This is a genomic window from Mesorhizobium sp. M0048, from assembly GCF_040323405.1.
Lineage (GTDB): Bacteria > Pseudomonadota > Alphaproteobacteria > Rhizobiales > Rhizobiaceae > Mesorhizobium.
This window is the reverse complement of the sequence record NZ_JAMYUV010000049.1, coordinates 1-43,329: the sequence shown is the minus strand read 5'-3', so window position 1 is coordinate 43,329 and position 43,329 is coordinate 1. Positions and strand designations below refer to the sequence as shown.

43 protein-coding genes and 1 tRNA gene are annotated in these 43,329 nt (G+C 63.2%); 13 read left to right on the top strand and 31 right to left on the bottom strand.

Features of this window, described 5'->3' with window-relative positions:
* Nucleotides 1-112: 112 nt before the first annotated feature.
* A tRNA-Met gene (locus tag NKJ84_RS27270) sits at nucleotides 113-189 on the bottom strand.
* Nucleotides 190-425: 236 nt separating this feature from the next.
* Between NKJ84_RS27270 and NKJ84_RS27265 the strand changes: the two genes are divergently transcribed.
* Nucleotides 426-1,385, top strand: coding sequence for a Gfo/Idh/MocA family protein (locus tag NKJ84_RS27265; RefSeq protein WP_352466761.1), 960 nt, complete (start codon nucleotides 426-428; stop codon nucleotides 1,383-1,385).
* Nucleotides 1,386-1,398: 13 nt separating this feature from the next.
* Here the strand turns inward: NKJ84_RS27265 and mnmA are convergent, their stop codons facing one another.
* Complete coding sequence (gene mnmA / locus NKJ84_RS27260) at nucleotides 1,399-2,589, bottom strand: tRNA 2-thiouridine(34) synthase MnmA (RefSeq protein ID WP_023679564.1); 1,191 nt, start codon at nucleotides 2,587-2,589, stop codon at nucleotides 1,399-1,401.
* A gap of 261 nt (nucleotides 2,590-2,850) precedes the next feature.
* On the opposite strand from mnmA, the gene sciP reads away from it, so the two are divergent.
* Entirely contained in the window at nucleotides 2,851-3,126 is a 276-nt protein-coding gene (gene sciP / locus NKJ84_RS27255; protein ID WP_023679563.1) for a CtrA inhibitor SciP, read from the top strand.
* A 57-nt stretch (nucleotides 3,127-3,183) separates the two neighbouring features.
* Here sciP and NKJ84_RS27250 read toward each other — a convergent pair whose 3' ends face one another.
* On the bottom strand, nucleotides 3,184-4,110 hold the full coding sequence (locus NKJ84_RS27250; RefSeq protein ID WP_352508999.1) for an NADP-dependent oxidoreductase: 927 nt from the start codon (nucleotides 4,108-4,110) through the stop codon (nucleotides 3,184-3,186).
* A 93-nt stretch (nucleotides 4,111-4,203) separates the two neighbouring features.
* On the opposite strand from NKJ84_RS27250, the gene NKJ84_RS27245 reads away from it, so the two are divergent.
* Nucleotides 4,204-4,599 carry a winged helix-turn-helix transcriptional regulator gene (locus NKJ84_RS27245; RefSeq protein ID WP_352508998.1) on the top strand — a complete coding sequence of 132 codons (396 nt, stop codon included), beginning with the start codon at nucleotides 4,204-4,206 and terminating at the stop codon, nucleotides 4,597-4,599.
* 62 nt (nucleotides 4,600-4,661) lie between these two features.
* Here NKJ84_RS27245 and NKJ84_RS27240 read toward each other — a convergent pair whose 3' ends face one another.
* A complete protein-coding gene (locus tag NKJ84_RS27240) occupies nucleotides 4,662-5,039 on the bottom strand; it encodes a flagellar export protein FliJ (protein ID WP_023719275.1) in 378 nt (125 codons plus the stop codon).
* A 451-nt stretch (nucleotides 5,040-5,490) separates the two neighbouring features.
* Here NKJ84_RS27240 and ctrA point away from each other — a divergent pair, with 451 nt between their 5' ends.
* Nucleotides 5,491-6,186 carry a response regulator transcription factor CtrA gene (gene ctrA / locus NKJ84_RS27235; RefSeq protein ID WP_006203583.1) on the top strand — a complete coding sequence of 232 codons (696 nt, stop codon included), beginning with the start codon at nucleotides 5,491-5,493 and terminating at the stop codon, nucleotides 6,184-6,186.
* A gap of 105 nt (nucleotides 6,187-6,291) precedes the next feature.
* Here ctrA and NKJ84_RS27230 read toward each other — a convergent pair whose 3' ends face one another.
* Both NKJ84_RS27230 and chpT read right to left on the bottom strand, forming a co-directional pair.
* Nucleotides 6,292-6,660: a response regulator gene (locus tag NKJ84_RS27230; RefSeq protein WP_254819118.1), complete on the bottom strand. Its 369-nt coding sequence runs from the start codon at nucleotides 6,658-6,660 to the stop codon at nucleotides 6,292-6,294.
* A 238-nt stretch (nucleotides 6,661-6,898) separates the two neighbouring features.
* On the bottom strand, nucleotides 6,899-7,528 hold the full coding sequence (gene chpT, locus NKJ84_RS27225) for a histidine phosphotransferase ChpT (protein ID WP_254819119.1): 630 nt from the start codon (nucleotides 7,526-7,528) through the stop codon (nucleotides 6,899-6,901).
* A gap of 339 nt (nucleotides 7,529-7,867) precedes the next feature.
* On the opposite strand from chpT, the gene NKJ84_RS27220 reads away from it, so the two are divergent.
* Both NKJ84_RS27220 and NKJ84_RS27215 read left to right on the top strand, forming a co-directional pair.
* Entirely contained in the window at nucleotides 7,868-8,449 is a 582-nt protein-coding gene (locus NKJ84_RS27220) for a DUF1134 domain-containing protein (RefSeq protein WP_023679557.1), read from the top strand.
* A 147-nt stretch (nucleotides 8,450-8,596) separates the two neighbouring features.
* Nucleotides 8,597-9,760: a coiled-coil domain-containing protein gene (locus tag NKJ84_RS27215; protein ID WP_352508997.1), complete on the top strand. Its 1,164-nt coding sequence runs from the start codon at nucleotides 8,597-8,599 to the stop codon at nucleotides 9,758-9,760.
* Between the two features lie 110 nt (nucleotides 9,761-9,870).
* On the opposite strand, the gene NKJ84_RS27210 is transcribed toward NKJ84_RS27215, so the two are convergent.
* Nucleotides 9,871-10,668, bottom strand: coding sequence for a TrmH family RNA methyltransferase (locus NKJ84_RS27210; RefSeq protein ID WP_352508996.1), 798 nt, complete (start codon nucleotides 10,666-10,668; stop codon nucleotides 9,871-9,873).
* Between the two features lie 308 nt (nucleotides 10,669-10,976).
* On the opposite strand from NKJ84_RS27210, the gene NKJ84_RS27205 reads away from it, so the two are divergent.
* The gene (locus NKJ84_RS27205) at nucleotides 10,977-11,981 is read left to right on the top strand and encodes a L,D-transpeptidase (protein ID WP_352508995.1); all 1,005 of its coding nucleotides are present in this window, start codon (nucleotides 10,977-10,979) and stop codon (nucleotides 11,979-11,981) included.
* An 88-nt stretch (nucleotides 11,982-12,069) separates the two neighbouring features.
* On the opposite strand, the gene NKJ84_RS27200 is transcribed toward NKJ84_RS27205, so the two are convergent.
* The 4 genes from NKJ84_RS27200 to NKJ84_RS27185 form a co-directional block, all read right to left on the bottom strand.
* Entirely contained in the window at nucleotides 12,070-12,408 is a 339-nt protein-coding gene (locus NKJ84_RS27200) for an ArsR/SmtB family transcription factor (protein ID WP_254819124.1), read from the bottom strand.
* Between the two features lie 173 nt (nucleotides 12,409-12,581).
* Nucleotides 12,582-13,388, bottom strand: a complete 807-nt coding sequence (locus NKJ84_RS27195; RefSeq protein WP_352509001.1) for a HugZ family pyridoxamine 5'-phosphate oxidase — start codon at nucleotides 13,386-13,388, stop codon at nucleotides 12,582-12,584.
* Complete coding sequence (locus tag NKJ84_RS27190; RefSeq protein ID WP_352508994.1) at nucleotides 13,360-14,121, bottom strand: 3-hydroxyacyl-CoA dehydrogenase; 762 nt, start codon at nucleotides 14,119-14,121, stop codon at nucleotides 13,360-13,362. Before NKJ84_RS27190 ends, NKJ84_RS27195 begins: the two co-directional genes overlap by 29 nt.
* 64 nt (nucleotides 14,122-14,185) lie before the next feature.
* The gene (locus NKJ84_RS27185) at nucleotides 14,186-14,722 is read right to left on the bottom strand and encodes a GNAT family N-acetyltransferase (RefSeq protein ID WP_254819127.1); all 537 of its coding nucleotides are present in this window, start codon (nucleotides 14,720-14,722) and stop codon (nucleotides 14,186-14,188) included.
* Nucleotides 14,723-15,000: 278 nt separating this feature from the next.
* Between NKJ84_RS27185 and NKJ84_RS27180 the strand changes: the two genes are divergently transcribed.
* Nucleotides 15,001-15,990 (top strand): glutathione S-transferase family protein, encoded by a 990-nt coding sequence (locus NKJ84_RS27180; RefSeq protein ID WP_352508993.1) that lies wholly within the window; start codon nucleotides 15,001-15,003, stop codon nucleotides 15,988-15,990.
* 2 nt (nucleotides 15,991-15,992) lie between these two features.
* Here NKJ84_RS27180 and NKJ84_RS27175 read toward each other — a convergent pair whose 3' ends face one another.
* Nucleotides 15,993-16,493 carry an NUDIX domain-containing protein gene (locus NKJ84_RS27175; protein WP_352508992.1) on the bottom strand — a complete coding sequence of 167 codons (501 nt, stop codon included), beginning with the start codon at nucleotides 16,491-16,493 and terminating at the stop codon, nucleotides 15,993-15,995.
* Nucleotides 16,494-16,546: 53 nt separating this feature from the next.
* Between NKJ84_RS27175 and NKJ84_RS27170 the strand changes: the two genes are divergently transcribed.
* Complete coding sequence (locus tag NKJ84_RS27170) at nucleotides 16,547-17,491, top strand: metallophosphoesterase family protein (RefSeq protein ID WP_254819270.1); 945 nt, start codon at nucleotides 16,547-16,549, stop codon at nucleotides 17,489-17,491.
* A 72-nt stretch (nucleotides 17,492-17,563) separates the two neighbouring features.
* Here the strand turns inward: NKJ84_RS27170 and NKJ84_RS27165 are convergent, their stop codons facing one another.
* The 4 genes from NKJ84_RS27165 to leuA form a co-directional block, all read right to left on the bottom strand.
* Entirely contained in the window at nucleotides 17,564-18,181 is a 618-nt protein-coding gene (locus NKJ84_RS27165) for a hypothetical protein (protein ID WP_254819130.1), read from the bottom strand.
* A gap of 133 nt (nucleotides 18,182-18,314) precedes the next feature.
* Nucleotides 18,315-19,118 carry an alpha/beta fold hydrolase gene (locus tag NKJ84_RS27160; protein ID WP_352508991.1) on the bottom strand — a complete coding sequence of 268 codons (804 nt, stop codon included), beginning with the start codon at nucleotides 19,116-19,118 and terminating at the stop codon, nucleotides 18,315-18,317.
* A 227-nt stretch (nucleotides 19,119-19,345) separates the two neighbouring features.
* Complete coding sequence (locus NKJ84_RS27155) at nucleotides 19,346-21,136, bottom strand: tetratricopeptide repeat protein (protein WP_352508990.1); 1,791 nt, start codon at nucleotides 21,134-21,136, stop codon at nucleotides 19,346-19,348.
* A gap of 143 nt (nucleotides 21,137-21,279) precedes the next feature.
* Nucleotides 21,280-23,016 (bottom strand): 2-isopropylmalate synthase, encoded by a 1,737-nt coding sequence (gene leuA, locus NKJ84_RS27150; RefSeq protein WP_352508989.1) that lies wholly within the window; start codon nucleotides 23,014-23,016, stop codon nucleotides 21,280-21,282.
* 617 nt (nucleotides 23,017-23,633) lie between these two features.
* Here leuA and NKJ84_RS27145 point away from each other — a divergent pair.
* A complete protein-coding gene (locus NKJ84_RS27145; RefSeq protein ID WP_254819134.1) occupies nucleotides 23,634-23,948 on the top strand; it encodes a nuclear transport factor 2 family protein in 315 nt (104 codons plus the stop codon).
* A 17-nt stretch (nucleotides 23,949-23,965) separates the two neighbouring features.
* On the opposite strand, the gene NKJ84_RS27140 is transcribed toward NKJ84_RS27145, so the two are convergent.
* The 4 genes from NKJ84_RS27140 to NKJ84_RS27125 form a co-directional block, all read right to left on the bottom strand.
* Nucleotides 23,966-25,054 carry an AbrB family transcriptional regulator gene (locus NKJ84_RS27140; protein WP_352508988.1) on the bottom strand — a complete coding sequence of 363 codons (1,089 nt, stop codon included), beginning with the start codon at nucleotides 25,052-25,054 and terminating at the stop codon, nucleotides 23,966-23,968.
* 277 nt (nucleotides 25,055-25,331) lie between these two features.
* Entirely contained in the window at nucleotides 25,332-25,637 is a 306-nt protein-coding gene (locus NKJ84_RS27135; protein ID WP_352508987.1) for a putative quinol monooxygenase, read from the bottom strand.
* A gap of 49 nt (nucleotides 25,638-25,686) precedes the next feature.
* A complete protein-coding gene (locus NKJ84_RS27130) occupies nucleotides 25,687-26,484 on the bottom strand; it encodes an SDR family NAD(P)-dependent oxidoreductase (protein ID WP_352508986.1) in 798 nt (265 codons plus the stop codon).
* Between the two features lie 172 nt (nucleotides 26,485-26,656).
* Nucleotides 26,657-27,115 (bottom strand): DsrE family protein, encoded by a 459-nt coding sequence (locus tag NKJ84_RS27125; protein ID WP_352456435.1) that lies wholly within the window; start codon nucleotides 27,113-27,115, stop codon nucleotides 26,657-26,659.
* A gap of 101 nt (nucleotides 27,116-27,216) precedes the next feature.
* Here NKJ84_RS27125 and NKJ84_RS27120 point away from each other — a divergent pair, with 101 nt between their 5' ends.
* A complete protein-coding gene (locus tag NKJ84_RS27120) occupies nucleotides 27,217-28,299 on the top strand; it encodes a hypothetical protein (RefSeq protein ID WP_352508985.1) in 1,083 nt (360 codons plus the stop codon).
* A gap of 229 nt (nucleotides 28,300-28,528) precedes the next feature.
* Here NKJ84_RS27120 and NKJ84_RS27115 read toward each other — a convergent pair whose 3' ends face one another.
* The 5 genes from NKJ84_RS27115 to NKJ84_RS27095 form a co-directional block, all read right to left on the bottom strand.
* Nucleotides 28,529-29,458, bottom strand: a complete 930-nt coding sequence (locus tag NKJ84_RS27115; protein ID WP_502896230.1) for a cation diffusion facilitator family transporter — start codon at nucleotides 29,456-29,458, stop codon at nucleotides 28,529-28,531.
* A gap of 32 nt (nucleotides 29,459-29,490) precedes the next feature.
* Nucleotides 29,491-31,680: an anthranilate synthase gene (locus tag NKJ84_RS27110; RefSeq protein ID WP_352508984.1), complete on the bottom strand. Its 2,190-nt coding sequence runs from the start codon at nucleotides 31,678-31,680 to the stop codon at nucleotides 29,491-29,493.
* 224 nt (nucleotides 31,681-31,904) lie between these two features.
* Nucleotides 31,905-32,972 (bottom strand): M14 family metallopeptidase, encoded by a 1,068-nt coding sequence (locus NKJ84_RS27105; RefSeq protein ID WP_352508983.1) that lies wholly within the window; start codon nucleotides 32,970-32,972, stop codon nucleotides 31,905-31,907.
* A gap of 131 nt (nucleotides 32,973-33,103) precedes the next feature.
* Nucleotides 33,104-34,480 (bottom strand): FAD-containing oxidoreductase, encoded by a 1,377-nt coding sequence (locus tag NKJ84_RS27100; RefSeq protein ID WP_352508982.1) that lies wholly within the window; start codon nucleotides 34,478-34,480, stop codon nucleotides 33,104-33,106.
* Nucleotides 34,477-34,938, bottom strand: a complete 462-nt coding sequence (locus NKJ84_RS27095) for a DUF4126 domain-containing protein (protein ID WP_352508981.1) — start codon at nucleotides 34,936-34,938, stop codon at nucleotides 34,477-34,479. Before NKJ84_RS27095 ends, NKJ84_RS27100 begins: the two co-directional genes overlap by 4 nt.
* A 147-nt stretch (nucleotides 34,939-35,085) precedes the next feature.
* Here NKJ84_RS27095 and NKJ84_RS27090 point away from each other — a divergent pair, with 147 nt between their 5' ends.
* The gene (locus tag NKJ84_RS27090; RefSeq protein WP_352508980.1) at nucleotides 35,086-35,643 is read left to right on the top strand and encodes a sugar O-acetyltransferase; all 558 of its coding nucleotides are present in this window, start codon (nucleotides 35,086-35,088) and stop codon (nucleotides 35,641-35,643) included.
* Nucleotides 35,644-35,701: 58 nt separating this feature from the next.
* On the opposite strand, the gene NKJ84_RS27085 is transcribed toward NKJ84_RS27090, so the two are convergent.
* The 3 genes from NKJ84_RS27085 to NKJ84_RS27075 all read right to left on the bottom strand — a co-directional run bounded on the left by NKJ84_RS27085 (nucleotide 35,702) and on the right by NKJ84_RS27075 (nucleotide 37,863).
* On the bottom strand, nucleotides 35,702-36,211 hold the full coding sequence (locus NKJ84_RS27085) for an RES family NAD+ phosphorylase (protein ID WP_352508979.1): 510 nt from the start codon (nucleotides 36,209-36,211) through the stop codon (nucleotides 35,702-35,704).
* Nucleotides 36,208-36,687: a type II RES/Xre toxin-antitoxin system antitoxin gene (gene parS / locus NKJ84_RS27080; RefSeq protein ID WP_302896769.1), complete on the bottom strand. Its 480-nt coding sequence runs from the start codon at nucleotides 36,685-36,687 to the stop codon at nucleotides 36,208-36,210. The genes NKJ84_RS27085 and parS overlap by 4 nt, the downstream gene beginning before the upstream one ends.
* A gap of 180 nt (nucleotides 36,688-36,867) precedes the next feature.
* Nucleotides 36,868-37,863 carry a helix-turn-helix domain-containing protein gene (locus NKJ84_RS27075; protein WP_352508978.1) on the bottom strand — a complete coding sequence of 332 codons (996 nt, stop codon included), beginning with the start codon at nucleotides 37,861-37,863 and terminating at the stop codon, nucleotides 36,868-36,870.
* A gap of 128 nt (nucleotides 37,864-37,991) precedes the next feature.
* Here NKJ84_RS27075 and NKJ84_RS27070 point away from each other — a divergent pair, with 128 nt between their 5' ends.
* Complete coding sequence (locus tag NKJ84_RS27070) at nucleotides 37,992-38,639, top strand: cysteine hydrolase family protein (RefSeq protein ID WP_352508977.1); 648 nt, start codon at nucleotides 37,992-37,994, stop codon at nucleotides 38,637-38,639.
* 72 nt (nucleotides 38,640-38,711) lie between these two features.
* Here NKJ84_RS27070 and NKJ84_RS27065 read toward each other — a convergent pair whose 3' ends face one another.
* From NKJ84_RS27065 to NKJ84_RS27055, 3 genes are all read right to left on the bottom strand, one after another.
* Nucleotides 38,712-40,391, bottom strand: coding sequence for a formate--tetrahydrofolate ligase (locus NKJ84_RS27065; protein ID WP_352508976.1), 1,680 nt, complete (start codon nucleotides 40,389-40,391; stop codon nucleotides 38,712-38,714).
* 307 nt (nucleotides 40,392-40,698) lie between these two features.
* On the bottom strand, nucleotides 40,699-41,823 hold the full coding sequence (locus NKJ84_RS27060; protein ID WP_352508975.1) for a DUF2333 family protein: 1,125 nt from the start codon (nucleotides 41,821-41,823) through the stop codon (nucleotides 40,699-40,701).
* Nucleotides 41,824-41,838: 15 nt separating this feature from the next.
* On the bottom strand, nucleotides 41,839-43,125 hold the full coding sequence (locus NKJ84_RS27055; protein ID WP_352508974.1) for a DUF6638 family protein: 1,287 nt from the start codon (nucleotides 43,123-43,125) through the stop codon (nucleotides 41,839-41,841).
* Nucleotides 43,126-43,329: the final 204 nt, after the last annotated feature.

Below are 43,329 nucleotides of genomic sequence, written 5' to 3'. Positions count from 1 at the left end.
GACCTGGAACAGAGAACCTTGCAGACCATCGACAACCCGTTCGGCACGAGGTTGTCACCCATGTCTTAGGTACATTCTGTTACCCATGTCTCCGGGTCGTACCTTCGATTTTTGGTAGCGGGAGAGGGACTTGAACCCCCGACCCCAGGATTATGATTCCCGTGCTCTAACCAACTGAGCTACCCCGCCAGGGCGGCGAAGGCCCGAAATCCAGCTTAAATCGGCAGGCATATCGGCGCGTTCGCCAAGGTCGCGCGGATATAAGGTTGCGAGGCCAAGCCTGTCAAGCATCGAAGTGGCTGCCGCGCCGGCATATTGCTGGCGCCGAAAGCTTTGCCGGGCAGACATTTGGGCGCACAGGCCGGGGTTGAGTTCAGCGAGGCACGTCGCTATGTCTCGGCCACGAAAGTCATGGTCATGAATTGATGAAACCGCGCATTGCAGTCCTCGGTTGCGGATACTGGGGCAGCAACCACATCCGCACCCTAAAGGCGCTCGGCGCGCTGCATGCGGTTTCGGACGTCAACCCCGCGCGCGCGGAGGGTTTTGCCAGCGAGCAGGATTGCCTGGCGATAGAGCCGGAGGCGCTGTTTGCCCGCGACGATGTCGACGCCATCGTCATGGCGCTGCCGCCGCAGTTCCATGCCGACATGGCGGTGCGCGCCGTGCTCGGCGGCAAGGACGTGCTGGTGGAGAAGCCGATCGCGCTGACGGTGGCCGATGCCGAACGCTCGGTGCAGGCGGCCGCCGATAATGGCCGTGTCTTCATGGTCGGCCACGTACTGCGCTTTCATCCCGCCTTCGAGACGCTGAAGGCGCTGATCGACAATGGCGAACTCGGCGAAGTCCGCTACATCCATTCGCATCGGCTCGGCCTCGGCAAGTTCCACACCGAAAACGACGCGCTATGGGATCTGGCGCCGCACGATCTGTCGATGATCCTGGCCATCACCGGCACCGAACCGGTCGAAGTGCGCGGCGAAGGCGCTGCTCTTCTCGACAATCTCAGCGACTTTGCGCATCTGCACATGCGCTTTCCCAACGGCCTGCGCGGCCATCTGTTCGCCTCGCGGCTCAACCCTTACCGCGAACGGCGGCTGACCGTTGTCGGCACCAAGGCGATGGCGGTGTTCGACGATGTCGAGCCGTGGGAGCGCAAGCTTGCCGTCTATCGCCACGCGGTGTGGCAGGACAGCGGCCAATGGGCGTTCACCGCCAACGAGCCGTCCTATGTCGCGGTCGGTGAGGGCATGCCGCTGACGCGCGAGTTGGAGCATTTCATCCACTGCATCGAGACGCGGGCCGAACCGCGCACCAGCGGCGAGGAGGCCATCCGCGTGCTGCGCATCCTGACCGCCGGCACCGTCGCCCATACAAGGCCCTAAGAGAAAACGCCGTCTATTCGGCGGGAACCCGCGCCGGCTGGACGGCAAGCCGCGTCAGCATCGCCTCGGCCTCGGCGCCGCGCTCGGAGCGCTCGATGAAGCCGCCGCCGAACACGCGCGCCTCGTTGCCATCGTCGGAATAGAGCACGCAAGCCTGACCGGGCGCGATGCCGGATTCGCCGTCGACCAGTTCCACCGAAGTGACACCGGCGCGGTGATGCAGCACGGCCGGGCGCGGCGGCCGAGTCGAGCGCACCTTGGCGAAAAGCTCAAGCCCGGCCGCCGGGATAGCGGTCAGCGGGCCATCGCCCAGCCAGTTCATGTTGCGCAAGAAGATCTTGTGGGTCTCCAGCGCCTCGCGCGGGCCGACGACGACGCGGGCCCGGTCGGCGTCAAGATGAACGACGTAGAGCGGCTCGCCCGAGGCGATGCCGATGCCGCGGCGCTGACCGACGGTGTAGCGCAAAATGCCCTCGTGGCGGCCAAGCACGCGCCCGTCTATATGGACGATGTCGCCCGGATTGGCGGCAGCCGGCTTCAGCTTGGCGATGATGTCGGAATACTTGCCCTGCGGCACGAAGCAGATGTCCTGGCTGTCCTGCTTGGCCGCAACCGTCAGTCCCATCTCCTCGGCGATGGCGCGAACCTCAGGCTTCGACAGGCCGCCGAGCGGAAAACGCAGATAGTCGATCTGCGCCTGGGTGGTGGCGAACAGGAAGTAGCTCTGGTCGCGGTCGGCGTCGACCGGCCGGTAAAGCGCGCGGTGGGCGCCATTGGCGCCGGAACGGATGTAGTGGCCGGTCGCCAGCGCGTCGGCGCCGAGTTCCTTGGCGGTCGCAAGAAGGTCGGCGAATTTCACCGTCTGATTGCAGGAAACGCAAGGGATCGGCGTTTCGCCGGCGACATAGCTCTCGGCGAACGGGTCGATCACCGCCTTGCGGAAGCGCTCCTCGTAATCGAGGACGTAATGCGGGATGCCGAGCGTCTCGGAGACGCGGCGGGCATCGTCGATGTCCTGGCCGGCGCAGCATGAGCCGGCCCGGTGCGTTGCCGCGCCGTGGTCATAAAGCTGCAATGTGACGCCGACGACGTCGTAGCCCTCGCGCTTCAGGAGGCCGGCAACGACCGACGAATCGACACCGCCCGACATGGCGACGACGACGCGGGTGTTTTCGGGGCGTCCGGGAAGATCGAGGCTGTTCATGGTTCTTTCGTTCTGCGCGGCGCTTCAGTGCCAATGGCCGGAATATAGGTCAAGCGTCTCGACTGCGCCAGCTTTGCCGGGCCGGTTCATTTTTCCTGCCGGGTTCAACGCGCATGCCGGCAGATGTTTCAAATGCCGATGAAAAGGCTAACGCCGCGTTCATGATCCTTACCTAACCATTAGGGTCTGCTTAGGCAAATTTTAAAGCTGTGGCGGTAATGTGGTGGGGATTGGGTCTTTGAGTTTTTTGTAGAGAGTACGATGACCGATCTAATTAGACCGCGAGTCAAATATGTTATCGGGCCAGACGGCAGCCCACTTACCATCGCCGATCTGCCGCCGACAAACACACGTCGCTGGGTTATCCGGCGCAAGGCGGAAGTGGTGGCGGCGGTGCGTGGCGGGCTTTTGAGCCTCGAAGAGGCGTGCCAGCGCTACAAGCTCACCACCGAGGAATTCCTGTCCTGGCAGGCGTCGATCGACGAATACGGCCTTGCCGGCCTGCGTACCACGCGCATCCAGCAATACCGGCATTAGGCGGATAAGGGCGCTGATCAGCGCCCTTACGTTTGCGAGGGGCGACGATCTGCAATTTCAGACCGTCAGCACCACCTTGCCGATCGGCCTGGTGGCGAGAAAGGCATGGGCTGCACCGGCCTGTTCGAGCGGAAACGCCTTTGCCACGTGGACGGCCAGCTTTTTCGCGTCGATCAATTTGCCGAGCTCCACCAGGGCGGCACGGTCGGGCACTACGGACATGCGCTCGACGCGGATGCCTCGCGTCCTGGCCTTTGCCTTGGTGGCATCGCTGACATCGAGCAGCGACACCAGAACGCCGCCAGTGGTGAGCACTTTCAGCGATTGCTCCGTATGCACGCCGCCGAACGGGTCCAGAACCAGATCGATGTCGCGGGCCTTCCCGGTGAAATCATCCCTTGTGTAGTCGATCACCTCGTCGGCGCCGAGCGAGCCGACGAAATCGAGCTTTGCCGGGCTTGCGGTCGCGACGACGTAAGCGCCGTGCGCCTTGGCGATCTGTACCGCCAGATGGCCGACGCCACCGGCTCCGGCGTGGATCAGCACGCGCTTACCAGGTTCGAGCCGGCCATGGCGAACAAGGCCTTGCCAGGCCGTCAGGCCGGCCAGCGGCAGCGCGGTGGCTTGCGCGTGATCCATGCCTTCAGGTTTCGGCGCAAGCTCATCAGCCGGGACAGCGGCGAGTTCGGCGTAGGCTGCCGCCTGTTTGGGAAAACGCGTCATGCCGAACACGGCGTCGCCGACCTTGAGGCCGGAGACGCCGGAGCCCAGCGCCTCGACAACTCCCGAGACGTCCCAGCCAAGGACAAAAGGCGGCTCGCCAAGCAGCGGATAGTGGCCGCCGCGCACCGCACCATCCACCGGATTGATGCCGGCCGCCTCGATGCGGACGAGCACTTCGCCGGCCTCGGGTGATGGCGCGGGGCGATCGGCAATGACGAGGACGTCGGGTCCGCCGAAGGAATTCTGGACAATGGCACGCATGGAAGGCTCTCCTGCTGGTTTTGATGTGCCGCTATCATTTGGATAGTTACATTCTCTTGTCTAGTATGTACCTTTTTGATATATACGCACCTCATGGATAGTGAAGATGTTTCCCCTTTCGGCTATGACGCCTTTCGGCGGTCGTGCCCGTCACACGCCGTGCTCGAGACGCTCGCCAGCAAATGGGTCTACCTGGTGATCTGTGCGCTGCGCCCGGGCCGGCTCCGCAACGGCGAATTGGCGCGCAAGCTCGAAGGCATCACGCCGAAAATGCTGACGCAGACGCTGCGTATCCTGGAACGCGACGGGCTTGTGCGGCGCGAGGTTTTCCCGGTCGTTCCGCCGCGGGTCGAATATGAGCTGACCGAACTTGGCAAGAACCTGGCAGGACTGCTCAATCAGATCAGAGCCTGGTCGGAGCAGCATGTGCCCGACATCAAAAATGCGCGCGCACGGGCGGCGGAACAGCAAGAAGATCTGGGTGCCTGAGGCGGGCACAGTTCGGTGCGCAGCAATAGCGCGCAAGCGCGACGCGCGTTAAAGTCTTGTTTTCAGCCGATCATGGCGCTGCGACCGCCGGCTTCCGTGTCGCGCGCCTTGGTGTCGCGCGATTCCAGCATCTCGGCCTTGGAAAGCTCCGCTTCGGCTTCGCTCAGCAATGATTCGGCGACATTTCGCTGCTGGGCGAGGTCGCTTTGCGAATTTCTAAGGTTGTCGCGGCGTAGACGTGCCGCCTTGGCGAAGGTCGGATAAGCAAAGTGATTGATGTCGGTGATGCCGGCCTTCTTCTCTTCGGCAGCGATCTGAAGTTCCAGCTCGACGGCCATGCGCTCGAATTCGGCGATCATCATGTCGAGCTGCAGCAGCTGCCGCCGCTTCTCGCTCACCTGAAATTGCTTCAGCCGAACGAGGTTTTCACGTGACTTCATGATTCGGTACTCCCGGAAACGCACACCTGCACATATCGTCCAATTCACCCGGCACGGCCCAGGCCTGACCCGTTTCCACCGGCTTTCCCGGAACTATGGGAAACAAACTCCTAAAGTTTTTTGCCGGCGGTAACCATTCGTTTACGGGCATTGTTAATCATACGGCTCAGGACTTAAGGGCGGGTAAAAATTCTGCTTCTCGTCGCGAAACCCGGCCAGCGAGTCCGAAGAGTCACTTAGTCTGGCTTATTAATGTGCCGCATTAACGGTTTGGGTCTGTGATTCGTTATTGGATTCAACAAGGTGTAGAAAGGGGTTAAAAAATCTGATACCGTCACGGACGGGGAATTAGGTTTTATTAACCATTCGATGGCAGCCTCTGCTCAGGGCAATCACTGCTCCGGTCCTGGACGGGTCGTGAAATGGTCCGGCAGCAGAAAAGGGGAATGAAATGCGCGTTCTGCTGATAGAAGACGACAGTGCAACCGCACAAAGCATCGAGCTGATGCTGAAATCAGAAAGTTTCAATGTCTATACGACGGACCTTGGCGAAGAGGGCGTCGATCTAGGCAAGCTTTATGATTACGACATCATTCTCCTCGATCTCAATCTCCCCGACATGTCGGGCTATGAAGTTTTGAGAACGCTTCGCCTTTCCAAGGTGAAGACGCCGATCCTCATCCTCTCCGGCATGGCCGGCATCGAGGACAAGGTGCGCGGCCTCGGCTTCGGCGCCGACGATTACATGACCAAGCCCTTCCACAAGGACGAACTGGTCGCCCGCATCCATGCCATCGTGCGGCGTTCCAAGGGCCACGCCCAGTCGGTCATCACGACGGGCGACCTGGTGGTCAATCTCGATGCCAAGACCGTTGAGGTCGGTGGCCAGCGCGTGCATCTGACCGGCAAGGAATATCAGATGCTGGAACTGCTCTCGCTGCGCAAGGGCACCACGCTGACCAAGGAAATGTTCCTCAATCATCTCTATGGCGGCATGGATGAGCCGGAGCTGAAGATCATCGACGTCTTCATCTGCAAGCTGCGCAAGAAGCTTGACGCCGCGTCTGGCGGGCAGAATTACATCGAGACCGTCTGGGGCCGCGGTTATGTGCTGCGTGAGCCCGAAGATATCCGCGTCAGCGCCTGAACTAGGGGCGTGATCCCAAGGTGGGTGCCGGGTTTTTCGGAAAAGAACCTGGCAAAACAACAAGATAGAGCCGATCCGATTTTGGTCGGAATGGAACAGCTCTGATCAGGCGGCAACCTTCAAGGCGCGGAAGCACTCGAGCAGTTGCGGCCGGTTGAACGGCTTCAGCAGGTAGCCCTGGGCGCCGGCTCGTTTTGCCCGCATGATGGCCCCGACATCGACCTCGACCAGCGAAATCAAAACCTGCGGCAATACCGGGCTTTCGATGGCGCGCACGCGGCGGATGAGGTCCTGCGCCTGCATGTCCGGCAAGGCGCCGTCGACGACGATGATATCAGGCATGTCGGCCGCGCACATCTCGATCGCCTCGTGGCCGCTGGCGGCTTCGATCACCATCATGCCGGAACCGCCCAGGATACGCCTTGCGACCTTCCTGATGACGCTCGAATTATCGACGAACATGCAGCGTTTCATTCCCGGACCCTCTTGCCGTTTGGCGAACCGGCAGCGTCGTGGCATCTGCCGGGGAACATAGGCCGATCTGGTAAAGAAGCCGAAAAGCCGTTAGGTAAAATTTTCCTGAAGGTGTTTTTAGTGAAATCTTCTTTCGCAATGCTTCACGCAATCAATCCGCAAGCGCGTCTCACAGATATTAAGACCACGCCGTAAATATGACTTGGAGAAAATACTTTCCCCGCTCTTTCGGAGAACTTCAGGCTGCGGAAAGGACGATCTCGTCGGCGGTCGCGTGGATCGAAATCGTCATGTTGGCTTCGCGGGCCAGGAGCAGCGTGTAATAGGGCTGCACCGAATGCGCGTCGATCGGCTCGTCCGGCCTGTTGCCGGAATGCAATTCCAGGAATTTGGGCGGCACGCGCAGCATCGGGCCGCTCGCCGCGAGCGCAAAGCGCGGCTCGGTCTCCAGGTTCTCCAGCGTGACCGCCAGCCTGCCGCCGCGCGGAATGGCGGCGTTGGCGACGAGGATGAGATTGAGCAGCAGCTTGACCTTGTTCTTGGGCAACAGCGCACGGGTCCCGTTCCAGACCAGTTCCGGCTTCTCGTTCTTCAGGAAGGCGATGGCCACGGCCTCGGCATCCCCGGTGTCGATCAGCATGCCGGCGGAACCGGCGGCGCCGAAGGCGATGCGGGCGAATTGCAGGCGGGCGGAAGCGTTTTTGGCGCTTTGGCGGATCAGTTTCATGGCGTCTTCGTCGGCGCCGCCCTCGTCGAGCAGCTCAAGCCCGTTGTTTATGGCGCCGACCGGCGAAATGATGTCGTGGCAGACCCGGCTGCACAAAAGCGCCGCCAGGTCGGGTGCGGAAAGGGTGAAAAGCTCGGCCATCGGCAAAAATCCCTGCAAATTTCACAACACAATGACCGGGCGGTCATGATCACGCCTGTCAACACGAATCACGCTCTCTCCCAAGCATTCTGAATACACAGCGCTTATGCGTGCAGCAACAAATCCAAAATTTTGATTGTCGAAAATGGTGTGTTCACGCAGCAGGGTGCTGCGCGGGCGATGCAAAACAGCCTTCGAACCGCCATCTTCATGTGAGAGTTTAATGGTTGAAAAAGGATTACGGCATAGTTTGCCCCTAACAGTCATCCTTAACGGCCGCCAAAGAGCCGTACGGATGCGAGGCGTCGGCGAAAGTGCTCCCTGACGGAGATTGGAAGCATGGTTTCCCGATTCTACGACCGGACTTTTTTCCGTGTCATCTCAATGACGATCGCGCTCATCGGCCTTGTCGCCTTTTCGGCATCGGCGGCGCGGGCGCAGGAATACACGGCCCAGGAGATCGTCGATTCCGGTCATAAATTCTTCGGTGCGACATCGGGCGGGCTCGCCACCGTCGTCGAGAAGATTTTCGCCACCTATGGCTTGCCGAACGGCTATCTGCTCGGCGAGGAGGGGTCCGGGGCGCTGATCGGTGGCCTGACCTATGGCGAAGGCACGCTCTACACCAAGAATGCCGGCGATCACAAAGTGTTCTGGCAAGGCCCGTCGCTCGGCTGGGATTTCGGCGGCGAGGGCTCGCGCGTCATGATGCTGGTCTACAATCTGGACGATGTGAGCAGCCTCTATAACCGTTTTGGCGGCGTCGCCGGCTCCGCCTATGTCGTCGCCGGCGTCGGTTTCAACGTGCTGAAGAACAACAATGTGCTGCTCGTGCCGATCCGTACCGGCGTCGGCGCCCGTCTCGGCGTCAATCTCGGCTACCTCAAGCTCACCCAGCGCGCGACCTGGAATCCGTTCTGACCGGCATGACGGAGCGACGGCGATTGGGCCTGTGATCCCGCGGCCCGAGCTTTGCCGCGGCATACTCTTGCCGTGGCGCCGGATTTCCGTCATGCGAAGATGGCAAAGTCGACCTTTGGCGGTTGCCATGCACAACGGATAGTCATCTTGGTCCAGTCGATCCTGTTCTTTGTTCTTGGCTTTTTCTGCGCGGGCTTTCTGGCGCTGATGATTGCTCCGGCCGTGTGGCGGCGGGCGGTGGCGCTGACGAGCAAGCGCGTCGAGGGTTCGATGCCGTTGACGCTGGCCGAGATCCAGGCGGACAAGGATCGCATTCGCGCCGAGTTCGCGGTTTCGGTGCGCCGGCTTGAAATGACCGTCAAGTCATTGCGCGAGAAGGCCGCCGAACAGCTGGTCGAGATCGGCCGCGACCGCGAAGCCCTCAAGGAATTGGCGGCCGAGCGGCAGGACAAGAACCGGGTCGTCGCCGATCTTACAACCAGGGGCGAGGAGCTTCGCAAGCGCGATGAGCAGCTGCAGCAGCTGTCGGAGCGGCTTGCGGAGACCGAACGCGCCCTCGAAAAGCGTGGGCTCGAACTGCGGAAACTGGAGCACATGTATGACGACGCCAGTTTCTCATCCAGCAGCCGGCAGATCGAGCTGGTGGCGCGCGAATCCGAGCTGCAGAAGCTGGCGAGCGACATTTCGCTGCTGCGCGGCCAGCGCAAGGAGGCGGACAGGCGCAGCCAGGAATTGGCAGCCGAAAGCAAGGCTTTGCGGGACGCGCTGAAGGCCGAGAAGAAAAGAACCGGCGACCTGGAAAAGAAAATCGAGCGGCTGCTCGCCACGCTGGCCGATCGCGAGGACAGGCTGGAGCGCCGCGAGAAGGAACTGGTGCGCCTTCGCGAAAAGCCGAAAAGCGCTGAAAGGGCGCCTGCGGGGGGTCTTGCCGGCGTGCCAGGCAGTCAGGTCAATGTGGCCGCCAACGGCGACATCGAAAAGACAACCGCCAAGCTCGACGCCGACCGCGAGCGGCTGGAGGCCAGGCTGACATCGCTGGCACGCGAGAACAGGCGGCTGAAGACAGATCTTGCTGCCGTCGAAACGTCGAAATCACGGGCCGGAGATGATGCCGGCAGCGCCAGCGCGGTATTGCGCGAAGAGATGAACGATCTGGCGGCGCAAGTCGTGGCCTTGACGGCAAAGCTCGACGGGCCGGATTCGCCGATCGCCCGGGCGCTCGCAGCGGCTGAGGATACGCGGCCGGGGAGCGGCGGACGCAGCCTTGCCGATCGGGTGCGGGCGCTGCAGAAGGCCGCTTCGACCGACTGAGATACCGCAAGCGCGAGCGCGGCGGCTCTGAAGCGCGTCGCGTTCGACCGGCCTCATCAGACGTGCTTTAAGTTATCGCAAAACCGCCGCACACTTTTGCGCAGCCTGCATCAGGCTCCGGAAAAATGATGCAGCGCGATGGCTGACGCGGCGGCGACGTTCAGGCTGTCGAAGCCTTGCGCCATACCGATCCGCAGCGTCTGCAGGCGGGCAAGCAGGCTTTCCGGCAGGCCTTCGCCCTCGGTGCCGAGATAGAGCGCCAGCCGCTCGTTTCTCTCGGCATCGCGAATGTCGATCTGCCCGCGCGGCGACAAGGCGAATTGGCTGAAACCTTGCTGGTCGAGCATTGCGGTGCAGCCGGCGGTATCGGCAAAGCAGGCGAAGGGGACCTTCAAGGCCGCACCCACCGAAACGCGGATTGCCTTGCGGTACAGCGGATCGCAGCAGGTCGGGTCGAGAAGCACGGCATCCGCGCCAAAGGCCGCGGCATTGCGGAAGATCGAGCCCATATTGTCATGATTGGCGATGCCGACCAGCACCACGATCAGCGCGCGGGCGGGCAGTGCGCCAAGCAAGGCCTCGGCGGAGATGGCCGCGCCCTTGCAGCCGATCGCCAATATGCCGCGATGCATGTGGAATCCGGCAATCCTGTCGATGATTTCGCCGGATGCGACATAGATCGGAAGCCCGGCAGGCGCCTTGCGCAAGACGTCATCGAGGCCAGCCAGCCGGTTTTCGAGTACCAGCACCGATTCTGCCTCGAAGCGCCGGGCGGCGAGCAGCGTGTCGAGCACCACCTTGCCTTCGGCGACGAAACGGCCTTGCCGGCCGGCAAGATCTCGCTCCCGGATGTCGAGGTAGGCTGCGACGCGGGGATCGTGCGGGTCGTCTATGCGGATCGGATCCATGGCTTCCTCGGCGGACCATGGCGTCGGCCACGAATCGGGATTCGGTTTCGGAAGGCATGATGCCGGATCCGAAGCTCAGACCGTATCTCAGCGTCCAAATGGATGCACGCCGTTCTAACGGTTATCCAGTCACCGGGCGCCGGGCCAGGATGGAATCTGCCCGGGCTTTGGCGACGGGGAATATTGATTCCCGCGGCACGGCTCTTCGGCAAAGCCGCTTCTGCAGAATTTCGATGGGGCGAGGGAACCGCACAGGGCCATGCCGCGTCATAGAAGCGGGCTCCTGCTGCGGTCCTGGAAGGACATCGATGATCAGGCTCCTCGTCGTCTTTGCCGCCACGCTTGCCCTTGCATGCGGCGTGGCCCGCGCCGCCAAGCTCGATCCGGCCACCGTCAATCAGGCCCAATTCACTGTCGGCGAACCGAAGGGTGTCGATCCGATGCTGCTGAAGGCGCAGATCCTTCTGGATCGCGCCCGCTTCTCGCCGGGCCTGATCGACGGTCGCCTTTCCCAGAACTTCGCCAAGGCCGTCGCCGCGTTTCAGGCGGCAAACGGACTTCCGCCCGATGGCAAGCTCAGTCCACAGACCTGGAGCAAACTCATCGCAACCTCCGCCAAGCCGGTGCTGGCGACCTATGAGGTGATGCGCAAGGATGTGCGTGGACCGTTCACCCGGCGTATTCCCGCCCGCTTGGAGAGGATGGCCCGCTTGCGGCGGCTCGGCTACCGCAATGCGGTGGAGAGGTTGGCCGAGCGCTTCCATATCAGCGAACAATTGCTGAGAATGCTCAATCCGGGCACCAGCCTCAGGAAGCCCGGCAGGACCTTGGTGGTGCCGGATGTCGACAGGGGCGACCCTCCCGCCGGCGTCGCCACCATCGAGGTCGACAAGGGCGCTCGCCTGGTGCGGGTGCTCGACCGTGCCGGCAAATGGCTGGCGGTCTACCCCGCCTCGATTGGGAGCGAGGAGAAGCCGGCGCCAAGCGGCATGGCAGAGGTCAGGCGCGTGGTGCACAACCCTACCTATCACTACGATCCGGACTTCGCTTTCAAGGGGGTCAAGACCAAGCGGCCCTTCACCGTCGCTGCCGGGCCGAACAATCCCGTGGGATCGGTCTGGATCGACCTTTCCATCGAAAGCTACGGCATCCACGGCACGCCCGAACCCGGCAAGATCGGCACGACCTTTTCGCATGGCTGCATCCGGTTGACCAATTGGGATGCCGAAGACCTTGCCTCGATGGTGCAGCCGGGCACGAAGGTCGAGTTCAAGGAGGAGATTGCGCAGGCCGCCGACGAGCGTGTTCAGTAGCAAGGCTGACTTGGCAACAAGGCGGATTTGGCAGCAAGGCGGATTTGGCGGCAAGCGGATTTGGCGGGGTGTTCTCCGCCTCGGCCGCTCAAGTCCCGGCGCGACGCAGCCGGTGAGCCATCTGCGACAGTTCACCTTCGCCAAAAATGCCGTCCAGCATATGCAGCAATTCGCGCACCGCCCCGGATTTGCAGGAATAATAGATCATTTGCCGATCGCGGCGGGTCTCGACAAGGTCGGAAGCCCTGAGCTTGGCCAGATGCTGTGACAGGGCGGATTGGCTGAGCGACACCTTCTCGGCTATGGCGCCGACCGACATCTCGCCCTCGGCCAGATAGCTCATGATCAACAAACGTTTTTCGTTGCCCATCAGCGTCAGAAACGCAGCCGCGGTTCCGGCGTTGGCGACTAGTTTGTTCGAGACCATAGATCCCCCATGCCTTCTTGCTCATCCGCCGCTATGGGGGCAATAGCGTCGGATTCCATAGACTTTCCCTATAGATGCACGCCAGCGATTCAGCGTCACTCGCAAAGGTAGAACATTTCGCTCAAATCTCAAGGCTTGCTTTCCATGCAAGCCGATTAACTGCCCGGCTGTGATTAATTTGCCGATCGGGCGGCCTTTGCCATATCGACCAGGACAGGCCTGAGGTCGCGTGCCGCTGCCAGCGGCTCGGGGAAGAAAACCCGACAGACATTGTCGCCGGATACGAGATCCATCCCGTCGGCGTCGAACCCGGTGACGATCCAGCCGTCGCCCCCGGCCCCGCCGAAATAACTTGCGTAGAGGGCAATCGCATCGAGATGGTCGGCGTTCATATGGTCGAGTGCCGATTGCTCGCCGACGGCAAGCTCTTCGACGATCGCTCCCGTCGCGACCAGATCGGTGCGGTCGAGCAGATAGGCCTTGCCGAAGCCGCCGTTCAGGCTGGCGCGCTCCGGTTCGACCCGAAAGATCGAGAAGTCGCCGAGTCCGGCATAGAGCTTCGCCTTGGGATTGTGGTTGAGGTAGCGCCGCTCGGCGCGGGCGTGTTCGTTCGATCCGCGTTCGAGCCGGACGGCGCGGCAGACGAGCGTCAGTCGCGGATGCGCCAGCGGATCGCCCTTGCCGGGTTCGCCGACGAGCAACGAGCAGCGCGGGTCGGCAAGGATAGCGCCGGTGTGGGCGGACAGCATCGAGACCAGGATCAATGGCGTACCGTCGATGTCGGTGGCGACGCCGACCCGGCTGGCCAGCGGCGAACCGGTCCCTGGTTCGAGCACCGCCAGCGCGCCGAAACGGGCGCTGCGGATCAGCGTCTTTGCCAGCCTGATCGCCTCGGCGTCGGTCGCGCGGATCACGTCTTTCCTGGGTTCGTCCAAAGCACCACCGTCGCTTTTATTTCGGCGCCATGCGGATGGCGCCATCGAGGCGAATGGTCTCGCCATTGAGCATCTGGTTCTCGACGATGTGCAAGACAAGTGCCGCGTATTCCGAAGGCTCGCCCAAACGGGAAGGGAAGGGTACTGCGGCGCCGAGCGAATCCTGCACCTCCTGCGGCATGCCGGCCATCATCGGCGTCCTGAAGATGCCGGGCGCGATGGTGCAGACGCGAATGCCAAAGCGGGCGAGATCGCGCGCCACCGGCAGCGTCATGCCGACGACGCCAGCCTTGGACGCGGAATAGGCCGCCTGGCCGATCTGGCCGTCATAGGCCGCGACCGATGCGGTGTTGACGATCACGCCGCGCTCGCCGCCCTGTAGCGGTTCGAGCCTCGCGGTCCGGTCGGCGACCAGGCGGATCATGTTGAAGGTGCCGATCAGATTGACCTCGATCACCTTGCGGTATTGATCGAGTGGGTGCGCTCCATCCTTGCCGATCGTCTTCAAGCCGATGGCGATGCCGGCGCAATTGACCAGAATGCGCGGCTCGCCGAGCGTCTCACCCACTCCCGCGACAGCAGCGGCACCGCTCTCCGCGTTGCTCACATCACATTGGACGGCGATGCCGCCGATGTCGGCCGCCACCTTGGCCGCCCGGTCAATGCCGAGATCGAGGACGGCAACCCTGGCGCCACGGACGGCAAGAGCGCGCGCCGTCGCCTCGCCAAGGCCAGAGCCGCCGCCGGTGACGATCGCAATCTGGCCGTTCGGGTTCATCTTGACGTTCGCCTCCCTGCCCAGACTAATGCTGCGAAGCCACCGTGCAACAGCGCCGGCACGGTCACGCCATCGCGGCGATGTGCTCGGCAATCCTTGCCTGGTCGGCGTGGCAAACCTCGCCCACCAGCCTTGCCACCGCGCCCGGCATGATCTCGTGCGCCAAAAGCCGATCGGGATCGACCGGACGCGGCATCGAGATCTGCCCGCGCGGCAGCCTCTTGAAGCCGAGCGGGCCGTAATAGGGTTCGTCGCCGACCAGCATCACGGCCGGCGCGCCGGCCTTGGCGGCGGCTTCCAGCGCGATTGCCACCAGCTTGCGGCCAATGCCGAGATTTTTGAAGGCCGGCCGCACGGCGAGCGGCCCGAGCATCAGCGCGCGGCCGGCACCGGCGGCGATACGCGTCATCCGTACCGAGGCGACGACGATTGCGCCGTCGACGGCCACGAATGACAAAGCGCGTTCGTGCGAGCCAGCTTGGCGGATCTTGTAGGCGGCAAGCACGAAACGGCCCGGCCCGAAAGCCTCGTTGTTGATGGCTTCGATTTCAGGATCATGCGCCGGAGTTTCCGGCAGGTATTTCACGTCGGCAAGGCTCATGGTCTTTGCGTTCCGGTATACGAGGAAAGGTTTGCTGCAAGCGGCAGCGTTCGCCAGTCAGCGCTTCATCAAGCGCGGGCGCTCTTTCGTCGTCGGTCGAACCGGATCACGGCAAAGTCAAACATGTGGATGTCCGCTACCACCAATTTTCAGCCGCCGCAATCGGCCGGCGCAGCCGACACGCACTCGACGCAGCCGTTGACGATCTGTTCAGCGTCGAGGATTTCCGCGGGGCCGCTTGCTGCCCTACATCGGGTAGGAACGCGAAAGGATATTTCATGGGATTGCTAGTCGAAGGCCAATGGCAGGACCGCTGGTACGATACCGGGGAGAGCGGCGGGAAATTCGTGCGCGCGCAGTCACAGTGGCGCGACTGGGTGACCCGCGACGGCGCGCCGGCCGAAGGACGAAAACGCGGCTTCAAGGCCGAGCCCGGCCGCTATCACCTCTATGTCTCGCTCGCCTGCCCGTGGGCGCATCGGACGCTGATCTTTCGCGTGCTCAAGAAACTCGAGGACGTGATTTCCATCTCGGTCGTCCATCATTTCATGGGCGCCGACGGCTGGACGTTCCTGGCCGAGGACGGCGCCACCGGCGACACGCTCTACGGCCTCGATTTCCTGCACCAGATCTACACCAGGGCCGATCCCGGCTATTCGGGCCGCGTCACCGTTCCCGTGCTGTGGGACAAACGCGAGCAGACCATCGTTTCGAACGAATCCTCCGAGATTATCCGCATGCTCAATTCGGCGTTCGACGAATGGGGCGATGCCAAGCTCGATTTCTATCCGGAACCGTTGCGCGGCGAGATCGATGCGGTCAATGCGCTGGTCTATCCCGCGGTCAACAATGGCGTCTACCGTGCCGGCTTCGCCACCACGCAGACAGCCTACGAGGAGGCGTTCGGCGAATTGTTCTCGGCGCTCGAGACGCTGGAGGACCGCCTGTCAAAGCAGCGCTATCTCGTTGGCGGCCGCATCACAGAGGCGGACTGGCGGCTGTTCACGACACTGGTCCGCTTCGACCCGGTCTATGTTGGCCATTTCAAATGCAATCTGCGCCGCATCGCCGACTATCCGAACCTGTCGAATTATCTGCGCGACCTCTACCAGGTGCCGGGCGTTGCCGGCACGGTGAATTTGCACCACATCAAAGCGCATTATTACGGCAGCCACGAGACGATCAACCCGACGCGCATCGTGCCGGTCGGGCCAGAGCTCGACTATGGCGCGCCGCATGACCGCGACAGGTTCAGGAAGGCTGCCTGATTTTACCAGTAAGGCGATACCGCTGCGCCATCAAAAACCTCGGCAATCCGTCGCAAAGTTGCCGGCGTCGTTCCCTGAGGCAAGCGGTCGAGCGGGAAGAAGCCGGCTTCGGCGATCTCGCGGTCAGGCAGCTTGGGTGCTGGCTGGTCGAACTCCTCGACCAGATAAAGGCCGACATGATCGCGGCGGCTGGCGCGGCGGTTGAAATGCAGCGACTTCAGCACCGGCGGTCCGGTCAGCGCGATGTTGCCTTCCTCGAAGACTTCGCGTGTCAGCGCTTCGATCATCGTCTCGCCCAACTCGACGCCACCGCCGGGCAGGTGCCAGCCAGGAACATAGGTATGGCGGATGAGGAAGACGGAATTGGAGGGGCGGTCGTGAATCAAGCCGCGCACGCCGAGCGTCATCGGCCGCCGCAGTACGAAATACAGGTGAAACAGCCTTGCCCTGAGGCCCGGCCATCCGGTCTGGCGCAGCGCTTGCTCCGGATCCGGCGTCGTCATCGTCCGCGAAACCGTGAGTGGAAAGCGGCGCGCGCCTCGCCTATGAAGAAAAGATGTTCAGGCTCGCGCATATTTCCGATGTCCATCTGGGGCCGCTCCCCGATGTAACCTATCGCGATCTCGCCTCCAAGCGCGTGGTCGGCTACGTCAATTGGCAGCGCAACCGCCGCCGCCACATGCACGACGCCGTCATCGACACGATCGTCGCCGACATGAAGGCCAGCGGGCCGGACCATCTCGCCATCACGGGCGACCTGGTCAATCTGGCGCTCGACGGCGAACTCGAGATGGCCAAGCACTGGCTGGAGACGCTGGGCTCGCCCAACGACGTGTCCGTCGTGCCGGGAAACCATGACGCCTATGTGCCGGGCGCCTTCGACAAGACCTGCCGGTCGTGGGCGGCGTGGATGACCGGCGACGGCGTCAATACGCCGGTCGACCGCAACACCTTTCCGTATCTGCGCGTACGCGGCGATGTTGCGCTGATCGGCGTCTCCACGGCGCGCGCCACGGCTCCGTTCATGGCCAACGGCTTCTTTCTGGAAGGCCAGGCGGAACGGCTGCGCGGCATGCTCGACGCCACAGGCAAGCGCGGCCTGTTCCGGGTGATCATGATCCACCACCCGCCGATGCGCGGCGCCGTTTCGCAGAACAAGCGGCTGTTCGGCATCTCGCGCTTCCACAGGGTGCTTCACCGGCACGGCGCCGAACTTGTGCTGCATGGCCATTCGCATGTGCCGTCGCTGTTCTTCATCGGCGCCCGCAAGACAAAAATCCCGGTGGTCGGCGTCGCCGCCGCCGGGCAGGCCCCCGGCAGTTCGCATGCGCCGGCGCAATACAATCTGCTCGACATTGACGGTGAAAAGGACAATTGGCGGATCAGGCTGACCCGCCGCGGCCTGACCGGGCCGGCATTGCCGCCCAGCGACCTGCAGACGCTGGAGCTTGGCGTCGAGGCCGAGGCGTCGATGGCTAGAGCAATTCCAGGAAAAGTGTGAAGCGGTTTTTCGGAATTGCGTCAAAACAAAGAGATAGAGCCGTTCAGCACTTCGGTGAAACGCTGAACCGCTTCAGAAGCTTATTTTCATCGCGACGATGCGATCCCAGAACAGCACGAGCGAAATCGCCAGGCCGACCAGGGCGCCGGCGGCGATCAGGCCGAGGCCGGAAAAGAACGCCGACCAGCCGTTGCTGCGCGCGGCGATCTGCAGCGGCGGCTCGGCCTCCGCCACCAGGGCGCGTTTAAGGCCGGCGACGGCTTGCTCGATGCCGCCTTCCATCATTCTCTGGCGCTCGACAACGCGCTCGGCGACATAGCGCGTCACCTGGTCGGCAACGACCTTCATGTCGGTCGATTCGGCGAGGACGACGCGGCCGATGCGCGTGTCCTTGAGAAAGCGGTAGGTGCGGCGGTCGCGTCCCATGGCGACATGGCTGACGGCGTCGATCCACAGCCGTGGCTGCAGGCCGGACGAGACGGCGAAGTCGAAACTGTCCATGTCGGTGGGCACGTCGCCGAAGACCGGCGCGAGTTCGGCGGCAAGCAGATCAAGCCGCATGCGATGCGCTTCGCGCATGTCGACGACGACATCGTCGCGGTCGGCGAAGGCGTTCTTGACGTCGCGAATGGCATCGGACAGTTTTCGCGACTGATCGATCTGGGTGATGTTCTCGCCTGCGTCCTTCATCGGCGTTGCCTCGCGGGTTTGGTTAACACCGAATTAACACAGCCGCCGGCAAAATGCACTTACCAGATCGACGGGCCGGCAAGGGTTCGGTGGAAGGAGCACCTGCGCCGCGGCCGTCCCGCGCGAGGACGGATCAGCTCGCCGCCGCAGCCAATTCTGGACGAAGTCGCCTGCTTCGGCGCCGCATGTTGCAACGGACAGCCTCGACGACCAGGCCGGGCGCTTCCTCGACCAGCATATGGCCGGCTTCCAGCACGTGGTGCAGATGAAAATGCTTCGGCAGGCCGTCCGCCTGGCTGACGGGCAGCATCGCGTCGTCGGTTCCCCAAACCACCATGACTGGCATATTCAGCGTTTCAAGCCGCTCGCTTGGGATGACGCCTTGCCGATCATCCCTGGTCATGGCGGCCGCGAGCTCGACAAGTGTCCGTAGCTGACCGGGACGCTGCCGCATCTCGTTGACGAGATCGACCCTATGCTGCGAAGGCCGGCTTTGTGGTCCCGACATGGCGGCAAGACAGGCGCGGATTTCATCCGTGCCGGCAGCGGCGGCGTAACGACGAAGCAGCGGACCATTGATCTCAGGACCAAAACCGCCCGGCGCCAGCAGCGTCAGCGAGGCTATTTTTTCCGGCTCGTTCAATGCCATCAGGGCGGCCACGGCGCCGCCCATCGAATGGCCGACGAGATGGGCCCGCTTAATCCCGCGAGCGGAAAAATCCGCAAGGACGGCACTGGCTGCAATCCTGGCCGGACCGCCGCCCGGAAAATCGAGTGACAGCCCATGCCCCGGCAGATCATAGGCCAACGTCCGCGCGCCGAGTGCCAGGGACGCGGCCACCTCGCGCCAATCGTCGTGGCAGCCACCGAAACCATGCAGCAAGGCGATGATTGTCGGGCCGGTGCCCCGTTCGGCGGCGTACAGGGATGGGGTCATGCAAACTTTATGGCTTGGTGCCGGGATCAGTCAGGATGCCGGGGGCGGTCTTATGCGGATCAGTCTTTGTGGGAGGTCAGACTTATGCGGAGATCAGTCTTATGCGCGATAAGACCTATGTGGGATCGGATTGGCCGGTTCAAATTGTGTCTGAATTGCGCTTTGGCCGTCCGGATGGCCAGTAAAATCTTCGCGATCACCTGACGTCGTGCACGCGCCCGGAGACGTCAGCTGGCGCCGCCAAGCCCGGCGGCGCGCAGGGCTTCCACCAGCCGGTTGGTCAGATCGGCGGGATATCTTCGTTCGACGAAGGTTGCGCGCGGATCGGCTGCGAATTTCGGGAATTTGGTGGTCAGTTCCTGCAGCAGCCTGCTCGCCAGCTTCTCGCGGCCGGCAGCCTTGGCACCGATCAGCCGCGCGGCCAGATAATGCGATTTCATTTCCGTCGTTCGCAAGCCGTCGCCGGCAAGCGTCGCCTTGTTCATGTCGCCCATCATGAACTCTCCGGCGAACAGCCCGTAATCCCACCATGTCGGATGGGCGCTGGCGATGTCCACCGCGTGAGCGATGATCGGGGTGCCCTCGCTGTACCTGCCGGCGAAAACCAGCCCGTAGCCATAGGCGGCGGCCATTGCGAGATCGTAGGGATTGAGCTCATAGGCCTTGCGCATCCAGCGGATCGATTCCGCGGAATCGCCCATGCGCGAGTTGAGATAACCAAGGGCGCGGTGCGCGTAGGGGCTGGTCGGGCCCATCTGGATGGCGCGATGGGCAAACGTCATCGCTTTGTCGATCGTCGCGTCGGCGGGGTAGGGATAGTGGTCGGTGACCGCTTCAAGATGCAAGGACGCGAGTTCCGAATAGACGAGCGACGACTTCGCCTTCCCGTTGGCAAGATCTTCGAGGCAGCGGTAGGCGGCTTCGTGCGTCTGGGCGTTCTGGTCGAGATAATATTTGCCGTTGAGCACCAGGCACGCCGTCAGCCCGGTCTGGATGCCGCTCTGCTCGATGTAGTTGTAGATCGTGCCCGAGGCGGGAAGAGCCGAGCTCAAAATGCCGGAGATCTGGTCCTCGATGGCGGTGTTCGCGCTGTCGCCGGCGGTCAGGTTGCGTGACAGCAGCACGCGGCCTGTTGCCACGCTTTGCAGCTCGAGCATGATGTCGCCGCTGCGCGGCCCGGGCAGGACATCGAATACGAAGCTGGCGGCGTCGGTAACTGGATCGGGCGGGCTGTCGGCATCACGGCCGATGAAATTGATGGTGTCGAAGCCGCTAAGGCCGGCGCGCAGCGATGCGGCGACACGGCGAGCCACGTCGCTGTCGGCCTTGATGGCGATGTAGACCTGGGGAAGGTTTTCAACCGGAGGCGCTGCAATGCTGGCGGTCGCCACCGCGGTCTCGACCGCCGTGTCGCCGCCGGTCAGCAACACCACGCTGCCCTGGCGAAGGATCAGCACACCCAGCATGAGGATGACTAGCGCGATCGCCAGCCAGAAGAATTGCAAATGGCGCTGCAGCGAAGGTGCAGCAGGGGCGACGGCTGGAACGCTCAGCAATGCAGCCGGATGTGTCCGGTTGCGGGCGTCCTCCAGCGATCCGGGCGGGGCGGTCGTCGCCGCCTCCTCTGTCGCTGGCTGCGGCTTGCTCTTTGCCTCCACCTCCGCCGGCAAGCGAATGGCATTGAGTTCGTAGGATGGAACATAGCCGCCGCGCGGAATGGCGATGCGGACCGGTTCGGCAACGCCCTCATTGGCGAAATACTGCTGCAGAAGCTCGCGCAGCCTGCCGGCCTGCACCCGCACCACCGCATCGGTCGACGGATCGAAATCGCCGTCCTTGCCGAAGACGTCCATCGCTATGGAGAAGCCCTTGAGCCGGTCGGCTTCGCCTGCCTGCTCGCGCTCGACGAGATAGCGGAGCAGCTTGCGCGCGCGCTCGGATCGTCCGAACGTTTCGCTGGCAAGCAATCGCTCCAGCGTTTCGCGCACTGCGGGGGCGGCAGGCGTGGTATGCTGCAAGTGTCGATCCCTTCGAATTCGGCACAGGTTGAGGTACAATCATATAGCGCTGGCGGCGGCTTACAAGCGTGTGCTTATGGTGCGATAGCGTACCCACCGGATAAAAGTCCGGTGGGCCGATGGCGCGAGTCTGGCAGTCTCGGCTAGCCGAGCTTTCGGCCGACGATGCGGTTGGCGGCCGAAACCACGGCTTCGAGCGAGGCGGCGACGATGTTGGTGTTGATGCCGGCTCCGAACAGCTTGCCGCCCGGATGTTCCATCTCGACATAGGAAATGGCCGAGGCATTCGAGCCGCGCTGCATGGAATGCTCGGAATAATCCAGCACCGACATCGGCACCCCGACATGGCGCGACAGCGCATCGACGAAGCCGTCGATCGGGCCGGTGCCGGTGCCTGATATGGTCACCTCCTTGCCTTTGTCGAGGATCACCGCTTCGACCACGCGCCGGCCCTTGACCTCGGTGTCGGGGTAGGTGTGGTGGTCGAGGAACTTCAGCCGCGCGCCGGGCTGGTCGACATAGGTATCGAGAAAGCGCTCGTAGATGCGCCTGGCCGGCACTTCCTTGCCTTCGGCGTCGGTGATCGCCTGGATGGCCTGGCTGAACTCGATCTGCAGGTTGCGCGGCAGGTTGAGGCCGTAATCCGCATGCAGCACATAGGCGATACCGCCCTTGCCGGACTGCGAGTTGATGCGGATGATAGCTTCATAGCTGCGGCCGACATCGGCCGGGTCGATCGGCAGGTAGGGCACCTCCCAATGCGGCGTGTTGGCCTTGCGCAGCGCCTTCATCCCCTTGTTGATGGCGTCCTGGTGCGAGCCGGAAAAGGCGGTGTAGACGAGCTCGCCGACATAGGGATGGCGCTCTGGGATCTTCAGCTGGTTGGAGTATTCGTAGACGTCCTTCATGCGGTTGATGTCGGAGCAGTCGAGCTTGGGATCGACGCCTTGCGTGTACATGTTGAGCGCCAGCGTGACGATGTCGACATTGCCGGTGCGCTCGCCATTGCCGAACAGCGTGCCTTCGACGCGGTCGGCGCCCGCCATCAGGCCGAGTTCGGTGGTGGCGATGCCGGTGCCGCGGTCATTGTGCGGGTGCAGCGAGATCAACAGGTTCTCGCGATTGTCGAGATTGCGGCACATCCATTCGATGCGGTCGGCATAGATGTTGGGCGTCGACATCTCGACCGTGGAGGGCAGGTTGATGATCAGCCTGTTTTCCGCCGTCGGCCTGACGATCTCGGTGACTGCGTTGCAGATCTCCAGCGCCACTTCGAGCTCGGTGCCGGTAAAGCTCTCCGGCGAGTATTCGAAACGGTAGCCGCCGCCGGCCTTCGCCGCCATGTCGGTGATCATCTTGGCCGCATCGGTGGCGATCCGCTTGATGCCGGCGACGTCCTTCTCGAAGACGACGCGGCGCTGCAGCTCGCTGGTCGAGTTATAGAAATGGACGATCGGGTTGGTGGCGCCCTTGAGCGCCTCGAAAGTGCGGGTGATCAGTTCCGGCCGGCACTGTACCAGCACCTGCAGCGAGACGTCGGCGGGCACGTTGCCTTGTTCGATGCACCAGCGGGCGAAATCGAAATCGGTCTGCGAGGCCGACGGGAAGCCGATCTCGATCTCCTTGAAGCCCATGTCGAGCAGCAGGGCGAACATGCGCGCCTTGCGTTCCTGGCCCATCGGATCGATCAGCGCCTGGTTGCCGTCGCGCAGGTCGACCGAGCACCAGATCGGCGCCTTGTCGATCACTTTCGAAGGCCAGGTGCGATCGGCAAGGCCGACGGTCGGATAGGGTTGGTATTTGCGGGCAGCGTCCGGCATGCCCCTCGCGGGCTTGGCGGTTTCCTCTACGTTCAGACGGATATCTTCTCGTGCGTTCATCGTCTTTTCTCCCGGCGGCTCGCGGATCCAGCTTCAGGCGGATTGGTGGCGAGCGGCGCCTTTACCAGAATTTCGTTCGCTTGATGTGACGTGCCAATTTGCAGACTGGCCAAGGAGCGTGCGCGTGAGCGGCGAATTCGACCGCCGGGCGCTCCTTCAGCGAACCCGGCGATCGCCGATAAGGCCGAGAAGCAGCAGGGTGGAGGCAAGCGCGCGAACGGTCTGGCCGGCAATGCCAGTCGGACGGGACGCAAAAGAGGTGGCGCGCGGGCTCATGGCGGTTTTCATACAGGAGCGGGCAAAGCGAGGCAAGTGGGAGCACGCCCGTCAGCTTGGGGCTGTTCGATGCCAGGGAAATCAATCAAAAGGATGACCGATGCCGGCGCTGCCCTTCACGCAGGGCGGCGCAAACCTGTCGCGATTGTCCGGGGTAGCCACATTTTGTTCTTGCTTTGTGCCGGCAGCTATGCTACTAATCTGGGTATGGTGCTAATTGGCTCCAACGACCCGCCTCCCGAGGCGGGTTTTTATTTTCGGCGTCATGCTTCGAGGACTACCCTATCGTCCCATCCGGCCGCTCCTTCCAGAGCACCGGAATCCGGTCCAGGAGGAAAGACATGGACACGCCCGATCCCATCCGCCGCTTTGTCGAAGCCACCAATGCCGGCGACACCGAAGCCTTCCTGGACAGTTTCACGCCGGATGCCTTTCTGAGCGACTGGGGCCGGTCGTTCCGGGGCCGCGAGCAGATTGCGCGCTGGAACCAGTCGGACAATATCGGCGTGCAGTCCAGGTTCAGCATCCTCGGCATCGCAGCAGCGGACGGCACCTGCCGCGTTCGCATCGCCGTCGAAGGCAACGGTTTCAACGGCGAGGGCGATATGGTCTTCACGCTGGACGGCGAGCGTATATCGAGCCTGGTGATCAGCTGACGCAGCCCAGCTGGTCTTTACTCCCGCAGGCTTCTCGCCACCAGCCGCGCCACGCTTGGGCCGACCAGAAGCACGATCAGGAAGCGTGCCGATTGCAGCGCCATGACGAAGGATATGTCGACATGCTGCGCGGCGGCGGCGATGATGGCGACGCTGTCCATGCCGCCCGGGCTGGTTGCCAGATAGGCGGTCAGCGGATCGATGCCGAGCAGGCGGCTGATCAGGAAGGCGAGGCCGCCGCAAAAGCCGATCAGGGCAATGATCGAGCCGACGATCTGCGGCAGCGCGCGGGCCGCGTGGCGCAAAATGGCCCTGGTGAAATTCAGGCCGATGCTCCAGCCGATCGTCGTATAGCTCAAGGCAAGCAGCCAGGGCGGCAACTGCATGGTCACGCCGAGCCCAAGATGGATCACGGTGCCGAAAATGAAGGTGCCGAGGAAGAACGGCGACGGCAGCCGGAAAATCTTGCCGGCGAGGCCGCCAACCAGCGCCACGCCGAAAGTCGCGGCTAAGCCTTGCGGGTCGACCGGTGGGAACCAGACGATGGCCGGCACCTCGATGCCCGAGGTGTCGACCCAGAGCTTGGCCACCAGGGCTGCCGTCATCGAGACGCAGATTGCGCGCAGATAAAGCATGAAGGCGACGAGGCGCTGGTCGGCGCCGAACGCATCGGCCATCAGCACCATGGCGGTGGCGGCGCCCGGCGACGAGCCCCAGACCGCGGTGGTGCCGGGCAGGATGCGCCAGCGGCTGATCAGCCAGCCGAGCAGGCTGGATGCCGCGACCGTCGCCATCACGACCCCAAGGAACAGCGGCCATTCCTTGTAGAAGACGGGAAAGATATCGGCCGAGATGGAACTGGCGACCAGGCAGCCGACGACCGCCTGGGCTGAGCCGAACAGAACCCGCGGCACGCGCACCGTGGCGCCGTTGGTGCCGGCGACGATGGCCGCCAGCATCGGTCCGATCAAGAGCGCGGCCGGCAGGGCGGCGAGTTCCAGCGCGCCGGCAAACAGCACCGAGACCACCACCAGGACGGGCCACTGCCAGGCCTTGTGGATCCGCGCCGGGTGCTCGATGGCCGGCGGGTTGGGGGAAGAATCCATAGATGGGCTCTTAGACCGGCCGCGAAAAAATGCGAACCCTTTTTGCGGGGTTGGCCTTGGGTGACGACTGCACTACGGCTTCTGTGGCGATCCTTCGCGCCCCTCTCTGTCCTGCCGGACATCTCCCCCACGAGGGGGGAGATCGGCTGTTCCAGGGCCCCGCTCATTCCTGTGGCGTTTGGCGATTGGCGAAAGCCGAGATGACGGACAATCTCCCCACTTGAGGGGGAGATGGCCGGCAGGCCAGAGGGGGGCGCTGGCCCGCCGGCCTCTCCCTCTATTCCGCCTTCACCGGCAAGCCGAACCCGCCAACAGGATGCGTCTCCACCTGGAACTCGAACCCGGCGATGATCGGCCGTGCCTTGGCGATTGCCGCCTGGACCTCGGGCAGCTGCAGCGAAGCCTTGTGGCTTTCGGCGTCGGTCCACACCTCGGTCACCCAGATCGCGTCGGCATCGGCCGGGTCGGTGGCGATGATGTAGTTCAGGCAGCCGGGCATGGCGCCGGTGCTGGCGAGCAGGATATCCATCATTGCGTCACGCTGGCCGCGCATCGCCCGCATCTTGCCGATCAGTCCGTACATTCGCTTTGCTCCGTTGAGATGACGCAACCAGGAGTATGCAGGTCGTCGTCTACGGCATCAACTGCCCGCCATTGACCTCGATCACCTGGCCGATGATGTAGCCGCTCAACAGATCGGAGGAGAGGAACAGATAGGCGCCGACGCAGTCCTCGGCCGTGCCGGCGCGGCCCTGCGGGATGGTGGCGATCATGCCCTTCATCTGGTCGTCGGTCGAGTAGCGCTCTTGGAAAGGGGTGGCGATGGTGCCGGGCGCCACTGCGTTGACGCGGATGTTGAAGCCGATCAGCTCCTTGGCCATGCCGCGCGTGACGTTGGAGACGAAGGCTTTGGCCGAGCCGTAAAGGCCGGCGCCGCCACCGGCGCCGTTGCGCGCGGCGATCGAGGAGGTGTTGATGATGAAGCCGCCCTGCCGCTTCAGCCATGGGATCGCCTTGCGCGAAGCTGTCAGCACGGAACGCGCGTTGAGATCCATCACCGCGTCGTAATGCGCTTCGGTCTGCTCGGCATAGGGCACGCGGCCGAGCATGCCGCCGGCATTGTTGACGAGGCCGTCGAGCCGGCCGAAATGTTGCGCACTGTCCTCGACGACGCGCTCGACATCGGCGGGGATCGAGAAATCGCCCTGGGCGAGGAACACGTCGCCGCCGCCGTTGCGAATGGTCGCGGCCAGGTTTTCGGCAGCCGCGCGGCTCGAATTGTAATGCAGCGCGACGCGGCATTTCTGCGCGGCGTAGGCAAGTGCAAGCGCCGCGCCGATGCCGGTCGACGCGCCGGTGACCAGCACCGCCTTTCCGGCAAGGTCGGGGATGACCAGAGAGGGGCTGACAAGGGTGGTGGTGGCTGGCACGTCTATTCCTCCGGGGGACTCTGCCTGCTCTTCGTAGGCCCTCGCAGTCCTCGCATTCAAGTCCGTAAAAGTTTAGAGCGGTTCACCGTTTCACGGAAACGGCGAACCGCTCCCTCTTTGTCTTGACGCAATTCCGGACGGAAAGCCGTTTCACACTTTTCCTGGAATTGCCCTATGGCCTGAGATAGGCGTAGCCCTGGCGTTGCAATTCGGCGAGCTTGACGACGCCGCCCCTGTCGGCTGCATGGAAGCCGTCGAGCAGGTCGGCCAGGCCGATATCCATGCCGTGCATGGTGTTGGCGCAAGCGTGCGGGCTGAGCCCATCCTGGACAAGGCCGGCGAACCGCCCGGAAATGGCGGCCGATATGCCCTTCGACTTGAAGGCGGCAAGTGCTGGGCCGTGCACGACAAGCGCGATGTCGACTTTGCCGTCGGTGCCTTCGAAGTGGTTCTTGATGTTGCCGAGCACGAAATTGACCTTGTCGAGGTCGCTGAGGTGATAGGCGACCTTTTGCCTTTCCTCTTCGGCCGCCGCCGGCTTGACTTCACTAGCTGCGGCCTTGATGGGGCGCAGCCCGAAAAGCCCGGCGGCCCCGGCAAGACCGACGCGGAAAATATCGCGGCGTCGCATGGCTTCATCTCCCATTTGGCCGGCCGGCGCAAATTGCGTGGCCTCGGCCTCGATCCTAACATAAGTTCACGCCATGTCTTGTCGGGGCAGGGGGAGCCAGCATGATATCAAGGACCGTGATGGGCGCCGGAGTTGGGGTTGCCTTGCTCGCCGCCGTCGCCGGCTCTGCTTTCGCCGATGACACGCTCAAACTCACCGAGCTCAGCCCCGACGGCAAGGACGCCTGCTTCGGCCGCGTCTATGACGCCGCGCATCTCAAGTCGCATCCGCAGCAGAAGGTGACGCGCATCTTCTTCTATTACGGCCGCGATCCGGTCAGCCGGCCAAACGAGGAGCCAAGCACCGGCATCGATTCCTCCTACAATGGCTTCATGGCGACGACGGTGCGCGGCGCCGAGGCGCCTGAATGGCTCGGCGGCTGGTGCAGTCATGAGTCGGAGGACGGCAAGACCGGCCCGATCCGTTGCGGCATGGACTGCGACCGCACCATGGCTTCGCTGAAGGTCGACGACAAAGGCCGGCTGATCGTCTCGGACGTGCAGCCCGACCTCTATCTCGACGCGGGATCGGAAGACGAGCTCGGCAAGGCGGAGTATGAAAGGCAGGCGCTGGGCAAGGACGACAACGGCTTCAGGCTCGACCCGATGCCGGCCGCCACCTGCAAGGCGGAGTTCGCGCGCATCGACCCGATCGACCCGGCCCTTGGCCCGCCATTGCGCGAGCGGCTGAAGCCGGACCAGCCCTTCTGCTACGGACGCGACTACGACGCCGAGCATCTCGGCTCGCATCCCGATCAGCTGACCCAGTCGATCAGGGTTTTCCGCGGACCGGTCGAGCTGGCGTCTTTCGCCAAGGAGGGCGATCCGGCCAATTGGCCAAGCGGCGCCGATATCGCCGTTTCGGTTACCACGCGGCAGAAATCGGCCAAGGTCACGCAGGTCTATAACTGTCAGGGCGAGGGCGACCAGTGGCGCTGCGCGGCGAGCGCGAAGACGGGTGCTGCCTCCTGCGATATCGGGCAACAGGAGGTCTTCCTTCGCCGCGGCGCCAACGGCACGATGATGCTGGCCAACCCGAACAGCGGTCTGCCGATCATCGATCTGTGTTCGGCGGAGGGCGACACAATGTCCGACGACAAGGTCTACCGGCTGGAGCCGATGCCGCAGGCTGCCTGCGGGCTGTAGCAGTTCAGAGACGCGATGCCGGCGGGACAGCACCCCCCTCTGTCCTGCCGGACATCTCCCCCTCAAGGGGGGAGATCGGCAGCTTCACCGACAGCGTTCTTCTTTGAAAATTGGCGAAAGCCGAAGCGACATCCAATCTCCACCCTTGAGGGGGAGATGTCCGGCAGGACAGAGGGGGGTGCTGTCCCGCCAACCTCAAGGTTTTGGATGGCGGCGTCCCGCTATCGCCTCACGCGAACGGCACGGCGGTCGTGCCTTTGGGCAGTTTCGCTTCGTCGTCGGGTTCGACATGGATGATGACCCGCACGGAAGGGATCTCTGCCTGCAGCGCGTCCTCGATGCGGTCGCAGATGACGTGGCTGGCGCCGACCGACATGTCGGCGTCGACGACCAGGTGGAACTCGATGAAGGTGGCGCGGCCGGCGATGCGCGTCTTCAGGTCGTGGACCTCGAGCGCGCCCTTGCAATTGGCCGAGATGATGTCGCGTATGCGGATATGTTCCTGGGTGTCGACCGCGCGGTCCATCAGCCCGTTCATCGACGAGCCGATGACGTGCCAGCCCTGCCACAGAATGTTCAGCGCCACGATCACCGCAAGAGCCGGATCGAGAACCTGCCAGCCGGTCAGTACGGCGCCGACCAGGCCGATGAACACACCGACCGAGGTCGCCACGTCGGTCATGATGTGCCTGCCGTCGGCAACGAGAGCCGGCGATTTTTCGCGTCGGCCGGTGCGGATCAGCGTCAAGGCCCAGACGGCGTTGATGACCGTTGCGACGCCATTGACGGCAAGGCCGGTCCATGGCTTTTCCAGCAGGGCGGGATGCTGCCAGGACCACCAGACCTCATTGAGGATCAGCAAGGCGGCAAGCACGATCAGCACGCCTTCGAGGACGGCCGAGAAATACTCGGCCTTGTGGTGGCCGAACGGATGGTCCTGGTCGGCTGGCTTGTAGCTGACCTGGATCGCCCAATAGGCGGCGGCAGAGGCAATGACGTTGACGATCGATTCCAGCGCGTCCGAATAAAGCGCGACCGAACCGGTGACGTACCAGGCCACCAGCTTCAGGCCGAGCACGACGCAGGCGACGACGATCGACCAGAAGGCGAGGCTGGCGACCTTCTGCCTGGCGGCGGCTTTGATTTCCGCCGCGGTCACTGGGGAAAAGATCCCAACACTGAGCCCTCGAACTAAGCGGCCTTTTCCTTGGCCTTGCGCGGCAGGTGCGCGACGATGTTCTCGATGATGCGCATGCCGGCATTGTGGCCGAGCGTCATGATCGATTCCGGGTGGAACTGCACTGCGGCGATCGGCTCCTTGCGGTGCTCGAAGGCCATGATGATGCCGTCCTCGGTCTCGGCGGTGACGACAAAACCATCGGGCAGCCGTACCGGATCGGCAAAGATCGAATGATAGCGGCCGACCGTCACCTCCTTGGGCAGGCCGGAGAAGATGATGCCCGGCTTCGACACGCGGATGCGCGACGGCTTGCCATGCATCGGGATGTGCAGTTGGCGCAGCTCGCCGCCATAGGCCTCGGCCAGCGCCTGCAGCCCGAGGCAGACGCCGAAGATCGGCAGGTCGCGCGCACGGGCCCGCTTGATGGTGGCGGCGCAGTCGAAGTCCTTCGGCGTGCCGGGGCCGGGCGAGAGCACGACCAGGTTTGGCTTCAGCCGGTCGAAGATCTCGTCCGGCACCGGTGTGCGCACCGTCGAGACATTGGCGCCGGTCTGGCGGAAATAGTTGGCGAGCGTATGGACGAAACTGTCCTCGTGGTCGACCAGCAGGATGTTGACGCCGTCGCCGACACGCGCGGTGCTGCGTTCGGTGCTGGCGGCATTGCCTGATTTGGCGTCGCGGATGGCGGAGAGCATGGCGGATGCCTTCAGTTCGGTTTCGGCTTCTTCTTCCTCGGGAATGCTGTCGAAGAGCAGCGTGGCGCCGGCGCGCACTTCGGCGATGCCATCCTTGATGCGGATGGTGCGAAGCGTCAGGCCGGTGTTCATGTCGCCGTTGAAATTGACCATGCCGATCGCTCCGCCATACCAGGCGCGCGGGCTCTTCTCGTTCTGCTCGATGAAGCGCATTGCCCATAATTTCGGCGCGCCGGTAACGGTGACGGCCCAGGCATGCGACAGAAAGGCGTCGAAGGCGTCCATGCCTTCGCGCAGCCGCCCCTCGATGTGGTCGACGGTGTGGATCAGGCGGGAGTACATCTCGATCTGGCGGCGGCCGATGACGCGCACCGAGCCCGGCTCGCAGACCCTCGACTTGTCGTTGCGGTCGACGTCCGAGCACATGGTGAGTTCGGATTCGTCCTTCTTCGAATTGAGCAGCTTCAGGATCTGCTCGCTGTCGGAGATGGCGTCGTCGCCGCGCTTGATGGTACCGGAGATCGGGCAGGTCTCGACGCGGCGGCCGTTGACGCGCACGAACATTTCCGGCGAGGCGCCGATCAGATATTCGCCCTCGCCGAGATTGATGAAGAAGGAATAGGGCGAAGGGTTGATGCTCTTCAGCTTGCGGGAAATCTCGGAGGGCTGGGTTTCGCAGCGTTCGTAGAACATCTGCCCCGGCACCACTTCGAACAGGTCGCCACGCTCAAAGCTCTTCATCGCCTTGCGCACCAGCTTGGCATATTCGCCGGGCTCGTGGTCGCCGCGCGGCGGGATGCGGTCGGCGGTCCTGAACGGCTCGACGATTTCGTCGCGCGGCAGGCCTTCGGTCGAGAAGCCATCGCCGGAATAGTCGTAGCGGTCGGTCCAGGCCTTGGTCGAATAGTGGTCGACGACGAGGATCTCGTCGGGCAGGAACAGCACGAGATCGCGCTGGCTTGGCTTGCGCTCGAGCTTGTAGTCGACCGGATCGAACTGGAAGGCGAGGTCGTAGCCGAAGGCGCCGTAGAGGCCGAGATTGGCATCTTCCTCGGTCTTGAACAAGGCGGTGATGGCACGCAGCACCGTGAAGACGGAGGGAACGCGGCTGCGTTCCTCCTCGGTGAAGACACGGCCGGGCTTGGCAACTTTGAGGCGGACGAGTTTGTTCGACGTCTCGGCGATCGTGACATCGTCAAGGCCGGCAAGCACCGTGCCGATCACCGGCAAAAGCACCTCGCCGCGGCGGTTCAGCGCCTCGATGCGCATGGCGCGGCCGCGTGCCGAGATCACCACCGGCGGATCGATGATGGCGGTGTCCCAGCGCGTATAGCGGCCGGGATATTCGTAATTCGAGGAAAACACGGCGCCGCGGCGCGAATTCAGCCCGTCGACATAGCCATCGATCGCTCCCTCATAGGGCCGATCATGGCGCTGGCGGGTAATCGCCACGCCGCCCGCAGTGACGAAGCGCTCGGCTCCATTCTCCAGAATTTTCGTCGTCATTGCCGTCTCCATCAGCGTCTTTGGGCAACGGACCCGGGAATGGCTTGAAAAAACAAATGGCCGCCCGGACATTCCGCTGCGGCCACCCTCTATTGTCACGCGAACGCGTTCGAACAGGCCGCTGTCAGCGAGCCCACCACCAAATGGTCTTGATCGAACGCATGTTCATGGCGATTCCCATAGCGGCGATTGGTCGGCCGCGCAACTGGATTCAAATGAAGGCTTCAATCCTCCAGCGTCCCGGACCTTGCATCGGCGCTCTTCCTGTCGCCGACCAGCTTCAAGAGGTCTTCGCCGGCGCGGATGATGCGGCGGGAACGCCGCGTCAGGATGAGGCCCGCCTGCGGCGCCAACACTTCCGTGCGGCCGTCGGGCTCGCCGGGCGCGTGGACGATGGTGGCAAGGCGCGCACCCTTGGTGACGCGGTCGCCCGGCTTCACGTCGTAGAGGATCGCGCCCGAGCGGGGCGCCGGCATCATCTCGGCGTTTTCGAGCGGCGCGACAATACCGGTAAAACAACTGGGCCCGACGAAGCTGCCAGGCGCGGGCAGCGCCTGATCCTGGATGACGCCACGCGCCACCAGCAGCCGGTAGAGCCCTTCGGCATCGGCGACGGCCAGGGCGCCGTCGACATCGAGTATGCCGCGATATTCGACCGTGGTGGCGACACGCCGGTCCAGGCGCGCCACGTCGGCTGGAGCGTTCTGATACGGCATGATCGAGGCGCCTTCGAAGGTGCCGTCGGGATCTTCGTGCCACAGCATCACCGCATCGACGCCCATGGCCGCTGCACAATCCGCCATGGCCGGCCACAGGCTGGTGTGGACATAAAGATAGGCGAGGCCCTCATCGTCGCAATGCAGGTCGAGCACAATGTCGTGGCCGATGGAGAGCTGCAGCAGCCGCGTTTTCAGCCGCTGGTCGACCGTGCCGTGCGTCGGCAGCAGGGCGACGTCGGGCGCGGCGAGCCGCGGAAAGCCGCGATTGAAATTGGTGCGCGTGCCCAGATGAAAGCGGCCCTGATGGTCGCCGTAAAGATATTGCGCGCGGCCTATCGGATTGGCCCAGGGCACGATGGTCATATTGCCGGTGATGCGGCCTTCGGCTTCCGCCTTGCTGAGCATCGGCATTAGCGTGTCGATAGCGACGACGCCCGGCAATTCGCCGGCATGAAGTGCCGCCTGCAGATAGGCGGAAGGCGCCGTCTTGTCCGACCCGGCGAAGCGGAAGAAGGGGAATTCGTAGGAAACGCCTTCGCTGTCGCCGGCGATGCGTTCGATGGACTTCTGCATGCTGTCCTCCGTCAAGAGTTCGGAAGACATGCCCGTCGCCGGCGCGCTTGTCGATTGGTCCAGCCAGCGGCGCTATGGGCGCAATGAGCCTACTCGGCGGGATGCGCGAGGGGTCGCGCGATACGCCCGGTTCACACCAGCGGCTTGAGTTCCTGGGCGATGGTCGGCAGAAGCTCCGAGACGTTCGGGTGGATGTGGACGGCGCGCGCCAGCGTGCTGACCGGCGCCTTGGCATACATCAGGTCGAGCACGCAGTGCACCGCCTCGTCGCCGCCCGGGCCGAGCACCGAACAGCCGAGGATCTCCCTGGTGTCGGCATCGACCAGGATCTTCATGAAGCCTTGCGTCTCACCTTTTTCGACTGCACGGCTGACGCGGGTCATTGGTCGCTGGCCGACCAGGGCGCGGCGGCCGGATTTCCTTACCGCTGTCTCGGTCATGCCGCAGCGGCCGAGTGGTGGGTCGATGTAGAGCGCATAGGCCTCGATGCGGTCGCTGACCTTGCGCGGATCGTTGTCGAGCAGGTTGGCGGCGACGATCTCGTAATCGTTGTACGAGGTGTGGGTGAAGGCGCCCTTGCCGTTGCAGTCGCCCATCGCCCAGATGCCGGGCACGCTGGTGCGCAACTGGTCGTCGACGACGATGAAGCCGCGTTTGTCGACCTCGACGCCGGCTTTGTCGAGGCCGAGATCGTCGGTGTTTGGCGTGCGGCCGAGCGCCAGCAGAACATGCGAGCCGACCGCAGCCGCCTTGCCTGGCGAGAAGGTCACGGCGATTTCGTTGCCTCGCCTGGCGAAGCGGATGTCGTCGGCGCCGAGATGGACGGCAATGGCTTCGTTTTCGAGGATCGACAAAATGGCGTCCGAGACGTCCTCGTCCTCGCGGCCGATCAGCCGCGGGCTTTTTTCGATGACCGTGACTTCGGAACCGAAGCGGCGGAACATCTGCGCGAATTCGAGCGAGACATAGCTGCCGCCGACGACGATGAGATGGCGCGGCAGCTCGTCGAGATCCATCATCGACGAGTTGGTCAGGTAAGAAATGCCGTCGATGCCGGGCAGGTCGGGCACCGAGGCGCGCCCGCCGGTGTTGAGGAATATCTTTTCGGCGCTCAGCAGATCGTCGCCGACGCGCACCGTGTTGGCGCTTACGAAGCGCGCATGGCCGCGATAGAGCGTGCATTTGTCCATGCCGGCAATCCAGCCTTCGAGATTGCCGCGGGCGTCGTTGGAGACCTTGTCCTTGCGCGCTTTGATTGCCTTGTAGTTTACGCCGACGGGACCGGAGAGCGTCACCCCGTAATCCGCGGCGGAGCGGGCGAGATGCGCGGCATAGGCGCTTGCCACCATCGTCTTGGTCGGCGTGCAGCCGGTGTTGACGCAAGTGCCGCCGACCAGCTTTCGCTCGATCAGCGCCACGCTCATGCCGGCCGCATTCAGCCGGCCGGCGAGCGGCGGGCCGGCCTGCCCGGCACCGACGATGATGGCATCGAATGTCTTTGCCGTCATGCCGCCGCCGCCACGATCAGAACCCCGCCGGCGATCGCCACCGCGGCCTCGATGAAGGCGGCGGGCGGGTCCTTGCCGAAGCCGGTGGCCAGGCGCTTGCGCGCCTCGGCGCCGCCCAGCGTGCCGATCACCGCGCCGATGGCGCCGGCGATCAGGCCGCCGATGATGGCGCCGCCGGTGGCGCCGATCACCGCGCCGGTGAAAGCGCCCAGGACGATGCGCGTGCCGAATTGCTGCGGCACCTTGCGGCTCGGCGTCGATGGCAGCTGGTCGGTGACCAGTTCGGCGATGGCCAGGATGGTGAAGATGCCGACGGCGATCCAGTGGCCCATGAAGCTCGCCCAGGTGCCGGCGACCGGTAACCAGCCAAGCCAGGCGCCCCAGGCGACCGCGGCGGGCGCAGTCATGGCGCGAAGCCCGGCAACGACGCCAATCAGGAGTGCAAGAATGTACAGCATGATCGATCCCCTCGATGGCCGGCTTGGGACAGGTCCGAGAGAGCAAGCTACCATAGGTCGGGTATTTGACCAGAGGTGGTGTCGCCGCCGGCGCTTCCGTATTTTCACCACTTGTGCTTTGGCAAAGTTGAAACTGGAGTTGCGGCCATGACGGCGAGCGAACGCACGAAAATGGCGGCGGGCGAGTGGTATTGCTGCCTCGATCCGGAACTGGAGGCGCTGCGCATTACGTCGCGCGACGCGGTGTTCGAGCACAACAGCCTACCACCGCGGCAGCGTGGCGATATCGGGCCTGGATTGCGGACGCTGCTCGGCGCTGCGGGCGAGGGCGCCCGGATCGAAGCGCGGTTCCACTGTGCCTATGGCTTCAACATCTTTCTCGGCGACCGCGTCTTCCTCAATGCCGGCTGCACCATCCTCGACACGGCGCCAGTCCGCATCGGCAAGGGAACGCTGCTCGGCCCTAATGTGCAGATCTATTGCGCCGAGCACCACAGAGAGACTGCTGGGCGGCAGGCAGGGCTGGAAATCGCCAGGCCCGTCGAGATCGGCGACAATGCCTGGATCGGCGGCAGTGCCATCATCCTCGGCGGGGTCAGGATAGGCGACGGCGCCATCGTCGGCGCCGGTGCCGTGGTGACGCGCGACGTGGCGGCGAACACCACGGTGGTTGGTAATCCGGCACGGATAATCAGCAACAGCTGAGCACCGTGCTTCTGTCGCCGGTCATGTCGTCGTTTTGATGGACATGGGGGCGGCTGTGTCACTTGGCCGGAGGTGGATGCAACCGTGTGTCGAGCGCAAACGCCTCCTGCGTCTTCATGGCGTATGCCCCTCTGGCGAGGCTCGCGTCGAAGATCAGGTTCCAGCTATGCTGCGATACGGCGCTCGGAATCACAACAAACCGGTGCCGTTGCAGAAGATCGTCGCCAAACGCCTGTTGTCCGGAGCTCGGGATGCCCGGGCGCAACCAATTGGGGTTGGGCACGGCGGCGGGGTCGACGATATGCACATCCGCGACATCGCTGACGATCGCTGCCGTCATGACATGCGCAATCGTGTCGAGCACCCTGAAGCCCTTATGGACCGCAACTTCGAGGATCGCAGTCGACGGATCGATCGAGCAGTAGACGGCGCGCACGCCCTTGCTGTTCCAGCGTCCGCCCACCCTGTATGCGCCCTCGCCACTATCCCATGTAGGCGCAAACGCGGCTTGATCGAGGCGCCATCCGATGAGGTCGGAGCCACCGAGCGCCGCCGGCAGCGGCGTCATGCATAAACGCCATATTCAAGCCGTTCCAGATAGTCTTCTACAAGCTCGATCCCCGCCGGTGTCGCCAGAAGGTCGATTGGACGACGCTGGTCGAGCCCAATCGCCGGGCGCTCCAGCCATTGCTCTGCCTCCACCTGCGAACCGAACACGTCGGTCGCTTTCGACAGGATCTCCGCGAACTTCCAGGTTCGTCCGCTCTGGTCCTGACTGAGAGGCTTGGAAGGAGCATCCTTGCGGCGCTGGTAGGTGCGCAGGCTCATGCCGACGGCCTTCTCCAGCGAATCAGTCTTCTGGATGAAGACGAGTTGCCCGATAAGATGGTCCAGCGCTGAAGCCGGCAGGCCGTGCAGAAGCAACTCGTGGGCATCCAGAGCGCTGCTGAGGCGCCTTGCCAGAATGCGGCTGCCGCCTAGCAATTTCGCCACCTTCTGAAGTTCATTGTTTTTTGCTGCTGGCGCAGCCTTTTCCAATGCCATCGCTACGGCGAGCCCTCTTCGCGTCATCTGTCGCTTTAATATATGACAGATGACGCAGAGCCTTTCAAGCACGACAGGCTCGAGAGCAGGGCAATCGCTTAGAGAAAAAGATAGCCTGCTCGGGCCAGATGGCAGTCCAACGTTGGCACTGAAGCGATTGCCCTGGAATCGAGCGCAAGCCTAATTTCGCCTCGGCATGTGCGCCACGCGCTCCGCCTGAGCACTCTTCGAGAATTCGCGCCGGTACTGCGCCGGCGAGGTTCTGAGCCGCGCCGCGAAATGCTGGCGCAGCGAGGTGGCGCTGCCGAAACCGGCCTCGAAGGCAACCGTGTCCATCGATTTTTCCGTTGCCTCCAGCAGCCGCTGCGCCAGCTGGACGCGCTGTTCGGTCAGCCAGTCACCGAAACTGGTGCCGATCGTTTTCTGGAAACGGCGCGTGAACGTCCGGCGGGTAAGGCCGGCGAGACCGGCAACGCTGTCCAGACTGTGCGGCTCACCCAGGGTTTTGCGCACCGCTTCGAGAGCCTGGGTGAAGCGGTCCGCATTGCCGGTCCTGGCGATGGGACGTTCGATGAATTGAGCCTGCCCGCCCTGCCTATGCGGAGAAAGCACGATCTGCCGGGCCAGGCGAAGTGCCGCCTCCGCGCCGTAACGAGCCCGTACGACGTGCAGGCAGCAGTCGAGCCCGGCGGCGACGCCGGCGGATGTCACGACATCGCCATTGTCGATGTAGAGCACTTCCGGTTCGACGAGAATGTCGGGATAGAGTTCCTGCAGCTGATCCGCGTAGGCCCAGTGCGTCGCCGCTCGCCGCCCCGAAAGCAGTCCGGTCGCCGCAACAGCGAACGTTCCCAAGCACAGTCCGACGATCAGCGCGCCGCGCTCGTGCGCGCCAAGCAACGCGTCGATCAATGCGGCTGGAGGCGAGCTCCCGAGATCCTTCCAGCTTGGCACGATGATGATGTCGGCGTCATCGAGCGCGGAAAGCCCGTGCGGGACGCTGATGGTCAGCCCGGCATCGGTGCGGATCGGCCCGTCCTCAATCGCGCAGACCCGGAAGTCGAAGCGCGGCAGGCCGAGCTCCGTGCGATCCGCGCCGAACACGAGACACGGCACGGAGAGATGAAACGGGCTGATGCCATCGAAGGCGATGGCGGCAACGGCAGGATCGGTCATGGGAGCTCCAGCAACGGGCGAGGCCGATTGTCCCAATTCTTTCGAATAATGTCAATTGGGACACTTTTTGCGATCCGGCGCCGAGCTTATCGTCCACCCATTAATTTCAAACAGGAAAGGAAAACCCCATGTCGCAACCAGCCACAGGCAAAGCTCCACGCCGCGCCCTCATCGTCATCGATGTTCAAAACGACTATGACGGCGGCAACCTCGCCATCCAGCATCCGCCCTTCCGCGACAGCGTCGTCAATGTGGCGCGAGCGATGGACGCGGCCACCGAGGCAGGCGTCAAGGTGGTGGTCATCAAACAGTTGGCGCCGGAAACCTCACCGGTCTTCGCCAAGGGCAGCCATGGCGCCGAGTTGCACCCGGAAATCGCCAGGCGAAACCGTGACCACTATGTCGAAAAACACCTGCCAAGCGCCTTCACCGGCACCGACCTCGAGGCGTGGCTGCGCGCCAACTCTATCGATACGATCACGGTCATCGGCTACATGACGCATAATTGCGACCTGTCGACGGTCATCCACGCCGTGCATATGGGCTTCGAGGTGGAGTTCCTATCGGACGCAACGGGGTCATTGCCCTACGCCAACAGCGCCGGCTACGCGTCGGGGGAGGAAATCCATCGCGTCATGACGATCGTCCTGCAATCGCGCTTCGCGGCCGTTCTCAAAACCGCCGAATGGATCGAGTGCCTGAAGACCGGCGTGGTACCCCAGCACGACACACCCTATGCCTCCAACCAGCGCGCGCTGGCGCGGAGCGCAGCGTAGGAGACCATTGCGGACAGGCAGAAGGGCGCCGCAGCGTTGCGGCGCCCTTTGCCGTACGAGCACTGATTATCCCTAAAACAGGCCTTCGATCTGGCCGATTTCGTTCAGGAAGATCTTTTCCGACGATGGCGCTTTGGGCAGACCGGGCATGGTCATGACCTCGCCGCAGATGATGACGACGAAGCCTGCGCCGGCAGACAGCCTGACCTCGCGCACCGGTACGGTGTGGCCGGTCGGCGCGCCGCGCAGATTCGGATCGGTGGAGAAGGAATATTGCGTCTTGGCCATGCAGACCGGCAAATGACCGTAGCCGGCGTGCTCCCAGGCGTGGAGTTGGTCGCGCACCGATTTGTCGGCGATCGCTTCGGAACCGCGATAGATGCGCTGGACGATGGTGTTGATCTTCTCGAAGAGCGGCATGGCGTCGGGATAGAGCGGGGCGAATTGCGACGCGCCGGATTCGGCCAACGCCACGACTCTTTTGGCCAGTTCCTCGATGCCGGCCGATCCCTGAGCCCAGTGCTTGCACAGGATCGCCTCTTCGCCCATCGAGGCGACGTAGTCCTTCATCGCCTGGATCTCGGCCTCGGTGTCGGAGTAGAAATGGTTGATGGCGACCACAGCCGGCACACCGAACTGGCGGATGTTCTCGATGTGGCGGCCGAGATTCGCACATCCCTTCCTGACCGCCTCGACGTTCTCCTTGCCGAGGTCCTCCTTCTTGACGCCGCCATTCATCTTCATGGCGCGAACCGTGGCGACGATCACCGCCGCTGCCGGCCTCAGGCCGGCCTTGCGGCATTTGATGTCGAAGAACTTTTCGGCACCGAGATCGGCGCCAAAACCGGCTTCGGTGACGACGTAATCGGCTAGCTTCAGCGCCGTCGTCGTGGCAACGACGGAGTTGCAGCCATGCGCGATGTTGGCGAAGGGGCCGCCATGGACGAAAGCCGGGTTGTTCTCCAGCGTCTGCACGAGATTGGGCTGCATGGCGTCCTTCAAGAGTACGGCCATGGCGCCGTCGGCCTTGAGGTCGCGCGCATAGACGGCCGACTTGTCGCGACGATAGGCGACGATGATGTCGCCGAGGCGCTTTTCCAGGTCCTTCAGGTCGGTCGACAGGCACAGGATGGCCATGACTTCCGAGGCGACTGTGATGTCGAAACCGGCCTCGCGCGGGAAACCGTTGGCGACGCCGCCGAGCGAACAGATGATCTCGCGCAGCGACCGGTCGTTCATGTCCATGACGCGGCGCCAGACGACACGGCGGGTGTCGATGCCGAGCTCGTTGCCCCAATAGATGTGGTTGTCGATCAGCGCCGACAGCAGATTATGCGCGGTGGTGATGGCATGGAAATCGCCGGTGAAGTGGAGGTTCATGTCCTCCATCGGCACGACCTGCGCGTAGCCGCCGCCGGCGGCACCGCCCTTGACGCCGAAATTCGGTCCGAGCGAAGCCTCGCGGATGCATACGATGGCCTTCTTGCCGATGCGGTTGAGGCCATCGCCCAAGCCCACCGTCGTCGTCGTCTTGCCTTCGCCGGCCGGTGTCGGGTTGATGGCGGTGACGAGGATCAGCTTGCCATCCTTGTTGCCCTTCACCGACTTGATGAACTCGGCCGAGATCTTCGCCTTGTCGTGGCCGTAGGGCAGAAGATGTTCGCTCGGAATGCCGATCTTCTGGCCGATCTCCTGGATCTGCTTCTTCCTGGCGCCGCGCGCGATCTCGATGTCGGACTTCACTTCGGCCATGGACGACTTCCCTCTGAATTGGACGGATTTGACTAGTGTGGTCGCAAGAATAGCCCGGCATTGCAGGCGCGGGCATGTTCTACCCCTGTCGCTGCCGCGGCGTCAACTTTCATGCAACTATGTTTCCTACGAAGAAAATGCCTCTGCGGCCGGCTGCCCTGCTACAGGTTCTTTTCGCGCCGGTTGCCGCGCCGTATAGAAGCCAGAGCAGGCGCGGTTCCGCCGTCTCAAAACAGCCGCGTAATACGCGAAAAGCGACAGAAGCAACGGCGCAAATTCACCAGCGCCGGCTGTGCGGGACGATCCGCTACTGCGTCAGCACGTTGCTGATCTCGACCATGTTCGAGCGCACCCTGAGTATGTAAAACCCCATCGTCGTCAGATGTGTCGGCAACAGCCAGCCGTCCTCGCGACCATTGGCGATGATGAAGGGCTGGATGCGCAGCGCCGAGACGAATTGCGCGTCCATCGTATCCCACAGGTTCTGCAGGTGCTTTTCCTTGATGACGTCCTCGAAGTCGGCCTGTGCGCCCTTCATCAGCCCGTAATAGGCATAGAGCTGGCCATAGGCGAACCAGAAGCGGTCGTCGGCGCGCGTGTCGAACCAGCCATTATTGTGGTTTTCGGCACGCTCCTTGAGGATCGCCGAGGTCGAACCGATATCGGACGAAATGCGGTCGATATACTGCTTGAGATTGTCGGCGCGGGCATCGAACGTCGCCTGGCAGGCTGCGAGGCGGGCGTTGAAGGAACGCAGCTTGCGCACCGCGTCGCGATAGTAGCTCGGCGTCGGCGTCTTGGGCCCGAACGGGTTCAAGCCGAAATACCAGGTTTCCTCATCGAACTGCAGATTGCCGCGGGCGTCCTGCAGGTCGGCGTCGATCTGCGAGGTGGTGCGGACGCGGCCGAGATTGTCGGCAAGCTCGGTCGCCGTGCGCCGCACCGCCTGGTTGATGCCGCGCTGGAACGACGCCTTGTTGTCCATGAACGGCGTGTGGTCCCAGTCGATGCCGAACAGGCCGAGCTTGTAGAGGATCATCGACGACACCCAGGCATTCTGGTTGACGTTGAAGTCGGTCAGGTCGGCAGCGACCTGGGCAATGGCTGAATTTCCGCAGGTCTTGGCCGTGTCGGTGCCGGCGCCGGCGGAAACCTGTTCACCGGCGGAGCTGTTGCGTTTTTCGAACGTGTATTTGTCGACGTAATTCGGGTCGAAATTGTTCCACCACTGGGTGGCGTAGAAGAAGTTGACATAGAGACCGATCAGCACGAGCACAGCCAGGCCGAGCACCGCCTTCAGGATCCAGCCGCGTTGCCTGTACCAGCGCCCCGCCCACAGGAACGGCCACAGGATCGCGCCGATGAGCAGGCCGATGCCGCGGCCAATCCACTGGAAAATCCGGGTGAAGAAATTCACGATCGGATCAAGCATGGCGATGTCACCCCCTCAGTCAGTCAAGCCGTAGAGGCGTGTGCGAAACGCCACCTTGTCCTTCAGATATGTGGTTTTCAGAACGTCCACAACATGCGATCGCCAGGCGTCGCTGAAGCCTTCATAGTCCCTGTAGAAGCCCGGCTTGTTGAAGACGTAACGCGAAACGAAGTCCTGCGGCACGAAGTCCGAGATCAGCTGGTTGGTCAGCCAGGCGTCGGGATGGTCCGGCTTGGCGCGGATGACCAGGAAGCGCTGCTGCGGGAACACGTCCTCGATCTTGAGATGGCCGAGCTGGGCGATCTCGCGCTTGGCGGCGTTGAGGAAGGGAAAATTGCCGTCCCTGGTGATCAGATCGGTATGGCCGTGGATCCAGGTCTGCAGCCAGACCTTGTCGACGTCGGTCAGATTGCGGTCGGGATCGGCGTCGCGGATCAGCGCGCGCACCACCATTTCGGCGCGATGCTCGAGATAACCGGAGGTTTCGATCCATGAGGCGCGCGGCAACTCGAGGCGGCCGGTCGAAGCGAGGAATTTGAACACCTTGTCGGCGTCGTGGATCGAAAGGTAACTCACCTGCCATGGCCGCGAGCGGCGGAAGCCCGGCGCTGCCGGGTCGCTGATCACCGTCGTCACGTCCGGATCGACAAACACATAGAGCCCGCCGAAATGGCTGGTCCAATAGGCATTGTGGCGGAAGATCACCTGGTCCGGCACCAGCGCATTCTCGCGGATGTCGCCGCAGATCTTCGCCAGCTCGACCATGTGGGCCAGCATGGCGTTGTCGCGCCAGGCATCCGGCTCCTGTTTCAGCCGGTCGACCAGCTTGCCGAGCTCGGCGGCCTTGCCGAGCACATCCTCGGCCGACAGCACCTTGAACTCGACCTGGTTGATCGACAGCAGGTCCTCGATGCCGTCGACCTTGGGGACCGAATCCTCGATCTCGCCGTAGATGACGTCCTTGATCGTCAGCGCATCGATGGCGCGCTGGTTCTTGGACATGAACTCGTACATCAGCAGCGAGGTGTTGGAGAACGCCGTGTGCACCACCGGCAGGTCGATCTGCGACGGCGTCAGGATGATGAAGCGGCGGTTGACCTCGTTCGGATCGAGGTAGCTGTAGTCGCCGCATTCCTCGGCGACCTGCGGCGAAAAGCCGGTACGGTCGATCTCGAAGCTTTTCAGCTTGGTCGGCTTCAAGCCGAACGCGACCATCGCCTTGTTGTAGCGCTGGATCAGATGCGGCTCGTCGATCGTCAGCAGCCGGCCGTAGATCAGCTCGTTGTCGCGCAAGAGGTCCATGGGCAACTTAGACGATTTGGAGGGACTTCATAAGCCCTCGATGAACTACAATGCTCTCCTTAAAATTCAATTCTGCGTCAGGCCGTTCGTACCTAAACATATGGACACCTCGAACTACCGGCATTTCCAGAGTGGGTGGTGCGACAATGAGGTTGCGAACAGCCTGACGCGCGGCGGGGGCTGGATTTCGGTCGTTGGGGCTGA

Bases quoted from the DNA above. Each gene is read 5' to 3' on its own strand.
- leuA (WP_352508989.1), bottom strand. From the start codon at position 23,016: ATGAACGCACGAGAAGATATCCGTCTGAACGTAGAGGAAACCGCCAAG.
- NKJ84_RS27060 (WP_352508975.1), bottom strand. From the start codon at position 41,823: ATGCTTGATCCGATCGTGAATTTCTTCACCCGGATTTTCCAGTGGATT.
- parS (WP_302896769.1), bottom strand. From the start codon at position 36,687: ATGGCATTGGAAAAGGCTGCGCCAGCAGCAAAAAACAATGAACTTCAG.
- NKJ84_RS27245 (WP_352508998.1), top strand. From the start codon at position 4,204: ATGGATAGTGAAGATGTTTCCCCTTTCGGCTATGACGCCTTTCGGCGG.
- NKJ84_RS27085 (WP_352508979.1), bottom strand. From the start codon at position 36,211: ATGACGCCGCTGCCGGCGGCGCTCGGTGGCTCCGACCTCATCGGATGG.
- NKJ84_RS27065 (WP_352508976.1), bottom strand. From the start codon at position 40,391: ATGGCCGAAGTGAAGTCCGACATCGAGATCGCGCGCGGCGCCAGGAAG.
- NKJ84_RS27110 (WP_352508984.1), bottom strand. From the start codon at position 31,680: ATGACGACGAAAATTCTGGAGAATGGAGCCGAGCGCTTCGTCACTGCG.
- NKJ84_RS27090 (WP_352508980.1), top strand. From the start codon at position 35,086: ATGACGGCGAGCGAACGCACGAAAATGGCGGCGGGCGAGTGGTATTGC.
- NKJ84_RS27125 (WP_352456435.1), bottom strand. From the start codon at position 27,115: ATGCGACGCCGCGATATTTTCCGCGTCGGTCTTGCCGGGGCCGCCGGG.
- mnmA (WP_023679564.1), bottom strand. From the start codon at position 2,589: ATGAACAGCCTCGATCTTCCCGGACGCCCCGAAAACACCCGCGTCGTC.
- NKJ84_RS27105 (WP_352508983.1), bottom strand. From the start codon at position 32,972: ATGCAGAAGTCCATCGAACGCATCGCCGGCGACAGCGAAGGCGTTTCC.
- NKJ84_RS27175 (WP_352508992.1), bottom strand. From the start codon at position 16,493: ATGACGACGCCGGATCCGGAGCAAGCGCTGCGCCAGACCGGATGGCCG.
- NKJ84_RS27220 (WP_023679557.1), top strand. From the start codon at position 7,868: ATGGTTTCCCGATTCTACGACCGGACTTTTTTCCGTGTCATCTCAATG.
- NKJ84_RS27195 (WP_352509001.1), bottom strand. From the start codon at position 13,388: ATGGCGCCATCCGCATGGCGCCGAAATAAAAGCGACGGTGGTGCTTTG.
- NKJ84_RS27140 (WP_352508988.1), bottom strand. From the start codon at position 25,054: ATGGATTCTTCCCCCAACCCGCCGGCCATCGAGCACCCGGCGCGGATC.
- NKJ84_RS27075 (WP_352508978.1), bottom strand. From the start codon at position 37,863: ATGACCGATCCTGCCGTTGCCGCCATCGCCTTCGATGGCATCAGCCCG.
- NKJ84_RS27180 (WP_352508993.1), top strand. From the start codon at position 15,001: ATGGGATTGCTAGTCGAAGGCCAATGGCAGGACCGCTGGTACGATACC.
- NKJ84_RS27165 (WP_254819130.1), bottom strand. From the start codon at position 18,181: ATGAAGGACGCAGGCGAGAACATCACCCAGATCGATCAGTCGCGAAAA.
- NKJ84_RS27135 (WP_352508987.1), bottom strand. From the start codon at position 25,637: ATGTACGGACTGATCGGCAAGATGCGGGCGATGCGCGGCCAGCGTGAC.
- chpT (WP_254819119.1), bottom strand. From the start codon at position 7,528: ATGGCCGAGCTTTTCACCCTTTCCGCACCCGACCTGGCGGCGCTTTTG.
- NKJ84_RS27100 (WP_352508982.1), bottom strand. From the start codon at position 34,480: ATGACGGCAAAGACATTCGATGCCATCATCGTCGGTGCCGGGCAGGCC.
- NKJ84_RS27190 (WP_352508994.1), bottom strand. From the start codon at position 14,121: ATGAACCCGAACGGCCAGATTGCGATCGTCACCGGCGGCGGCTCTGGC.
- NKJ84_RS27265 (WP_352466761.1), top strand. From the start codon at position 426: ATGAAACCGCGCATTGCAGTCCTCGGTTGCGGATACTGGGGCAGCAAC.
- NKJ84_RS27095 (WP_352508981.1), bottom strand. From the start codon at position 34,938: ATGCTGTACATTCTTGCACTCCTGATTGGCGTCGTTGCCGGGCTTCGC.
- NKJ84_RS27185 (WP_254819127.1), bottom strand. From the start codon at position 14,722: ATGAGCCTTGCCGACGTGAAATACCTGCCGGAAACTCCGGCGCATGAT.
- NKJ84_RS27170 (WP_254819270.1), top strand. From the start codon at position 16,547: ATGTTCAGGCTCGCGCATATTTCCGATGTCCATCTGGGGCCGCTCCCC.
- NKJ84_RS27070 (WP_352508977.1), top strand. From the start codon at position 37,992: ATGTCGCAACCAGCCACAGGCAAAGCTCCACGCCGCGCCCTCATCGTC.
- NKJ84_RS27205 (WP_352508995.1), top strand. From the start codon at position 10,977: ATGATCAGGCTCCTCGTCGTCTTTGCCGCCACGCTTGCCCTTGCATGC.
- sciP (WP_023679563.1), top strand. From the start codon at position 2,851: ATGACCGATCTAATTAGACCGCGAGTCAAATATGTTATCGGGCCAGAC.
- ctrA (WP_006203583.1), top strand. From the start codon at position 5,491: ATGCGCGTTCTGCTGATAGAAGACGACAGTGCAACCGCACAAAGCATC.
- NKJ84_RS27055 (WP_352508974.1), bottom strand. From the start codon at position 43,125: ATGGACCTCTTGCGCGACAACGAGCTGATCTACGGCCGGCTGCTGACG.
- NKJ84_RS27145 (WP_254819134.1), top strand. From the start codon at position 23,634: ATGGACACGCCCGATCCCATCCGCCGCTTTGTCGAAGCCACCAATGCC.
- NKJ84_RS27230 (WP_254819118.1), bottom strand. From the start codon at position 6,660: ATGAAACGCTGCATGTTCGTCGATAATTCGAGCGTCATCAGGAAGGTC.
- NKJ84_RS27160 (WP_352508991.1), bottom strand. From the start codon at position 19,118: ATGACCCCATCCCTGTACGCCGCCGAACGGGGCACCGGCCCGACAATC.
- NKJ84_RS27240 (WP_023719275.1), bottom strand. From the start codon at position 5,039: ATGAAGTCACGTGAAAACCTCGTTCGGCTGAAGCAATTTCAGGTGAGC.
- NKJ84_RS27120 (WP_352508985.1), top strand. From the start codon at position 27,217: ATGATATCAAGGACCGTGATGGGCGCCGGAGTTGGGGTTGCCTTGCTC.
- NKJ84_RS27210 (WP_352508996.1), bottom strand. From the start codon at position 10,668: ATGGATCCGATCCGCATAGACGACCCGCACGATCCCCGCGTCGCAGCC.
- NKJ84_RS27200 (WP_254819124.1), bottom strand. From the start codon at position 12,408: ATGGTCTCGAACAAACTAGTCGCCAACGCCGGAACCGCGGCTGCGTTT.
- NKJ84_RS27250 (WP_352508999.1), bottom strand. From the start codon at position 4,110: ATGCGTGCCATTGTCCAGAATTCCTTCGGCGGACCCGACGTCCTCGTC.